This window comes from Haloparvum sedimenti (genome assembly GCF_001462205.1).
GTDB lineage: Archaea > Halobacteriota > Halobacteria > Halobacteriales > Haloferacaceae > Haloparvum > Haloparvum sedimenti.
On record NZ_LKIR01000142.1, the window covers coordinates 69,966 to 115,592 of the forward strand.

Consider the following 45,627-nt stretch of genomic DNA (forward strand, 5'->3'; position numbering starts at 1 on the left):
CGACGACGAAAAAGGTGGGGCTGAAAACCGGCTGCACGCACAGAAGGCGTTGCTGGTGGAACTGCTGGCGTAGCTGGTCGACGCGAACGTCGTCGCCCGCGAGGTTCACAGTCCTCTGAAACAAAATTTATAACCCACAACCGAAGTGTGCCCATGCGGGCGACGGCATCCACCGCACGCTCCCCACGTTCGCCCGCTTTCCCGCGCGACCGCCCGATGCTGGTCGGCTCGGCCGGTCGCGCGGGGCGTTCCACTTCCGCCGAGCCACCCGACCCCTTTTAGGCGATGGGGGAGTATCCACGCCCGTGTCAGAGTCGGCGCACCTGCGGTTCTTCCCGTACGAGGAGCCCTACCCGAACCAGCGCGAGGCGATGGACAGGGTCGCCAACGCGCTGGACCGGGGACAGGACGTGCTGTTCGAGGGCGCGCCCGGGACGGGGAAGACGCTCTCAGCGCTCGTGCCCGCCTTAGAGCACGCCCGCGAGCACGACCGGACGGTCGTCATCACGACGAACGTCCACCAGCAGATGCGCCAGTTCGTCGAGGACGCCCGCGCGATCACCCGCACGGAACCGATCCGCGCGGTCGTCTTCAAGGGGAAGTCGTCGATGTGCCACATCGGCGTGGACTATCAGGAGTGCCAGACCCTCCGGGACGCGACGCGGTCCGTCGTGGAGACGGAGGGCGACAGGCGGGAGCTGGAGCAGCGCCAGCGCGAGCTGCTCGCGGAGAGCCGCGAAGGGGACGCCTCGGCCGCGGAGGCCCGCGAGGCGGTGATGGAGGAGCTCGACGACATCGAGGAGGAACTCGACGAAATGGACGACGCGACCGTCTGCGAGCGCTACTACAACAACCTCACGCGGGACACCGACGCGTTCTTCGAGTGGCTGTTCGACGACGTGCGGACGCCCGACGACGTGTACGACTACGCCGAGGAGCGGGAGCTGTGCGGCTACGAGCTGCTGAAGGAGGGGATGGAGGGCGTCGACCTCGTGGTCTGTAACTACCACCACCTGCTGGACCCGAACATCCGCGAGCAGTTCTTCCGCTGGATCGACCGCGATCCCGCCGAGATAATCACCGTCTTCGACGAGGCGCACAACGTCGAGGACGCCGCCCGCGACCACGCGAGCCGCGAGCTCACTGAGCAGACGCTCGACGCCGCGTTAGAGGAGCTCGCGGAGGCGGACGACTCGCGGGCGGACGCCGCCGAGAACGTGATCCGCGCCTTCCGGGACGCGCTGGCTGAGACCTACGACGAGAGCCTCGGCTTCGGCGCCCGGGAGGCGGTCGGCGACGACTGGGAGGACGTGACGGTCGCCAACGAGGACCGCCGCGACGACCTCACGCTGGCGTTCCTCGACCGCTACGAGGGGCGCGGCATCGACACCGAGACCGAGCTCGCGGTCCAGCTCGGCGGCGCGCTCGACGAGGAGTACGAGCGGCGATACCGGGACGGCGAGACGGAGAGCCGCAAGGAGTGCCGGGTCCTACAGGCCGCGCGGTTCATCGAGGCGTGGATGGACGAGGGCGCGGAGCTGGGACAGTACCCCGTCGTCTCGGTGCGGCGCGACGCCGGCACCGACGAGGTGTACGGCCGCGCGGAGCTGTACACCTGCATCCCGCGGGCGGTCACCAGCGAGCTGTTCGACGAGGTGGCGGCGTCGGTGCTGATGAGCGCGACGCTGCGGCCCTTCGACGTGACCCGCGAGGTGCTCGGCGTCGAGAACGCGGCGGAGCTGGCCTACGAGATGGCCTACCCGGAGGCGAACCGGCGGACGTTCGCGGTGGACACGCCGCCGCTTTTCGCCTCCGAGCGCGACGACGAGGAGACTCAGCAGAAGGTCGCGGACACCCTCCGCGACGCGGTCCGGTTCACGCCGGGGAACACGCTGGTCTTCTTCCCCTCCTACGCGGAGGCCGAGCGGTACGACGACCTCCTCGGCGGTGCCGGGAGCCTCGCGGATGCCGACTTGGGGACGCGCTATCTCGACGGCCCGGGCGTCGATACCGAGGCGATCAGACGCAAGTTCGTCGACGCCGAGGACGCGACGCTTTTCACCTCGCTGTGGGGTACGCTCGCGGAGGGCGTCAGCTTCGACGGCGACGACGCCCGGACGGTGGTGGTCGTCGGCGTCCCCTATCCGCACCTCTCCGACCGCATGGAGGCCGTCCAGGAGGCGTACGGCCGCGCGTTCTCGGACACCGGCCGGGCCCGCGACCCGGGATGGGCCTACGCGGTCGAGGTCCCGACGATCCGCAAGACCCGGCAGGCGGTCGGCCGCGTCATCCGAGGACCGGACGACTTCGGCGTGCGGATCCTCGCCGACCGCCGGTACACATCGGCGGACATGGGGAAGTACTCCGTCCGGGGGGCGTTCCCGCCGGAAGAGCGCGAGGAGCTTCTGGACCTCCCGCCCGAGAAGCTGAAGTTCGCGATGCTGAACTTCTACACCGACCACGACGCCTACCACGGGCCGCCGCCGGAGCCGTGAGGAAAGCGGAGCGTCGCGACCGACCGGCCCGATTCGCCCGAACCACCGCGGTTTAACCGGCCGCCCGCGAATCCCCGCGCATGAAGCTGATCGCGTTCGACTTCGACGGGACCCTCTCGGACTCGGAGATGACGGTCCTGCTCGCGGAGCGGGCCGGCGTGGCCGACGAGGTGGCCGACATCACCGAGCGGGCGATGAACGACGAGTTGAGCTACGCGGAGAGCCTCTACCGGCGCGCGGAACTGCTACAGGGGCTCTCCGCCGCGGACGTGGAGGCGGCGTTCGACGAGGTGCGGATCCGGCCGGGCGCGGCAGCCCTGATCGAGCGCCTGCAGGCGGAGGGTCACCACGTCGCGGTGCTCACGGGCGGCTTCGAACGCGGCGTCGCCGCGGCGCTCGAAAAGGAGGGCGTCGAGGTCGACACCATCGTCGCGAACCGGCTCCCGACGGACGCCGCTGGCGCGCTGACCGGCGAGGCGGACGGACCGCTCATCGAGGGGACGAAGGACGACGCGCTCGCGGACCTGGCCGACGAGGTGGGCGTGCCGCTGGCGTCGACGGTCGCGGTCGGCGACGGCGCCAACGACCTGCCGATGCTGGAGGTCGCCGGGCTGTCCGTCGGCTTCGCGCCGAAGCGGGCGGTGCGGCCCGTCTGTGACGCGGTCGTCGCCTCCATGTTCCGGCTTGGCAAGGTGTTCGAGGGGTACCGAGTGCTTCCGAAGGAGGACTGATTATACTCATGCGCCGACTTCTCGGTCGCGAGCGTCTCAGACGAGAAACTTCGGAGTCGTGACTGTCTGGACAGCACCGTCCAGAAAGCCCTAGCCGGCTCTTCCTACTACTGATTTGGGTCTGGTGGAGATCCTGCTGCTCTGGACAGCAACACCCAGAAAGCCCCAGCCGGCTCGACCGGCCGCGACACGCTCTGCGCTCCTCGCTCTCAGCACAACCCGCTGCGGTGCTTGAGGCGTCGGGGCCGGATCGAGCCGGCTGCCCCTTTCAGTCCCACCCCGTACCGCGACCGCACGGCAACCGCCCCCACCGCAACCGCTCCGCACAGCAGCCTCGTACCTCCCCAGCCTCGGCCGCGGACCGGCCGCGAAACCGCAACGCAGGCGGCCGGCCCGCGACCTCCCTCGCGCGCGTTTCTCGCGCGCGCCGACAGCACGGCACCGCTCCGCATCGGTCCCACACCGCACCGCTCCGGACGTTTTTCAGCGATCGGGCGCGACTCCCGCCGTGAGTGCAGTTCGATCGTCGCGTCCGCAGGCATCGCCTCGCGGGCCGTCGAGATGCGGGTTCTGTGGGGTTGGCTCGCGTTGGACTGACTCTCGGCGTGGAGCCCGATCAGTCGTCGTCGGTCGCCTTCGCGGGTTTCCGGCGGTCGCTGCGGGGGCCCTCGGCCTCCACGGCGGGCAGCATGTCTCGGAGGTAGCGTCCGGTGTGTGACGCCTCGGTGCGCGCGACCGTCTCGGGGGTGCCGTGGGCGACCAGCTCGCCGCCGCCCTCGCCGCCCTCGGGACCGAGGTCGATCACGCGGTCGGCGTTCTTCACGAGGTCCAGCTCGTGTTCGATGACGACGACGGTGTTGCCGTTGTCGGTGAGCCGGTGGAGCACCTCGATGAGCTTGCGCTCGTCCTCCTTGTGGAGTCCGGTGGTCGGCTCGTCGAGGAGGTAGAGCGTGTTTCCGGCGTCCTTCTTGCCCAATTCCTCCGCGAGCTTGACGCGCTGGGCCTCGCCGCCCGAGAGGGTCGTCGAGGGCTGGCCGAGCCGCATGTAGTCGAGCCCCACGTCCTTCAGGAGCTTCAGCCGGCGACGGAGCCCGTCGTGGCTCTCGAAGAAGTCGTACGCCTCCGCGACGCTCATGTCGAGCACGTCCGCGATGGTCGCACCCTTGTAGGTCACGTCGAGCGTCTCGTCGTTATAGCGCGCGCCGCCGCACTCCTCGCAGGGGACCTGCACGTCCGAGAGGAAGTTCATCTCGATGGTGACGGTACCCTGTCCGCCGCACTCCTCACAGCGCCCGCCCTTCACGTTGAACGAGAAGCGGCCCTTCTCGTAGCCGCGCTGTTTGGCGAGCTTGGTCTCCGCGAACAGCTCGCGGATGTGGTCGAAGACGTCGGTGTACGTCGCCGGGTTCGAGCGCGGCGTGCGCCCGATGGGCGACTGGTCGATGAGCCGGACGGTTTCGATCCCCTCCACCCCCTCGACCGCGTCGTGCTCGCCGGGGTCCACGGAGGTGTTGTCGTTCATCTCGCGGACCAGCGCCTTGTAGAGCACGTCGTGCATCAGCGTCGACTTGCCGGAGCCCGAGACGCCCGTGATCGCGGTGAAGACGCCGAGCGGGATCGGCACGTCGAGGTCGTCGAGGTTGTGCTGGCGCGCGCCCCGTACGACGAGTTCGCCGGTCGGCTCGCGGCGCTCGGCGGGAACGGGCACTTCCTCGCGGCCGGCGAGGTAGTCGCCGGTGACGGAGTCGTCGGCCTCGCAGATGTCCGCGAACTCGCCCTCAGCGACGACCTCGCCGCCGCGCTTGCCCGGCCCGGGCCCCATGTCGACGATGTGGTCGGCGCGGCGCATCGTCTCCTCGTCGTGCTCGACGACGATCAGGGTGTTGCCGAGGTCGCGGAGGCCGGCGAGGGTGTTCAGCAGGCGGTCGTTGTCGCGCTGGTGGAGGCCGATGGAGGGCTCGTCGAGGACGTAGAGCACGCCCACGAGGCCGGACCCGACCTGCGTAGCGAGCCGGATGCGCTGGCTCTCGCCGCCCGAGAGCGTCGCCGCCTCGCGGTCGAGCGTGAGGTACTCCAGCCCGACCTCCTCCATGAAGCCGAGGCGGGCGCGGATCTCCTTGAGGATCTCCTCGGCGATGGTGCGGTCGCGCTCGGAGAGCCGCGCCTCCATCCCCTCGAAGTGCTCGCGGGCGTCGCCGATCGAGAGCCGGTTCACTTCGGTGATCGGCGCGCCGTCCACGAGCACGGAGCGCGACTGGGGCTTCAGCCGCGTGCCGTCGCAGGCCGGACAGGTGGTGACGGCCATGTAGTCCTCGATGTGCTCGCGAGTGGACTGCGACTCCGTCTCGACGTGGCGGCGCTGGAGGTTCGGGATGACCCCCTCGAAGCGCTTCTCCTTGCGCCGGACGCCGTTCTTCGTCTGCCGCTCGAAGACGACCTGCTCGTCGGTGCCGTAGAGGAACTGCTCGCGCACGTCGGGGTCGAGGTCCGCGAAGGGCGTGTCGACGCTCACGCCGAAGTGCTTCGCGACGGAGTCGATCCGGGTGCGGTAGTACGACCGGTTGTACGACCACGCCTCGAACACGTCCTTGATCGGCTTCGAGGGGTCCTGGACCACGAGGTCCTCGTCGACCTCCTTCGTGGAGCCGATCCCCTCGCACTCGGGGCAGGCGCCGTGCGGGGAGTTGAACGAGAACGACCGCGTCTCGATCTCCGAGAAGTCGATGCCGCAGTGGGTGCAGGCGAGCTCCTCCGAGAACTCCACGACGAGGCGGTCGGCGGAGACGCCGTCCGCGTCGCCGTCGTCGTCTTCCGTCTCCTCGGGAGCGCCGCCCGCGAGGTCGCCAGTCGAGCGCGCCGCGGAGCCGCCGAGTTCCTCGGCCGCGCCCTCGGGCGGGTCCGGGACGATCAGCTTGAGGACGCCGTCGGCCTCCTCCAGCGCGGTCTCGACGGAGTCGGTGATCCGCGAGCGCTCGTCCTCGGTGACCCTGATCCGGTCGACGATCACGTCGATCGTGTGGTCGTAGTTCTCGTCGAGGTCGGGGTCGTCGAACGAGAGGTCGTACGGCTCGCCGTCGACCTCCACGCGGGCGTACCCCTCGGACTGGAGCTCCTCGAACAGGTCCTCGAAGGCGCCCTTCTGGTCGCGAACGACGGGCGCGGCGACCATCGCCTTCGTCCCCTCCGGCAGCGCCATGATCCGACGGACCATCTGCTGGGCGGACTGCTCGCCCACCTCGCGGCCGCATTCGGGGCAGTGTGGCGTCCCGACCCGGGCGTACAGCAGGCGGAGGTAGTCGTGGAGCTCCGTGACGGTGCCGACCGTCGAGCGCGGGTTGTTCGCGGCGTTCTTCTGGTCGATGGAGATGGCCGGCGAGAGCCCCTCGACCGCCTCCACCTGCGGTTTGTCCATCTGGCCGAGGAAGTTGCGGGCGTAGGCGGACAGCGACTCGATGTAGCGGCGCTGGCCCTCGGCGTAGATCGTCTCGAACGCGAGCGAGGATTTGCCCGATCCGGACAGCCCCGTCACCACGGTGAACTCCTCGCGGGGGATGCGGACGTCGAGGTCCTTGAGGTTGTGCTCCTCGGCCCCGCGGACCTCGATGTAGTCCTTGCTCATCTTGGAGCACACGTTGTCCGCGCGCGCGGGAATACCCGTCGGTTCCGGCGGTGAGTCCACCGCGTCTGCCCCGCGATCGGTGCGCGGACGACGCCGGAGACCGGTCTGACCGGGGGCCTCACGCCCGCTCGCGTCCGCCGAGCGTCAGACGCCGACGGGGACGTTTTTTACGTTCGGACCGCGGACACCCTACAAATGGGACTCAGGTGTCTGCTCGGGCACGACTTCGGCGAACCCGAACTCGAGCGCGAGCGCGAGGAGGAGGGCGACGAGGTCGTCATCACCGTCCGCGAGGTGAAGACCTGTGACCGCTGCGGCGAGCGGCAGGTCGTCAGCGAGAACAAGGAGGTCACCTCGATCGAACAGCTCGCCGACGCCGCCGACACGGCGGCCGACGCGCCCGCGGACGCGACCGACGCCGAGCCGGCCGAGCCGACCGTGTCGAGCGGGGACGACGACCCCGCCGAGCCGGAGGCCGCCGTCGCCGAGGCCGAGGAGCCCGTCCAGCCGGACGAGCCGGGCGCCGAGCCCTCGGTGGAGCCGTCCCCCGCGGATGCGGAAGTCGAGGACGAGGACGACGCCGTCTTCATCGACGAGGGGCCCGACGGGGCCGATGAGCCGGAGACCGTGGACGGACCCGCACCGGACCTGAGCGGCATCGAGAACGAGCCCGCGGACGCCGACGCGCCCGCCGGCGGAGCAAGCCGCGCGTCCGATCCCGAGACCGACTCGGCGCCCCGGAACGCGGACGAAGAAGACGCGGAGATCCTCGACGATAGTCCCGGTGGGCAGCGACAGGACCCCCACGTCGACGCCGAGCCGGACGCGGACGGCGCGACCGGCCACGGCGACTGGCCCGATGCCGGCCCGGGCGGGGACGCCGAGCGCGGCGACGAGGTCGACGCCGAAAGCGGCGACGAGGTCGACGCCGAGAGCGACGACGGCGTCATTCTCGACGAGGAGCCCGACACCGACCCCGAGCGCGAGTACGGCGAATGGCCGGAGCCGGACGAGGAGGCCGAGGCGGCCGCCGACGAGCCCACCCCGTGGCCCGAACACCGCGGCGACGACGAGGGGTACGACGCGACCGTCGACGAGGGCGAAAGCGAGGAGGCCGGCGTCAGCTTCGGCGGCGGGCTCACCCCCGAGGTGGACGACGACGCGGTCGACGGCGAGGCGGTCGACGACGACGCGGAGTTTATCGAGAACGAGCCGGTGGAGGCGACGCCGGAGCCCGCTGCGGACCGAGAGCCGACCGACGGACCGGGGGCGACCGACGCGGAGGCAACGACCGACGCGGACGCGGTGGACGACGCCGCCGCAACCGGCCCCGCGGACGGCGCGACGCCCGCGGCCGGTCGGGATTTCTCCGACACGGAGGGCGCCGAACTCACGACGACGATGAACGAGGCGGACACCGAGTACTACTGTCCGGAGTGCGGGATGAGCCGCCCGGCCGACGGGAACTCGATCCGCGCGGGCGACAGCTGTCCGGAGTGTAAGATCGGGTGGGTGGAGGAACGACCGCTGTGACGCGGCCCCCCTCGCCTGCCGCTCCCACCCGGCCGCCCCGCTGACGAAACAGGTTTACCGTCCCCTGCCGAACGCGTTGCCAATGAAGGAGTACAAGATGCGACGCGGCGAGCATCTGGACGACCGGATGCCCGACCTGAAAGCCTCCATCGAGGAGTACTTCGGCGAAGTGACCGGAACCGAGGAGACGAACGGCCAGGAGCTGTACGTCGTCGAGGACCCCGACAACCCCGTCTTCGAGCGCATCCTCGCGGGCGCCGCCGAGTACAGCGGCAAGAAGGACAAGCTGATGGTCCACTTCGAGGAGCGCGACGCCGAAGACGTCATCGCCGAGGGCAACGCCGACGCCGCCGCCGACGCGGTCGACGCCAAGAACGACTTCCTGCTCGAAGCGACCGGCCGCGACGCCAAGTCCCGCCGCGACTCCATGAAGCGCGCCGTCGAGGACGAAGCGCCGGATTACTAACGACCGACCTTTTTCTGCGTCGGGTCGCGGCGGCGCAGGCGCCGCCGCGACCGCTCCTTGAAAAATGTCGATCAAAAAGGGGCCGCGGTCGGCGCTGCGGGCGCTTCGCGCCCTCGCGCCGCCGCGGTTCCACAACCTCGACAGAAACAGCACCGCACCAGCACCGCCACGGCACTGGGTCCGTAGTTACAGAAACCGCACGGCAGCGCGGTCGTGAGGGGAACGCCGCGAGCCACCACGGGGACGGAAAAGCCGACTCGTGCGGCGGAACTCAGAGCGCGTTTTCGAGCGCGCTCGCGACCGCCCGAGCCTTCTCGGCCAGTTCGGTCGGGACGTCGCCGGCCGCGACCGCGGCGTCGAGCTCGTCGTCGTCCACGCGCCGGACGGTGCCGTCGGCCGCCTTCACCACGTCGACGTGGAGGTCGACGTACCGGATCGCGTCCGGGAACGCCTCGACCGGCGTACAAACGTTGACGTAGGTCCCCTTCGTGGCCCCCTCCGCGTCGCGGTAGACCGTCGGGTACCACCAGCGCCCCTCCTTGAACGAGGTGTGCGCCGTGTCGCCCGCCTCCCGGCGCGCGTCGAGCTCGTCGTAGCTCCCGCCGGGCGTCATCTCGCGGCGCACCGACACCGAACCGTCCGGCTCGACCTCCGTGACGGTGCCCTCTCCGAGAACGATCCGGTGGCCCGCGGGCTTGCCGTGCTCGATGCGGACGGCGTCGCCCTCGTGGGGACCGAACTGCTCGGTCACCACGTCAAAGGGGAACGCCGCCTCGGGGTCCTCGCCCGGCATGGGTTCCGTCAGCGCCTCCGCGAAGTCGACGCCCGCGCGGGCGCTCGCGGAGCCGGCCTTGATCCGATGGTGGCCGAGCATCGTGGGCGCGACCGCGCCGCGCTCGCGGTCGAGCGCGAACCGCGACTCGCGGCCGAACCAGACCCACGCGCCGGCCCGCGGCGCGACGAGACGACCCGGTTCGCCGACGGGGTCGTCGGTCGCGGCCTCCACCGCCTCCGCGCGGTCGACCGCGCTATCGAGCGCCTCCCGGAGCGCGTCCATCCCGGCGTCGACCGCGGGGGCGTGCCAGACGATTCCCCAGTCGTCGGGCGGGTGGAGGTCCAGCAGGTCGGCCATGCCGGCGAGTTCGCGGCCCGCGGCCTCGTCGTACGACTCCACGCGCGTCCCGCCGCCGGGGACCAGCGAGGCGAGCTCGCCGACGACCCTGATCTCGGCGTCGAGCACCGGCCGGTCGTCGTCCCACGGCGCCGCCGTCTCGCGGACCTGCACGCGCACCGCGTCCCCGACCTCGACGCGGTCGTCGACGTTCCCGTAGGGGAGGTACCCCTCGACGGTCGCCCCCGAACCCTCGGCCCCGGGCGGCGACCCGAGGTCGACCACCGCGCCGCCGCCGAGCGTCTCCGTCACCTCGCCGTCGAAGACCGAGCCCGATGGCGCGGGGTCCGTCCACGCGAGCGCGTCGCGAGCGACCCCCCGAAGCCGGTCGGTGACCGCCTCGACCGCCGCCGAACCCCCGGCGACGCCGACGCCCTGTCTGTCGTCCGTCGTGACGACCTCGGCCGCGGGGGCACCGCCTTCCTGAACCCGGTCGGCGAGCGAGGAGTCGGCGAACCGTCGCCGGATCGGCGGCGAGGCGTCCGCCACGTCGTGGCCGGCGTCCGCCAGCAGCCGGGTGAGCGCCGTGGCGTAGATGCCGCGGACCCGGACCGGCGGCGTCCCGAGAGCACCCCCGTCCTCTTCCTCCGACACGGCTACAGGTCCTCCGGGTCGCGCGCGAAGCGCACGCGGTCGTGAACGGTCGGGCCCAGGGTCAACTCGACGACATCCTCGGAGAGCGTGCGGCCGTCCTCGACGTACGCGCCCCACGACCCGAACGAGACGTACCCGCGCAGGTCGCCGCCGTGCGTGTACAGGTCGACGGCGCAGTCGGGGTGTTCCTGCGGACCGTCCGGGCCGTGGGCCGTCTCGAGGTCCGAGTGGAGCGTCTCCGCGTCGGCGACGAACGACTCGATGGCCGCCGCATCCGCGGCCACGAGCTCGGCCGCGCGGTCGCTCGCGGCCCGGATCTCCTCGGTGTCGAGGCCGGCCTCCCGGAGCGCCTGCTGCGTGCGCGGGTCGAAGTGCATACCTCGCCTACGGGCGAGGGGGTCTCAAGGCTCACGGTCGGGCGGCCCGTGCCGCGTCCGGCGCGGGGCCGACGAGCGCCCGTCGCTCGCCGCCCGGACTCGCGGCCCCCGCCGCCACCAGAGCTTAATTTGTGGCGGGCGACCGGTGATCCATGACGGACAGAAAGGATCCGATAGAGACCGCCTCCGACGGCTCGCGGGACCTCTACGACGTGGCGACGTGGGAGCCGCGGACGGCGCTCGACCGCGTCGCCGTCTCGGGGTACTGGCTGCTGACGCGGGGCGCGAAGGTCGCGGTGGTGCTCCTCGCGTTCCTGATCTTGCTTTCGCTGGGGATCCTCGGGGCGCTCTCGGAACCGGAGATCGGCCTCCTGACCGCCTTCTCCGCGCTCCCGGCGCTCGGGCTGGCGGCGTACGTCCGGTACTCGGACGTGACCGAGGCGGAACCGCTCTCGCTTTTGGTCGCGACGTTCCTGCTCGCGGTTCTGACCGCCACCTTCGCCGCGGTCGTCAACAGCCTCGTACAGGGAGTGTTCGGCCCGTTCGAGGGGCTCAGCATGGTGGTCTTCTTCTTCCTCGTGGTGGGGCCGGGCGAGGAGGCGGTGAAGCTGCTCGCGGTCCGGCTGTACGCGTACACCGACGACCGCTTCGACGCGGTGATAGACGGCGCGGTGTACGGCGCCGTCGCGGGGCTCGGCTTCGCCACCATCGAGAACGCGCTCTACATCGCGCGCAACGTCGATGCCGCGGAGCTCGGCGCCGGGGTCGGGCTGGCGATCCTCGGCGCCGGCGACGGCATCGCCGCGCTCCGGGCGCTCGCGGGGCCGGGCCACGTCATCTACTCCGCGTTCGCCGGGTACTACCTCGGGCTCGCGAAGTTCAACCCCGAACACCGCGGCCCCATCGTCGTGAAAGGCGTCGTGATCGCGGCGCTGATCCACGCCACCTACAACTCGACGGTCGGTCTCGGCTCCGGGATCATCGGCGCCGTCACGGGGCTGTCGTCTCTCCCGGCGTTCCTGATGTACGTCCTGCTCTTCGACGGGGTGTTCGGCTTCGTCCTGCTCCGGAAGATCTGGCGCTACCGCGAGACGCACCTCGAGGTCCACGACGAGATCGAGGAGGACGCGGCCCCGGAGATGACCGAGTTCGAGGAGTGATCCCCGGAGCGGGAACGGCGGCGAGCCGACCCGCAGTCGGTCCGTAGCCGGTCCGTATCCGGGGTCCGTGCCGGCTAACAAACCCGCCCGCGACGGAGTGCGTCCATGGTCAGACTTCCCCGTCGCGGCCGGACGGTCCGCTTCCTCGTGGTCGTCGGTCTCCTGCAGGCGGTCGCGCTCGCGGTCTTCCTCGCGTACCTGCTGGGACTGGCGTTCGCGGTCGGCGGCGAGCTCGTCGTCGACATGCGCCGGTTCGGGGAGGACCTCGCGGAGTTCTGGCTGATGGTGTTTCTGGTGCCCGTGCTGGCGGTGACGCTGTTCTACGCGCTGGAGGCGCTGCCGCCGGCCGACGAGTTCGAGTGACGGTGCAGCCGCTCTCGGTTCGAGCGTCGAAAAAGCGTGAGGTCCTCGGTTCGCGGGCGATGCGACGGCGAAAGCGGTCGGCGGTGAGTGAGGTGTCCTATCGGGGGACGCTCACATTGCGCCGCCCATACCGCCCATGCCGCCCATACCGCCCATGCCGCCGGCGCCGCCGGGCGCGCCGCCCTCGTCGCCGCCGTCGTCGGAGCTGCCGCCCTTGAGGTCGCCGGCCGCGATGACGTCGTCGATGCGGAGGATCATCGTGGCCGCCTCGGTCGCGGACTCGATGGCCTGCGTCTTGACGCGGAGCGGCTCGACGACGCCCTCGGCCTCCATGTCGATCACGTCGCCCGTGTAGGCGTCGAGACCGGCGCCGAACTCGCCGCCGTCGTGGCGGGCGCGGAGGTCGACCAGCGAGTCGATGGGGTCGAGGCCCGCGTTCTCGGCGAGCGTGCGCGGGATGACTTCCAGCGCGTCGGCGAACGCCTCGACGGCGAGCTGCTCGCGGCCGCCGACGGAGTCGGCGAAGTCGCGGAGCTGCAGCGCGAGTTCCGTCTCGGGGGCGCCGCCGCCGGGCAGCACCTTCCCGTCGAGCAGCGTCGTGCGGACGACGCCGAGCGAGTCCTCGATGGCGCGCTCGATCTCGTCGACGACGTGCTCGGTGCCGCCGCGCAGGATGAGCGTGACGGACTTGGCCTCCTCGACGTCCTCGACGAAGATGCGCTCGTCGCCGCCGACGTCCTTCTGGGCGACGGAGCCGGCGAAGCCGAGGTCGTCGCTCTCGATGTCGTCGAGGTTGGAGACGACGCGGCCGCCCGTCGCGCGGGCGAGGCGCTTGAGGTCGCCGGACTTGGCGCGGCGCACCGCGAGGATGCCCTCGCTGGCGAGGTAGTGCTGTGCCATGTCGTCGATGCCGTCACCGACGAAGACCACGTCGGCGCCGACCGCTTTCAGGTGGTCGACCATCTCGCGGAGCTGCTCCTCCTCCTGGTCGAGGAACTGCTGGAGCTGGTCGGGGTCGGTGACGTTGACCTCGGCGTCGATCTCCGTCTCCTTCACCTCGAGGGCGCCGTCGAACAGCGCGACGTTCGCGTCCTCGACCGCGTAGGGCATGTTCTCGTCGACGCGCTCCTTGTCGACGATGACGCCCTCGACGAGCTCGGACTCGTCGACGGAGCCGCCGACGACCTTCTCGACGGAGACGTTGTCGGTGTCGATGCCGTCGTCGTCGGCGACCGCGGTGACCGCGTCGACGACGAGCTCGGAGAGCAGGTCCTTCGAGGACTCCGCGCCCTTGCCGGTCATCGCCGTCGCGGCGATCTGCGTGAGGGTCTCGCGGTCCTCCTCGGAGACGTCGATCGCCTCGTTCTCGAGGATCTCCTTGGCCTTCGCGGCGGCCTGGCGGTACCCCTGTGCGAGGGTGGTCGCGTGGATGTCCTGGTCGATGAGCTCCTCGGCCTGGTCGAGGAGCTCACCGGCCACGACGACCGCGGAGGTGGTGCCGTCGCCCACTTCCTCCTCCTGGGTCTCGGACACCTCCACGATCATGTTGGCCGCGGGATGGTCGATATCCATCTCCTTCAGGATGGTCACGCCGTCGTTCGTGACGACGACGCCACCCGTCGAGTCGACGAGCATCTTGTCCATCCCTTTCGGGCCGAGCGTGGTGCGGACGGACTCCGCGACCGCCTTGCCGGCCGTGATGTTCATCGTCTGCGCGTCCTTTCCGGAGGTGCGCTGCGACTCCTCGGAAAGTACGATCATGGGCTGATTGCCCATCCGCTGTCGCTGTGCCATAGTACACCCACTGATTGTCTGTGGTTCTATAAAAAACCTTCGTCGGCATCGTGCGAAAACGGCACACGGCACGCCGTAGCAACAGCATGAGTGTCCTTCACAAGGTAGGTTTATACGTCAGTCGGCCGCGGTCGCCGACCGCGTACCGGCAGTTCGAAAAAGCGACGGCGTGGAACGCGGACCGAAGGCGGCTCGCGAACCGGTCGACCCTCTCAGGGGCTCGAAAAGGAGAGGTCGTCGCCGAGCTCGTTCGACTTCCGCTCGAGGAAGGAGTAGACCGCGCCGTGGGGTGCGCCGTCGACGAGCATCCCGACCGCGCGCCGCACGACCTCGACCTCCTCGGGGTCGCCGATGGCGCCGACCGTCGAGCCGTAGACGACCACGTTCGCGCCGGTCAGCTCCTCCAGCAGTTCGCGCGTTCGGCCGTTCTCCCCGATGACGCGGCCCTTCTTGCGCTGGAGGTCGTTGTCGTTGCGGGTGTGTTCGGACAGGTCGATCAGCTCGAACGTCCGGAGGTCGTCGTCCAGGAGCGACAGGGCGGTCTCGGGGGTGAACCCGCGGCCGATGGCGCGGACGATGTCCGGCGCGACGAGCCCGGCGACCGGGTCGCCGACGCTCTCGATGGCGACCGAGCCGCTCTCGGAGTCCACGTCCAGTCGCACCTCAGCGCGGGACTCGACCTCCCGCATCGTCTCGCCGCCGGCGCCGATGAGGACGCCGATACGGTCCTGCGGAACCGTCACGTGATTCATACGCTCCGGTAGCCGACGGACGGTTTTAAACGTGTTCCAGCGTCGTTCCGCCGGGAACCGGAGATTCCGGGGCGACTCCCCCGAGCGTCCCCGCGGCCCGGACTCGTCCGAGAAACCCGCCGACGGACGAGGATTATCGTTTTCGAGAACGAGAGTCGACCGAATCGTTCGCGCCGTTTTCGGCCGTGAACGGTTCGGACGGTCGACCCGGTTTATACCGGATCCGCGCGTCGAGCGCCGTGTATGCAACGCAAAACTGTACTCGTGGCGCTCGTCGCGCTGCTCGTCGGCGCGACGGCCGCGGTCGGCGCGGCGTCGCTCGCGGTCGAGGTGAGCCAGTCGCCCGGCGAGGCGGCGACGGTCACGGTCACCGACAACGGCACCGCCGTCGAGAACGCGACCGTCACGGTCGCGACGACCGACGAGAACGCGAGCTACGCGGGTAACGGTACGTACACGACCGACGCGAACGGGACGGTCGATCTGCCCGCACCCGACGAGGACGTCGAGGTCTCGGTGACGGCGGAGTACAACGGCACCACCGCCACACAGACCACGGTCCTCGAGGCCGCCGACGAGTCGTCCCTCTCCGTGGGCGTGAGCCAGACCGCCGGCGAGTTGGCGACCGTGAGCGTGACCGAGAACGACACCGGCGTCGCGAACGCCTCGGTCGACGTGGCGCTCGCCGACTCCGAGAACGAGACGAACGTCTCGTACGCGGGCGTTGGGTCGTACACGACCGACGTCAACGGGACGGCCGAGCTCCCCGCGCCCGAGGAGAACGTCACCGTCGACGTGACGGCGACGGCGGGCAACGAGAGCGCGTCCACGACCGCGACGCTGCTGGCCGCGGCCGGCAACGAGACCGAGGAGGCGACCAGCTTCGGTCAGCGACTCCAGGAGTTCAAGCTTGAGCTCGGCGCGAACGCCACCGGGCAGGACATCGCCTCGTGGGTCGTCGCGAACAACCCCGGCAACGCGCCGGACCACGCCGGCCCCGGCGCCGCGGACGACAACCCGTCCGCGAACGCCTCCGCGAACGGCAACGGTAACGGAGACGGCGGCCCGCCGGACCACGCGGGCGCCAACGACGAGGACGACGAGAACGGCGACGGCGGCCCGCCGGACCACGCCGGCGGGAGCGGCGACAGCGACGGCGGGAACGGCAACAGCGGGAACGGCAACGGCGGCGGCCCGCCTGACCACGCCGGCGGAAGCGATGACGGTGGCGACGAGGAGACCGACGAAGACGACGGTGAAGGCGACGAGTAGGACGGACCGGATCGAACCTCGTTCGCCTCACACTCCCGAAATTCGGCACGATAAACGGTCTAAACGGTTCCAGTCGGTCAAAACGGCAAGGGGTCTTTATGTTTAGACCCGCCTAAAGGCCGATGCGGGCAACGTGAGATCGGAGGCACACGACGAACCGCGCAGCGTGGGACCGCCTCACTCTCCACCACCCACACCACCCACGCGGTTTCCACGGGCGGGGTTCGTGCGGGGCCGAAGCGGTCCGATCTCGGCCCGACACTTCTGACCGGTCACGAGACGGCCAGCGGCGGCACCGTCGGGTATTCTCTCGTCGCCTTCGAGCGAGTTCGTCCCGACCGGTGTCGGTAGCGTTTTGGGTGCGGTCGGCCAAGCCAGATCCATGAGCGAACACTACGCGCCGGTGTCCGAGCACCTCTCGGACCCGGCGACGGCCCGCCGCGAGGGGCGACGGAAGATGGACTGGGCGCTGCAGCACATGCCCATCCTGCAGGAGCTTCGGGAGTCATTCACGGCCGAGCAGCCGTTCGAGGGCGAGGTCATCGCGATGGCGATGCACGTCGAGGCGAAGACCGCGAACCTCGTGGAGCTGCTCGCGGACGGCGGCGCCGAGGTGGCGATCACCGGCTGTAACCCCCTCTCCACGCACGACGACGTGTCCGCGGCGCTCGACGGCCACGACCGGATCACCTCCTACGCGGTCCGCGGCGTCGACGACGAGGGCTACTACGAGGCCCTGCGCTCGGTCGTCTCCCACGACCCGACCATCACCGTCGACGACGGGATGGACATGGTGAAGATCGTCCACGAGGAGTACCCGGAGCTGATCGACACCATCGTCGGCGGCGCGGAGGAGACGACCACGGGCGTCCACCGCCTGCGCGCGATGGACGAGGAGGGGGCGCTGGAGTACCCCGTCTTCGCGGTGAACGACACGCCGATGAAGCGGCTGTTCGACAACGTCCACGGCACCGGCGAGTCCTCGCTGGCCACCATCGCGATGACGACGAACCTCTCCTTTGCCGGCAAGAACGTCGTCGTCGGCGGCTACGGCTACTGCGGGAAGGGCGTCGCCAAGAAGGCGGCGGGCCAGAACGCGAACGTCATCGTCACCGAGGTCGAGCCCCGGCGCGCGCTGGAGGCGCACATGGAGGGCTACGACGTACTGCCGATGCAGGAGGCCGCCGAGAAAGGCGACGTGTTCGTCACGACGACGGGCAACCGCGACGTGATCACCGAGGAGCACTTCGAGGTCATGAACGACGGCGTCCTGCTCGCGAACGCCGGTCACTTCGACGTGGAGATCAACCTCGACCAGCTCGCGGACATGGCCGTGGACACCTACGAGGCCCGCGACGGCGTCGAGGCGTACGAGCTGCCCGACGGCCGCCGGCTCAACGTGCTCGCGGAGGGACGGCTCGTCAACCTCGCGGCGCCCATCGCGCTCGGCCACCCCGTCGAGGTCATGGACCAGAGCTTCGGCATTCAGGCCGTCTGCGTTCGCGAACTCGTCGAGAACGGGGACGCGTACGAGCCGGGCGTCCACGACGTCCCCGACGAGCTCGACCGCGAGGTCGCCGAGATCAAACTCTCCGCCGAGGGCGTCGACTACGACGAGCTCTCGGCCGAACAGCGCGAGTACATGGGCAGCTGGGAACACGGGACGTAAACTACCCCTCCCTACTCCCTCGGCGCATACGCGCCTCGGTCCTTGAGGGTGGGGCTTTGATGTGGACTCGCGGCAATCAATCACCAGCAATAGGCCGGTGACTCTCGCCGTTCAACGTCCCACCATTCACACGCAGGTCTACTTCTGCGTCTCCGCTCCCCGACTTGGGCGAGGAACGGAGTCTGTGTGTCCGTTTTCGGGCGTACCGTAACCCGATATTTTTCGCACCGTTGTAGTCCGCGTTGACCTCGTACCCGCACTTCTGGCACTCAAAGTGTTCTCCGTGGCGGTTGTCCTCGTGCGTGAATCCACAATCCATCCGAGAACAGCGGTGGGACGTGTGGTTCGGTTCGACTTGTTCCACGGAGATGCCCTGTTCAGAGGCCTTGTAGGAGACGTACTCATAGAGGCGTCGGAACGCCCATACATGATGCCACTCCGCCTGCAATAGTCGATCTCGGATGTCGGTCAAGTCCTCGAACACAATAACGTCGCAGTCGTGTTCGACGGCTTCCGAGACGAGTTCGTTGGCGATCGTATGGATGTACTGTTTGCGCCAGGCCTCTTCACGCTTCCCGAGGCGAAGCAGGGCCTTGTGTGCGGCCTGCGTGCCGCGCCGTTGCATCTCTCCACGTCGCTTCTCGAACTCACGACACCAGTGGTCGTAGTCGTCCCCCTGCCAAAACGTGCCGGTTGAGGACACAGCGAGGCTGTTGACGCCGAGGTCGATGCCGAGGACCGTTTGGTCGGAGTGCCCGGTATCTGCCGAAACCTCTGCGTCACCGTCTACCCGCTGCGTTGAGATGTTGAGGTAGAACTCGTCGGTTGCCGCGTCGTACCGAAGCGTACTCTCGCGGAACTCGTAGTCCTCGGAGAGTACGTACCGCTCGTAGGGCGTCGGGCTGTCCGCCGGGAGAACGAACGATGGTTCGATCCGCCCCTCGACAGTTGCCAGAGACACCTTGTTGCGATAGAAGGTGGCGCTCCGCGTGTCGTAGTCCATCGTTTCGGCGGTGAACGTCGGACAAGAGACACGCTGTCCTTTCTTCCACCGTTCGACACACGCTTTGACAGCTTCGACGGCGCGTTTGATGGCGGCTTGGACGAGTTGTGCCTGTAGGTCCGTCTCCTCTCGAAGTTCGGAGTAGAGCGCGTCACGAACCTCTCGCTTGTTGGTGTTGCACTCGGTGTAGGAGGTGTCGGACCAACAGTAGTCGGCGGTTCGGTTCGCGCAGTACAGGTATTGCTCGGCGGTTCGGTGGAGTGCGTCGCGTTGCTCGTCGGAAACGGCGAGTTTCACGACGGCGGTTCGACGCACCACCATGACTTCAGAGAGTACCCGATGGTACTTATATGTCTGGGGGTCGGCCGGTCGCAGTATGCTGGTTATGTCGTCCCATGTCGGGTTACTCTCCGGCCTACTCGCTCCCTTCGCTACGCTTCGGTCGCTCCTTGAGGCCGGAGGCTCCACCTCGAAAACGCTGATCGGGGCGACCGGGGCAACCTCGGCCGGTCGGTCGGGTGTTCCGACTCCTCCGCGGGCGATTCTCCGTCCTTCGCGACCGCCGACCCCGAGACAGACATTCGCATGCGCGGCAAGAGTTACACCTAAAAGTCCGGCCGTCGAGACGCGACCATGGAGAACGGCATCTACCTCGCGCTGGCGGCGGCGGCCTGTCTCGGCTTCGCGGCGACGAACTTCGCGCTCAACGACGGCGGCATCCTCCCCGGCTGGATCCTGCTGGGCGTGCTGTTCGCGGTCGCCGGGGTCGCCAGCGTCGTGCTCGGCGAGGACGACGGCGCGAGCGGCAGTACCGGAGCGTAGGCGAGTCGCCGCGGGGTGGGTCGGCGGACGACGCCGCGGAGCCGAGGGCTTTTACCCTCGTCCGAGCAATCTCCGTCGATGACGGAACCGACGGAGGGCGAGCATGTCCGCGAACCGTAAGGGCGACCGCCGCGAGCGCGAGCTGGTGAACGCACTCGACGAGGCGGGCTTCGCGGTTATGCGCGCGCCCGCGAGCGGCAGCGCGACGGAGCGCGAACTCCCCGACGTGCTCGCGGGCAACGGCGAGCGCTTCTACGCCATCGAGGCGAAGTCCTCCGCGGGCGACCCCATCTACCTCACCGGTGAGGAGGTGGAGGCACTGCTGTTCTTCTCGCGGAACTTCGGCGCGAAGGCGCGCATCGCGGTCCGGTTCGACCGCGAGGACTGGTACTTCTTCCACCCCGGCGACCTCTACACGACCGACGGCGGCAACTATCGGGTGAAAAAGGAGACGGCGCTGTCGGACGGGACGGACTTCGCGGAGTTCGTCGGCGACTCCGAGCGGACGACGCTGGACGATTTATAAGCCCTCTCGGGAGCCCGCGACGGCGACCGCGTCACTCCCCGCGGTCGACCGCGACGAGCCGCGAGGCGGGGAAGCCGTACCGCTTCGCGTCGCGGACCCCCGTGGTCGGCGAGAGCGCGTCGACGTAGACGGCCTCCACCACCGGCTCGTGGGCGCCGTAGCCGGCGTTGGTCGGGTAGTCCGCGATGGGCCGCCCCTCGTCGGTCTCGCGGGCGTCGGCGCGCTCGTCGGTGACGCGGGTGACGATCAGGAGCTTGCCCGTCTCCCGGTCGCGGACCGCCGCGCCCGGTTCGGGCCGGTGGTCGGCACAGAGCTGCGGCCCGGTCGCCTCGAAGGGGACGAACGTCTCGGCGCCGCAGACCGCACAGACGCCGACGCGCTCGTCGGGACCGGGGACGCTCCCGGCGGCGACCTCGCGCTCGACGCGACGGAGGTGCTTGCAGCGCGCGCCGCGGATGGCGTGGTCGGGACAGGTGCAGGTGCCGGCGTCGAGCGCGACGACGTAGGTGCCGCCCTCGGTCTCGACGACGTACCGGCGGTCCCGAAGCGGGCGGACGGTCATCGGCTCGGTTCGGGCGCGGTCCTCGCGCGTCTCCGGCTCCGACGTTCGAGGCGAAACGGACGGGATTCGTGTCGGGTCGGCGGATGACGCGGCTGTGTTGCTGGTTTGCGTCATGGATGGGAAGAGGGCGGGAGACCCTCACTTCGTGTGGAGAGAGGGTCCGAGCGCGTATAAATCTCCGGTCGGTCGGAGCGGATGAAGTGCCGAAACAGCGCGTTTCGGCTCGTCTCTCGCGTGTTCTCGACAGGGGGCCGGGCGTCCGCGCTTTCGAAGTCCTTTTGAGCGGGCCGGGGGTACCCGCAGGCATGGATATCGACGCGGAACTCCGCCGGCAGGTCGCGGTCTCGCTGTTGGCGGCCGCGGTCTTCGTCGCGGGGCTGGTCGCGCTCGGCACCACGTTCGGCAACGGCTCCGAAGCGGGGCTCTCCGCGAGCGGTTCGCTCGCGCTGGTGGGACTGCTCGCCGGCTTCGTCCTCCTGATGGCGGGCGTCGGGGCGTACCTGATCCGAGTGAGTGACGAGGAGTAGACCGACAGCCGGCCCCGTTCTGCGAGTCCCCGACCGGAGGGCGTCGCGACCCACGGCCGCGCTCGCTCCGCCGTCCGGTTCGTCGCTTTTCCGCCCGACCCGTCGCTCCACCGCCGCGCCTTTTAACGCCCCGCCGCGCGTTGCACAGGTCGATGACCGAGCTTCGGGTCTGTTCGTACAACGTGCGCTACGCGAACCCGGATGAGGGCCACGACGTGTGGGAGTTCCGCCGGGAAGGGGTGACGGACCTCGTCCGGTTCCACGCGCCGGACCTCGTGGGGTTCCAGGAGCCGGTGCCGGAGCAGGTGGCGGACCTCGAGGCGGGGCTCCCGGCGCACCGCCTCGTCGGCCGCGGGCGACGGGCCGGCGGGGACGGCGAGGCGTGTCCCGTCGGCGCGCGGACCGACCGCTGGACGATAACCGACCGCGACACCTTCTGGCTCTCCGAGACGCCCGAGGAGCCCGGCGCCGCGTGGGGGGCGAACCATCCCCGGATCGTCACCTGGGCGCGCGTGGCGCACGCCGGTGATGAGGGGGCCGAAGGCGGCGGCCGCGGCCCCGCGTGCTACCTGTTCAACACCCACTTCGACCACGAGAGCGCGCGGGCCCGCCGCGAGAGCGCTCGGCTGCTCCGGGAGCGCGTGGCGGCGATAGCGACCGACGCGCCCGCGGTCGTGGTCGGCGACCTCAACTGCCGGCCGGGGAGCGAGCCGCACCGGATCCTCACCGACGGCGACCTCCGACCGGCCGCCGAGGCAGCCGACGTGACCCACGGCCCGGACACCAGCATCACCGACTTCCGGGGGCCGATCCACGGCCGGCGCATCGACCACGTCCTCGTCGGCCCCGAGGTTGAGGTGGCGGCGTTCGCGACGCTCGCGGATCTGGACGACCGCGGGCGCCACCCCTCCGACCACCTGCCCGTGCTGGCGCGGCTTCGGATCTGACGGTGTTCCACGGAGGTTCTCGGAGGATTGAGAAGGAGTGGTGACTGGTGCGGGCGGATCGTGAAGGTCGCGTCCGGTTCGAACGTCGCATTTGGCTCTCTGAGACACCCATTCCGGTACTGTTGCAGTTCCTGCTGATCTGGACAGCAACACCCAGAAAGCCCCAGCCGGCTCTCCCTGCGACGTTTTTTCTGAGTCTGCTGTCGATCCTGCTGATCTGGACAGCAACACCCAGAAAGCCCCAGCCGGCTCTCCCTGCGACGTTTTTTCTGAGTCTGCTGTCGATCCTGCTGATCTGGACAGCAACACCCAGAAAGCCCCAGCCGGCTCGACCGGCCGCGGCACGCTCTGCGCGCTCGCGCCTCTCAGCAACGCCCGGCGCGAGTGCTTGAGGCGCCGGGGCCGGATCGAGCCGGCTGCCCCTTTCAGTCCCACCCACAGCCCCGCCCCGTACCGCAACCGCCCAGCTCCGCAACCGCACAGCAGCCTCACGCCTCCCCAGCCTCGCCGCAGCCGCGGTCGCGCGACCGCACCGTACCGCTGCGCGACCGCGGCTGCGGGCTCCCTCGCGCGCGTTTCTCGCGCGCCGACCGCACCGCCACGACCACTGACTGAACGGACGGCCGTTGCCGAACGCTCGAAATTCGTGGCTTGCGATGACCACTACTCGGCGTCGTCGCGTTCGTCGTTCTCCTCTGGGTCTTCGGCGTCTTCGGTGTCTTCCGATTCCGCTTCGTACTTCGCCAACGCGTCCTCCCAGCCGCGCGCGGCCGTCTCGTGGGTCTCGCGCAGGTCCGCGATGGGGGTCTCGGTCGCGTCGACTCGCAGGTCGGTGTAGTAGGGGTCCCCGCCCTCGCGGTCCTCGGTGGTCTCGACGATCAGCGCGGCCGACTGAACGGGGAGGTCCTCGCGCTTGTCCCCGCCCTCCGCGTGGCCGGCTTCCAGCGCGTCGATCAGCCGTTCGGACAGCGGCGCGTCGCCGAAGGCGTCGGACTCGTAGGCGGCCGCGGTCGCCTCGATCACCGCCTCGCCGGTCAGCAGGTTACCGGCGACGGTGTAGTTCTCGCCGATCGTGTGGCCGAACCAGCCCTTGCACTCCTCGCCGGAGAACGCGAACGTCCCGTCGGCGTCGACGCCGTGAAGCTGACGGCTCTCCTTCCCGTCGTCGGCGTTCAGCAGGGCGGGCAGGGCGTCCTCGACCGCGAGCCCGTCGTCGAGGTACGCGATCCCCTTTCGCCCGAGCTCGACGTTGACGAGCGACTGGGTGGCGACCGCGCCGCTCTCCGAGGCAAACGGACAGAGCGTCCCCACGCCGGGCAGTCGGGTGGTGACGGCGACGCCGAACCGGGTCTGTCTCTCCCCCTCGTCGTCGGTGTACTCCTCGCGGACGCAGATGCTGAAGGTCATGGCCGAGCATCGCCCGCGAGCGGACAAAAACCCGGGTTTCGCGGAAGGGCGGACTCCGGTCGGTCCGCGACCCTGATGTGCGGGCGCGTCCGGGAGTCGTCGCAGTGCGTCTGACGTAAGACCTAATGCGGTCTCCCCGGCATTGGGGTGTATGGGCATCATGAGCAAGATCCTCGGCGGCGGGGGCAACCGGTCGGTCGACGACTACGTCGAACTCGACCTCGACGACTTCGCCGAGGCGGCCGGCGGCGCAGGGATCACGGTCCACATCGCGGAGATCGGCGACAAAAGCGACATCATCCCGATAAAGGACGCCGTCTACGACGGCGACTTCGTCATCGCGGACATCACGCGCCACTCCACCTCCGACCGCACGGTCGAGTACATCATCGACGAGCTGCGACAGGTCGCACAGGAGGTCGACGGCGACATCGTCCAGAAGGGCGACGACCAGATCATCCTCGCGCCGACCGGCGTCTCCATCTCGCGACAGAAACTGGAGTAGCAGAGACTCGTGTCCTCTCGGACATTCCGTGGAACATGAGCGGTGCGCCGCTTCGCGTCTCCGCCGGTGAACTCTCCGCGGACGAGATCATCGACCAGCTCCGCGACGGGCGCCGCGTGCTCGTCACCGTCGAGGCGTACGGGAGCGAGTCCGAGGTCGCGCTCCGCCACGACGGCGAGACGTTCTACTGCGACACGCCGACGCGGCTCCACCGCCACGACGACGAGGCGGGCATGCGCGAGTGCATCGCCCACATGGGGTACGCCCGGCCGGAGAACTGACCTTTAAGCGCGCGGTCACGTACTACGCCCATGAGCGACCCCGAGATCGAGGACCTCGTCGGTGACTCCTCGCCGAGCTTCGAGCACGTCCTCTCGTGTGTGTTCGGCGTCCGCGACCACGAGAGCCGGACGTACGTCGTCCTGCTGAACAACCCCGGAAGCACCATCGCGGAACTGGCCGAGGAGCTCGACCGCGACCGCTCGAACGTCAACCGCTCGCTGTCGACGCTGCTGGAGAAGGGCCTCGTCGAGCGGCAGCGTCGCCTGCTCGACTCGGGCGGTTACGTCTACCAGTACACCGCCGTCCCGCTGTCGGAGGCGAAAGAGCGGCTCCACGCCGCGCTCGACGAGTGGGTCGCCGACGTCCACGACGCCATCGACGGCTTCGAGCCGGGGGAGCTGTGAGCGCCCGCGGCCCTCTCCGCTCGTAGGGCCGGATCGTCCCACGGCCTCAAGCCGGCTCGTAGGCCACCACCGCGCCCGCGATACCGTCGACGACGAGCAGGCGCCCACCGCCGACCGCCAGCCCGCCGTGGGCCGCGAGGTGCGCGCCGTCCGCTCGGATCGCCAGCAGTTCCCGGTCGGTGAATCGCCCGAGGTCACCACGTCGGTGGGCGAGCACCTCGCTGCCGGCGATCGCGACCGCGTCGCCGACGACCGCGGGCTGGGACACCTGGATCCCGGTCCCGCCGTCCGCCGTCCAGCGCCGCGAGCCGTCCGCGGCGTCGTGAGCGGTGAGACTGCTGTCGGCGACGTAGATCGACCCAGGGGCCGCCGCGGCGCTCGTCCAGCTCCCGCGGTCGATCCGCCAGCGGCGCTCGCCGTGGGGAGTCAGCGCGACCGTCCCGCCGATCCCGGTCGCCACGACGCCGGCCTCGTCCGCGACCGGGCTCGCCATGGCGGCCTCCAGCGGCTCCCGCCAGCGAGGCTCGCCCGAGGCCCGGTCGAGCGCGAGCAGGGTCCCGTCGTCGGGGAGGTAGACGCAGTCCGCGTCGATCGCGGGCGCGATCAGCGTCGTCATGTCGTCGCCGACGGCGTTGTACTCGTCGTAGCGCAGCGGTTCGAGCGACCGGCGCCAGCGGACCCGCTCGGGACCGGCCGCGTCGCCGCCGAGGTCGACCGCGAGCGCGGCGGCGTCCGTGCGCAGGTACGCGCCGCCGTCGGCGACGCTCGGCGCGAACCCCCGCGCCTCGAGGTCGACGCGCCACAGCTCGGTCCCGGTCGCGCGGTCGAGCGCGACGAGCGCGGGCGGATCATCGGTCCGAGTCGGCGGGTCGTGGGGCACGAGCACCGCGCCGTCGGTGAGCGCGAGGCCGCCGGAGGGCCGCAGGTCGATCGGCTCCGGCCACCGCGGCGCGCCGTCGGCGGCGGCGAGCGCGAAGACGCCGTGGTCGCCGGCGGCGTAGACGGTCCCCTCGGCGACGACCGGCTGGACGTAGGGCCAGCCGCCGACGCGGTGACGCCACGCGACGCTGACCGCCGCGGGGAGGGTCGCGTGGGGGGCGTGGTTGGCGTTCGCGGCGTCGCGTCCGACCTGCGGCCAGTCGCCCGAGAGGTCGGGCTCGCGGTCCTCGCCGAGGGCGGCGCAGCCAGCGAGCCCGGTCGTGCCGAGGGCGGCGGCGCCGGACAGGAGGTCGCGTCTGGTGGAGGGCATCGTGCGGGCGTTCCGGCGGCGCGGATAAAGGCTTTCAGGACTCCGAGGGCGGTCGGCGCCGGGCGGCGCGGGTCGGTGTCGGTCCCGCCCGGCACCATCCGCCAGCACCGCCCGCCTTTTACGGGCCGGGTACGGAGGGTTGACCAATGAGTCTCGACCTCGACGCTCCGGCCCCCGAGGCCCCCGACTGCGCGGCCGACGGCGCGTGGCTCGCCTGCATCGAGTGCGGCGCGACGTTCGCCCCCTTCGAGGACGTGCGCTACACCTGCGACGACTGCGACGGCCTGCTGGAGGTGCGGTACGCCGACCCGCCGACGTTCGACGGCTTCGGCGCGGGCGCGGACACAGAGGGTCCCGAGCGCGGCGTCTGGCGCTACCGCGAGGCGCTCCCGTTCGACCTCGGCGTCACGCTCCCCGAGGGCGACACGCCGCTCCACGAGGTCCCCCGCCTCGAGGCGGACGTGGGCGTCGACGCGCTCCGGATCAAACACGAGGGGATGAACCCCACCGGCTCGTTCAAGGACCGCGGGATGACCGTCGGCGTCCGCGTCGCCGAGGAGCTGGGCGTCGGCGCGCTCGCGTGCGCCTCCACCGGCAACACCTCCGCGGCGCTGGCGGCCTACGGCGGCCGCGCGGGCCTCGAGACGCTCGTGCTGCTCCCCGAAGGGAAGGTCGCGGCCGGCAAGATCGCGCAGGCGAGCCTCCACGGCGCCCGCATTCTGGAGGTGGATGGCAACTTCGACAGCTGTCTCGACATCGTGCAGGAGCTGGCCGCCCGCGGCGAGGCGTACCTGCTCAACTCGCTGAACCCCTTCCGGCTGGAGGGACAGAAGACGATCGGCTTCGAGATCCTGGAGGCGTTCCACGCCGACTACGGCACCTACCCGGACCGGATCGTGCTCCCGGTCGGCAACGCCGGCAACACCGCGGCCATTTATAAGGCGTTCCGTGAGCTGGTGCAGGCCGGCGCGCTCGACCCCACCGACGTGCCGAAGATCACCGGCGTGCAGGCCGAGGGCGCGGCGCCGATGGTCGAGGCGGTCGAGGCGGGCAACGACGAGGTCCGGCGCTGGGAGGAGGTCGAGACGCGCGCGACCGCGATCCGCATCGGCAACCCCGTCAACGCGCCGAAGGCGCTCCCGGGGATCAGGAACACCGGCGGCACCGCGGTCGCCGTCTCGGACGACGAGATAACCGCGGCCCAGCGCGACCTCGCCCACGAGGGCGTCGGCGTCGAGCCGGCCTCCGCCGCCAGCGTCGCCGGGCTCAGAACACTCCGCCGCGAGGGCGTCGTGGACGACGAGGAGCAGGTGGTCTGTCTCACCACGGGCCACCTGCTGAAGGACCCCGACGCGGCCTACGCCGCCGGCGGTGACCCCGAGCCGGTCGCGAACGACGTGGACGCGGTGCTGGACCTGCTCGCGGACGAGTAGGGCGCGGGAATCGGAGCCGGGGCGGCCGATGCTCTCGCGATCGGCGACCGCAGCGCATCGCCTGCGCCGGGGGCTCCTCAAGATCTCTCTGTTGAGAGATTCTTCAACTGAACGCGAGGAACCGGACGCGTTCGGCGACCGAGCCTCGGTCGTCGCCGGTCCCTCGTCACGGCAGTTCGTCCAGTATCGCGAACACTTCGTCCCGCATCATCTCGGCACGCTTCGCGGTCTCGGTCCGGCCTCGTTGCTCCTGCACGTACAGCGACTCGAAGTAGTAGACCAGATTCAGCAGGACGTACGCCGGCCGTCGCGCGTCGAATCCCGCCGGGAGCGAGCGGACGGACTCGTACCCCTCCCGGAAGCGCCGTCGCAGCTCCCCGGGCTCCGGGCCGAAGGTCGGCATGCTCGTTCGCCAGTAGTCGAACTCGCCGGGGGCCGCGACGGCGTGCTCGAAATCCACCAGACACGCGACGCGACCGTCGGCGACCGCGACGTGTTCCGGCGTCGCCCAGCCGTGACAACACACCGGCTCGTCCGCCCCGTCGAGGAGGCTCGGACGCTCGACGAGATGGTCGAGGACGGCGTTCGCGACATCGGCGTGACCGTGTCGGGCGAGGATCGGGCGGTGGCGGCGGACGTACGCGAGCGCGGCGTCGTGCCACGAGTCGTCGCCGTCGATCGCCAGCTCGCCCCCCTCGGCATCGAACCGTCCGTATCGGTCGACCGTCCCTCTCGTCTCGGCGTGTAGCGTCGCCAGCCCTCGTCCCGCGGCGTGCGCCCACGTCTCGTCGGCGTGGTGCTGCTCGTCGGGGCCCGGCGCGTCGGAGCGCCACGCGGCGACGTAGTACCCGTCAGCAACGAGCAGCGTCTCGGGGACGGGAACGGAGGTCTCCCGTCCGACGAAGTCGATGACCCGACCCTCGATTCCCGCGTTTCCGGTCGGTCCGGTGTCGCCCTTGTACACCGCACGCCGACCGTCGACGACCACCTCGTACACCTCGTGGGGCGGGACGTCGTGTAACTGGCGAACGATTCCGTGACTGTCGAACTGACTGCTGAGCCGGTTTCGAACTCGGTGGGACATGGTGAGCGCCGCGTTACGGGCGGCGACCGGTCGTGCCTCGCACGGTGCTGCGGCTACGACCGGGAGATTCGAACGGATCGACCGGCGGGATCGACAAAAACGTACGGATCGGCACGCCCCCCCGCCCTCGCCGGTGGTCGCCGGAGCCCGGCACGCACCGTGCCCGAGTCCGGCCTGATCTCGAACCGCTTCGACGCCACACCGCAACAATTACTTGAACAGACTCTCAACTATCTTCCGATGGCTCAAGCCACGGACCGGTTGCAACGCTATCTGGAGGACGAACTCGGGGAGTGTCGCAGCGAGGACGTCGACCGGCGGCTCGACGAGCTCGGGACGCTGGAGGCCGCGCTCGGGGCCGGACAGGTCGAGGCGGAGCTCGGCGTGCTCTCGGCGCTGGCGAACGAGACGCGCTACACGCTGGCGCGCGTGCTCGTGGCCGCCGGCGAGGAGCTGTGCGTCTGCGAGCTGCAGGCGGTCGTCGACGTGAGCGAGAGCGGGCTCAGCCACGCGCTCTCCGACCTCGCGGACGCCGGGCTCGTCGAGGGCCGCAAGGACGGCCGCTGGAAGAAGTACCGCGCGACGAACCGCGCCGTCGCGCTGGTGACGGTGCTTGACGGGAGCGTCTCGGATGAGTGACGTGGCCCACGAGCACGGCCCGGACTGCGGCTGTGAAGCCTGCGGCGACCCGCGCTCGATGGACTTTCTGGATAAGTACCTCACCGTCTGGATCGCGGGCGCGATGGCGCTCGGCGTCGGGCTTGGCTTCCTGGCGCCGTCGGTGACCGCGCCGATTCAGGACCTCCACCTCGTGGAGATCGGGCTGGTGCTGATGATGTACCCGCCGCTGGCGAAGGTGGACTACTCGCGGCTCCCGACCGTGTTCAGGAACTGGCGCGTCTTGGGTCTGAGCCTCGCACAGAACTGGCTGATCGGCCCGACGCTGATGTTCGGGCTGGCGGTGTTCTTCTTCAGCGGGCTGGTGCCCGGCTTCCCGGCGCGGCCGGAGTTCTTTCTCGGGCTCGTCTTCATCGGGATGGCGCGCTGTATCGCGATGGTGCTCGTCTGGAACGAGCTCGCGGAGGGGTCGACGGAGTACGTCACCGGGCTGGTCGCGTTCAACAGCCTCTTTCAGATCCTCACCTACGGCGTCTACGTCTGGTTCTTCGCGCTCGTGCTCCCGCCGCTGCTCGGGATGGACGCGCTCGTCGCAGGAATAACCACCTTCGACGTGAGCGTCGCGCAGGTGTTCGAGGCCATCGTCGTCTTCCTCGGGATCCCCTTCGCGGCCGGCTTCCTCTCGCGGTACGTCGGCACCCGCGTCAAGAGCGAGGAGTGGTACGAGACCGAGTTCGTCCCCCGGATCGACCCGCTGACGCTGCTCGCGCTGCTGTTCACCGTCGTCGTGATGTTCGCCACGCAGGGCGAGGCGATCGTCGCGGCGCCGACGGACGTGCTGCTGCTGGCGGTCCCGCTGACGATCTACTTCGTCGTGATGTTCCTCGTCAGCTTCGGCATGGGCCGGGGGATCGGCGCGGACTACTCGACGACGACCGCGGTCGGCTTCACCGCCGCGTCGAACAACTTCGAGCTGGCCATCGCCGTCGCAGTCGCCGTCTTCGGAGTCGGCTCCGGCGTCGCGTTCGCGACGGTCGTCGGCCCGCTCATCGAGGTCCCGGTGCTGCTCGGCTTGGTGAAGGTCGCGCTCCACTTCCAGGACCGGTTCGACTGGACCGGCTTCGACACCGGTAGCCTCGACGCCCCGGCCGCTGATACCTCGGCCACGGACGCACCGAACGACGACTGAGACCCCGATAATCATCCACTCACACGCACTACAACCATGACCCAGAACACATCCACCGACCCGATCCGCGTCGCCTTCATGTGCGTTCAGAACGCCGGCCGCTCGCAGATGTCGACCGCCTTCGCGGAGCGCGAGCGCGAGGCGCGCGGACTGACCGACAGCGTCGAGATCCTCACCGGCGGCACCCGCCCCGCGGACGCCGTCCACGAGGAGGTCGTCGACGCGATGGCCGACCGCGGTATCGACATCTCGGACCGCACGCCTCGGGCGATCACCGAGGAGGAACTGCAGTCCTGCGACTACGTCGCGACGATGGGCTGTTCCACGCTCGACGTGGGGACCGTCGGCGAGGGGACGGACGTGCGCGACTGGGCGCTCACCGACCCCGACGGCGGCTCCCCCGAGGCGGTCGCCGCGATCCGCGACGAGATCGAGGAGCGCGTCTCCGACCTGTTCGACGAGATCGAGGCCGCGATCGAGACGGGGACCTGAGTCCCCGCCCCGGACCGGACCCTTTTCCCGGCGGCCGCCCGCACGACCGGGCATGAGTACGGTCGCGCTCGCGCTCGTCGCCGTCGTTCCCGTCGTCGCGTTCCTCGCGGCGACGGTCGGCCCGCTGTACGCCGCCGACCGGTTCCGCGAGACGCGGCCGCCGACCGACGCCGAGCGACGGCGCCTCGACGCCCTCCGGGAAGAAGCTGGACTCGATGTCGAGCGCGTCGCGGTGTTCTCGCCGAGCGGCGGGCAGAAACCCGACGACGCAGAGGTATCCGACGACGCAGAGGGGAGCGACGACCCCGGATCGGTCGAGATCTCCGTCCGCGGCCCGCCCGGTCGGCGCGTCCTGTTTCTCACACCGGGCGTGTTCGACCTCGAGGACGGAACCGCGACCGCCCTGCTGGCCGCGGAGGCGGGACGGCTCGTGACCTACTACAACGAGTTCCGCGCCGTCGCGACCGCCGCGGTGCTGGCGCTGCTGGCAGCGGTGGTGACGACGCTCGTCCCCTTCGAGGCGGGCTTTTCCGCGTTGGCCGCGGTCGGCTTCGTCGCCTTCTGGGCCGGTCGGCGCGTGCAGTACGCGGCGGACGCGCGGGCGGCCGACCGCGTGGGCGCGGAGACGCTCGCGGACGCCTTCGAGCGCGCGGCCGCGCTCCGCGGCGTCGAGCCCGAGACCGGGACGTGGCGGACGTGGTTCGAGGTGCAGCCGCCGCTGGGGGATCGGATCGCACGCCTGCGTGAGCGGTAGGCGTCGTCGTCGCGCGGCGTCGATCGTCGCCGCCCCCGTCGCGGAGCGACGGAGTTAGGGGCCGGGACGGCGGAGTCGCCGGCATGGAGACGCTCGTCATCGCGGGCGGCCGGGTCCTCCGCCCGGACGGCCGCGTCACCGAGGACGACGTACTGGTCGACGCCGACGCGGGCACGATAGAGGCGGTCGGGCCGGACCTAGAGGGCGACCGTCGGCTCGACGCCGAGGGCGGCGTGGTGATGCCGGGGCTCGTCAACGCCCACACCCACGTCGCGATGACCCTGCTCCGCGGCTACGCCGACGACAAGGAGCTCGACGCCTGGCTCCAGGAGGATATCTGGCCGGCCGAGGCCGAGCTGACCCCCGAGGACGTGGAGGTCGGCGCGGAGCTCGGCCTGCTGGAGATGATCCGCTCGGGGACGACCGCCTTCGCGGACATGTACTTCGAGATGGACCGCGTGGCCGCGGCCGTCGACCGCGCGGGGCTTCGGGCCAGACTCGGCCACGGCGTCGTCACGGTCGGGAAAGAGGACGCGGACGCGACCGCGGACGTGGAGGAGTCGATCGCAGTGGCGACGGAGCTCGACGGCGCCGCCGACGGGCGGATACGGACGATGTTCGCGCCCCACTCGCTGACGACCGTGGGCGAAGCGTACCTCCGCGAGGGGCTGGAACTCGCGGCCGCTCACGACCTGCCAGTCCACCTCCACGCAAACGAGACGAGCGACGAGGTCGCGCCCATCGTCGAGGAGCGCGGCGAGCGCCCGATCGAGTACGCCGAGGACGCCGGCGCGCTCGGTCCGGGGAACTTCTTCGCGCACGGCGTCCACGTCGACGATGCGGAGATCGCGCGGCTCGCCGCGACCGACACCGCGGTCGTTCACTGCCCCGCATCGAACATGAAGCTCGCGAGCGGGCTGGCCCCGGTCCAGCGCCTCCGCGACGCCGGCGTGACGGTGGGAATCGGGACGGACGGCGCCGCCTCGAACAACGACCTCGACCTGTTCGACGAGATGCGCGACGCGGCGATGGTCGGCAAGGTCGCCGCGGACGACCCCGCGGCGGTCCCTGCTGAGGCGGTCGTGGAGATGGCGACCGCGGGCGGCGCCGCCGCGACCGGCCTCCCCGGCGGGCGGGTGGAGGCCGGCGCGGCCGCGGACCTGATCGTCGTCGACTTCGACGCGCCGCACCTCACGCCGACCCACGATGTCGTCTCGCACCTCGCGTACGCCGCCCGCGGGTCGGACGTGCGCCACACGGTCTGTGACGGCGCGGTACTGATGGAGAACCGCGACGTGCTGACGCTGGACGCGGAGGCGGTACAGGACCGGGCCGCCGAACACGCCGCCGACCTCGTGGCGCGCGTCGACGCCGCGAAGTAGGCGGGGCCGAGACTGCGGAGCGGAGACCGCAAGGCGGTCGTCGACCGGATCCGCACCGCTCAGTCGACGATGATGTCGTCGCCGTCGACGGTCGGCTCCGGGTCGGACTGCATGTGCTCCTGATAGCGGTCGATCCAGCCGGCGAAGCAGTCGGGGCAGAGCCGCTGGGTGTCGATGTTGGCCCGGTCGACGCTGAGCCGCACCGTGCGCGCGAGCGCGTCCGCGGTCGCGTCGCCGCAGGCGTCGCAGGGGTCGTCCGGCGGGGCGTCGCTCATACCCCGTCGTCGGAGGGAACTGCCATAGTCGTTACGCGCGCGACACGCCGCGTTCGAGCGCGCGCGGCGCTACGTCGTCCGGAACGCGCGGTCGCCGGCGTCGCCGAGGCCCGGGATGATGAACCCCTCCTCGTTGAGGTGGTCGTCGATGGCGACGGTCAGCAGGTCGGCGTCCGGGAACCCCTCGCTCACGCGGACCAGTCCGTCCGGCGCGGAGACCGCCGAGAGCACGAAGAGGTTCTCGTAGGCGTCCGCCTCCGCGAGGATGTGGTCGAGGACGGCACACATCGTCGACCCGGTCGCGAGCATCGGGTCGGCGACGATGATCGTGTCGTCGGAGCTGATCTCGGGGAGCTTCACGTAGTCGATGGTGATGGGGAACTCGCCCGCCTCGTTCATCCCGGCTTCCTCGTCGCGGCCGGCGGAGATGACGCCCTGCTTGGCGCGCGGGAAGGCCTTCAGCAGTCCCTCCACGAACGGGGTCGCGGCGCGGAGGACGTTGATGATCACCACGTCGTCGAGCCCCTTCACGCGCTCGCCGGTGGTCTCCTCCAGCGGCGTCTCGACGGGGACGTACTCCGTCTCCATCGCGCCGTCGATGATCTCGTAGCCGCAGATCCGACCGAGCTTCACCAGCCCCTTCCGGAACGCGACCTGCTCCGTCTCCACGTCGCGGAGCCGCGAGAGCGTGTCCTTCGCCAGCGCGTGCGTGATGAGGTGCGCGTCGTCTCGGTCCTCGATGGTCATTACCCGTGAGCGGGGTCGGCTGACCCTTAAAACACCTGTATCGCCCGCGTGGGTCGTCAGCGCGGGGCATCCTGACGCCCCTCGTGCTGTCGACATGCTCCGGCCCCTACTGCAACACGAGCACGTACGTCAGCGCGAACAACACGATCGCCGCGGTCGCGACGTTGACCGGGGTGTACGCCACCAGTCCGAGTAGCCCCATTCCCCAGACGGCGATCCACGCGAACGTCGCCGACAGCACCGCGTTCAGCCCCAACAGGACGAGCGGACTGCCCGACGACGACGCGACTGCGTCCTCGAACCCCGCCGGGTCCTCCCGGTCCTCACTCCCGGCGCCTTCCCCCGCCGCGTCCTCGCGGTCGCCCCCGTCCGATTCGCTCATGTCCCAGTTCGGGAGGAGCGACCACTTAACCGTTCGCCGCGTTGGAGCGTGCGAGTGACCCACACACTCATTGCGTCGCGACCCGAACCCCATCCGTCATGCGCCGTCCTGCGCTCCGCAACGCGGAGGGAACGCCGGTCGACCCGGTGCCCGTGCTGGTGGTGGTCGCACTCGCGTTCATGGTCTCGGTCTCCATCGGCCCGATATACGGGCAGGCGTACGGGCTCTCGCTGGCGGCGTCGCTCGCCGTCTCCGGGGGCGCGTTCCTGCTGACCGCGGTCGGGGCGTACCGCTGGTTGGTCCGGGATGCGCACCCGGAGGTAGCCGGTGAGGTCGACCCCGCCGACCGCTTCGCCACGCTGGTGTACCTCGCGCTGGCGCTGCTGGCGCTCTTCGTCGGATTGACGGTTCCCCTTCTGTGACTGCCGTGCGAACAGTTCGCACGAACGGGGTGGTGTTTAGGCCCGCGGTGCCAAAGCGCTCAGCATGGGAATCGTAGACACGATCACCGAGACGCTGAAATCGTCACGGCCGAAGGCTCCGGAGGAGGGCGGCGACGACGGCTCCAGCGGCGCGTACTGGTGTGACGACTGCGGCGTCCGCGTCCGGGACGTCGAGGTGGAACCCGAGGGGCTCGACCTCTCGGACGACGGCACGCCGTTATGTCCCGACTGCGGCGAACCGCTCCGGTTCGAGCGCGCGTCCGGCACCGGATGCGCCTGCTGAGGCGTCGAACGCACTCCCCTGTTGGAACGCGAGAGCGGCCGCGTGCAGTGCGGACGTAACGCACCCCGTCGCCGTACCGTAACCGTCTTAAGTATAACCGCGGTACGTGTAGGTGAGTCCTGGTAGGGTAGTGGACTATCCTCTTGGCTTGCGGAGCCAGGGACCGGAGTTCAAATCTCCGTCAGGACGTTTCCGCTTTCTCGGACGGTCGACGCCGGAGCGACTGCGCCGCGGCCGCGGCCGGCGGTGCCCGCTCGCCGGGCCGCCCTCGTCCCCCGCTTTCGATCCCGTCGACTCCCTCAGCTACTTGTAGTGTCGTGGTGTGGTCTCGCACGTGTCTCGCACCGGAACCGACGGTGGTGACGACGACGGGGCGACGGAGCCCGACGAGCGCGGCGCCGATTCCGAGGCGGTCGATGAGCGCGTTGTCCTCGCGAACGGACTGACGCTGGACAAACGCGACGAGTTCGCGGCCCGCAAACACGCCGCGTCCGACTCGGACCTCCGGCGGATCGCGCTGCTCGGTCCTGCCTTCTGGACGGCGACCTCGCTGGCGAGCCTCCTCGCCGTCGTCGCCGGGATCGTCTTCCTCGTCAGCGACGCCGCGACGAGCGCGGACGTCGCGTTGGTCCTCCGCGCGGCGCTCGGCGGCGACCTCGTCCGGCTGCTGTCGGCGTACCCGATCGCCGTCGTCGCGGGGGCGCTCCTCGTCGCGCACCTTTGGCATTACCTCGTGTCCCCCGTTCGCGGGGCAGTCACCGAGCTCGGATCGCGGGTCCGCCGCGCGTTCGACCACCTCCGGCAGTTGCTGCTCATCGCGCGCTGGGACACGCTGAAGGTCGGTAACTACTGGTTCCCGTTCACCGCGCACCTCTCCGACCGCGATCCCCTGCTGGTGTTGGGCCGCGACGACATCGCCGTCACGGGAACGTACGGCGACCGTCCACACTACCGCAACGTCTTCGTGGACGCGGTCTACGTCCGCTTTCGCGGTGGCCCGCGCCGGCTCGAACTCGAACACGCGCTGTTCGACGACCGGGTCCGGCGTTTCCGGGCGATGCTGTTGATCGGACTTGCGATCCCAGTCGCCACCGAGTCGATCACGGCCGCGCTCGGGCGACCGATGTCCCCGACGACGACCGCCGGAGTCGCCGGCGTGCTCGTCCTCGCAGCGGCGGTCGCCCCGTGGCGCGTGCCGTGGCGCGAAGCGGTCCCCGCCGCCGTCGTCGTCGGAGCGCTGTGGCTGGCCTCGAACGCGGCCCCGCTCCCGGAATTTCCGGTCCTGTGCGCGGCGGCGTTCCTCGCGGTGCTCGTGCCGCTCGCGGCGACGCGAACGCTCGGGTTCCGGTCGCGCTTCTACGGCGAGTCCGCCGCGTTCTCCCGTTCCGACGTGGTGTTGAACGAGCCCGACACCGGAGAGGGACGCACGCGGCTCGGTAACTCGCTCCTCGGATACGGCGTCTTCTACGTGAGCGAGTACTTCCGCGAACTGCTGGGTCCCGACCGTCGGACGCGGGTGACGGCGGGAGCGGAACTGGCCGACGCGCTCGCGGCCGATCCCGACGACCACGCGGCGGTCGCCGCGGCGGCCGGGCTGGAGACGGCGTGGGCCGGGGGCTCGTTCAGCGGTGAGGAGACCGTGGACGTGGAGGTGGTCGGCGTGGACACCCTCGTCACGACGACGGATCCCCACCGGGGACCGGTCGGACGGGTGGTGGCGGGACTGCGTCGCCTCGCCGGTGAGGGGGACGACGACGTGACGACGGATCTGGACCGAACCGGGAGCAGTCACGGGATCCGACTCCCGGTCAAGGCGTTCGCGAGCGTCGCCCATTCCCCCGAACGGCTCGACGGATCCCTGCCCGAGGAGCCGATATTCGCCGGCGTCGAGTGGCCGGAGGAGCGGGTTCACCACCTGTTCCTCGGTGGCGCCGAGCACAACGTGGGGCTCCGGAAGCTCATCCTCACGCTGAAGGCGGCGGGCTACGAGAACGTCGACCTCGCCGAGAACGCCTTCGCCGACCCCGACGGGATCCAGTTCCCCGCGGAGTACTTCGTCTCCGCGGTCGTCGAGGAGGACCTCCTGAGCCGCGACGACCCCGCATTCCTGTTGTTTCGGCACCCGATCGATGGGAGAACGGCGGAGGGAGACGACGACGCCGAGGGGGAGCAAGCCCACGCGATAGTCGGTCTCTCGGCGCTCGGGTCGAAGGCCGGCTTCCTGTTCTGGAACGACCAGCGGCGGCGGGGGTTCCCCGACCTCGATCCGGACGTCCTCTATCAGGTGACCTACGACGACGAGGACATCGAGGACCTCGGCGATCCCTTCTTCGACGAGCGGGCGGCGGAGCGGCTCCGGATCGAGGTCGGAGACGCCGAGGTCCTCGAAGCGCCGACCGAGACCCGCCTGGGGCGTGCCGACCTCTCGATCGCGTTTCGCGACGACGGCGGGGGCGGTCCGGACACCGGGAGCGCGGAGACGGGCGACGCGAGGCGGGGCGGTGAGAGGTCGTGACCGCGGAGGACCGCGACGGGATGCACGGCCTGCTCCCCGAGGGTCACCCGGACGCGGTCTTCCTCAAGGGACGGACCGCTGTCCACGACCGGGCGCGGAACCGCTGGCTCGTCGCCGTCGACCCCCTCGATCCCGTGGTTGCGTTTCGAGACGTGCCGGGCGCATACACAACCGTCAGAGAGGTCGCGGGGTGCGACCCCAGGATGACCGCGGACGGGGAGACGGTCCGCATCGAGGGGCCGTTCCTGATCGGCGCCGGCGTCGCACTGCTTGCCGGCGACGACCTGATCTGTCTCCGGCGGTCGGGGAGAGCGAGCTTCGATCCGGGCGCGTGGACGACGCCCGCCGGTCGCCTCGACCACGCGCCCCTGGAGACCGCCTACCGCGAGCTGTACGAGGAGCTGCTCGTCACGGACGACGGCGAGCCGGCCTTCGTCGCCCCGGACCCGGGAGCGGGCGCCGAGGAAACGCTTCGGGCGGTGTACGCCGAGACGGTCGCGAACGCGGGGCTTGACCCGGACCCGACCGCCTGGGATCGGCTGCCGACGACCGTGCCGGACGCCTACGAGCCGCATCTGGCCGCCGTCGAGACGGTCGCGGGCGACCACGTCGAGCGAGCGTCCCTGCTCGCGACGTTCGTCGAGGACGCCAACACGCTGGAGCTTCGCGCGGTCGCCCGTACTCCGGACCGTCCGGGACTGGCGTTCGCGGACGGAGAGGGGAACCGGCCGGTCCGCCGGTTTTCACCGACAGCGCTGCGTGCCGCGAGTGCGGACGAGCTCGTTCCGTTTCTGCAGTACCTCCGCGAGACGGTGTACTGATCAGCGCGGTCACACTCGACCCCGCCGACAGCCTCCCGGAACGGCGAACGCGTCCGCGGGGACGAATCTCCGACCGCCGAACCGTTTAACGGCGCGCGACTCCGACCGTTCGACGTGACGCGAGACGAAGACGGAACGGACGAGGGCGTCGAGTCCGGGCGTGAGCCGGAGCCAGAGCCGGACCGCGAGCCGGTCTCTGTCGGGGCCGCGCTCGACGCCGGGCGCATGCTCCTCACTCAGGGTCACCTTCGCGCGGCTCGCGAATCGTTCGAGCGCGCGTGGCGTCCGCTGCCGACGGGGAGCGACGACGAGCGCCTGCTCCGCGGACTGATCGGTCTCCTCGACGCCGTCCGCGGTGCGCGGCGGGGCGATTCGGACGGCGTTCGGGCGGCGGCCGCCACCGCGCGGGAGTCGCTCGCGTCGGTACCGGCCGGTCACCGCGGGATCGCAGTCGGGGACCTCGGAGAGCACCTCGCGACGCTCTCGGCCACCGCGGCGGACCCGACGGTCAGCGAACGGGAGCCCCTCCCCGACCTCGCGCCCGACGCGCCCGACCCCCTCACGGAACCGGACCTGGACGCGGTGCTGCTCGCCGTCGAGTTGCTCGCGGACGCCGTCGACGGCGTCGACCCCGCGGTCGTCGCGGACGCCGCGCGCTACGCCCGCGAGGAGCGGGGGACCGGACGGACGCGCTACGCGGAGCTGCTGACCGCGTTCCTCTCCGACCCCGACCAGCGTGCGCCCGTGTACGCACGGCTTCGGGACCGGGTCGAGCGCGAGCGTGCGAAGGAGGACGACGTGGCGGGGCTGTTCTGAGACCGGTCGGGACCGCCGTCACTCGGCGGCGTCGAGCGCGCTGATGAACGCCGCGTAGAGGTCAGGCCGGCCGTACCAGCCGGCGTCGAGGAGGTCGTCGAACGCGTCGAGCGCGCGGGGGGCCGGAAGGTCGCCGTTCGCGACCGCGGCCGACAGCACTCCGGGGACCGTCGTGGTCGGAACGCCTTCCGCGGCGGCGATCCGGCCGAGGTACGGCTCCTCCGCGACGAGGGCGCCGGAGACGAGGTCCGCGAGCGCGACGGCCGCGGCGTCGGCGTCGGCCAGCCGGTCGTTCGTGCGGAGCCGCTCGTACAGCGGTGCGTCCGAGACCGCGACCGCGCGGAGGGCGTCGGCGTCGCCGAGCCGGACCAGCGCGCTCGCGGGGGGCGTCTCCGGGGCGGCGGCGGCCAGCGTGTCGAAGACGGTCTCGGGAACGAGCACCTCCTCGTCGACGCCCGCCAGAACGTCTAGCCGCTCGGCTCGGCCCAGCGCCGCCAGCGCGGAGACGGCGACCACGAGGGTCATCCGTCCAGTTCCGCGGCGACCCGTTCGGAGTCGACCCAGGTCACCGACCGCTCTTGCAGGAGGTCGGCGAACGCCCACGGGTCCAGTTCCGCGATCTCGGCGCCGCGCGCGAACGACACCTCGCCGGCCGCGAATCGCTCCACCGCGCGGTCGCGACGCCACTCCGCGAGCGCGTCCGACAGCAGCCGCTCGGCCGCGGCGTCGCGCGGCACGTGCTCCGTCCGTGCGTATCGTGCGAGGTCGCCCGCGAGGTCGTCGTCGAGCGCCACCTCCACCCGTTCCATGCCTCGCTCTGACACGGGGGTGGGTGTTAAAGGATGCGTCCGGGGCCGCCCGAGCGGGACGCGGACGGTGCGGGAGCCGAACCCGTCAGCGGCCGTACGCGATCCGCTGTGCCGCCTCGTCGAGCCACGCGCTCGCCTTCGAGAGCCACACGGCGGGCGACGCGCGACGGAACTCGTCCTCGTCGACCTCGATGCGTTCCCCGGCGAAGGGGTCGCTCCGGAGGCCGCCCGTTCCGCCCTCGCCGCCGTCTTCGCCGTCGATGGCGTCCAGCGCGTCGACGACCGTCGTCATCGAGCACCGGCCGCAGGTCTCGGCCTGTTTCTTCTCTCCCATGGGTCCGTCTACCACGCTATTGGTGCGCCGGCGTGTTAAACGCATCTCCGCGTGCGCGGCGCGCACACGACCGCTCCGCGGTCCGTCGCCGACCACTGGGGCCGACGGCGACCGGTCGCCGCCCGCGACGCTCGACCGCTCTCGTCCGACGCCGACGGGCTTTTATCCGGGGTGTGGTATTTCCAGCCATGGGATATCGAAACGTGGACGCGGACGCGGTGGAGCCGGAGCCGGACCGGCCGAGCGAGTGCCGGAAGCTCGGCGGCCCGGCGGGGCTGGAGGCGATGGCGGTAAACCGCTTCCGCGCCGAACCGGGCGAGGAGATCCCGCTGGCGTACCACTACCACGACGAACAGGAGGAGGCGTTCTACGTCCTCGACGGGACGCTGTGGGTGGAAACGCCGGAGGGGACCCACGAGGTGCCGAGCGACCACCTGTTCGCGGTCGACCCGGGAAGCCCCCAGCGCGCGCACGTGCCGGCGGACGCGGACGAAGCCGCGACCGTCCTCGCCATCGGGGCGCCCGCGGTCTCGGGGGACGCCCACGCCTACGACCCCGACGAGGAGTAAGCCATGAGCGGCGACTCCGAGCGCGTCGACGCCGGGTCGGCGGACGCCGGGTCGAGTGGGACCGAATCGAGCGGGGCCGACCGCGTCGACCCCGACCGCCTCCCGCCGGAGATCAGGGAGGCCGTTCCGGACTGGGATGACGAGTACCTCGACCGCGTCGGCGACCGGCTGATGTACGGCTACGACCTGGAGAAGGACTACCGGCTCGACGGCGAGCGGTGGGACCTCTACGGCGAGATGCGCGTGCGCAACGAGAAGCAGTTCCTCCACCCGGCGCTCAGCTACGCCGACCACGAGGCCGAGGAGTACCTGTTCGCGCGCCGCGAGGAAGGGGTCACGGTCCGCGAACTGGAGCGGCTCGTCGAGCGGGGCCACGACGTGGCCGACGAGCGCGTCGACCCTGACGAGGAACACTACGGCACGGACGTGACGTTCGCGCTCGTGACCGAGGCGGTCCCGGACGACGTGCGGGCGTTCGTGGACGGGTTCCGCGACCGGACCTTGCTGAAGTTCGGCTACTACGGCCACTACGACGTGAACCTGATCGTCGTCGCCCCCGACGCGGAGGCGATCGTCGCCAGCGAGGCGGCCGACGCCGCCGAGGCGTTCACCCTCTGGGAGGACGTGAGCGAGGAGCGCGAGGGGTTCCTCTCGCGGTTCGCCCGGCGGTTCTGGACCTGAGACGGCGGGAGATAGAGGTTTTTGGCACCGAGCGCGGCCGCTCGCGAGGTGAAATGAGGAGGGCAGGAGGCCGCGGGGAACTCGCCGCGGGCACCGAACGCGTCCGGGACGAGCGTCCCGCAGCGGGACGATTCGCGTCGACCGATCGGGTCAGTCGTCCGCGGGCGCGGATCCGACCCCCTCGCGCACGTTGGCGAGGTTCTCGTAGCCGATCTTGACCAGCGAGAGCGCCAGCCAGACCAGCACGAATCCGAGGACCGCCTGCACGCCCGAGGAGATCATCGCCGCGGTGCCGTCCGCACCGCCCTGCAGGATGTTCGTGTAGATGTTCCGATACAGAGCGATGAACGTCAGCGCCGTGACGGTGATCGCCACCATCAGCGCCATCGGGACGCCCGTGCTGAGCAGCTGCTTGGACTCGTCCCAGTTGGCGAGCCAGATGGTCGCCGTCAGCAGCGCGAGCGCCGCCAGCAGCTGGTTGGCGCTGCCGAACAGCCCCCACAGCGTCACCCACTCGCCGGAGATGACGAGCACGTAGGCGATGACGCCCTGTAGCACGGGGTTGGTGTACCGGCCGCGGGCGAAGCCGCCGAAGTCGCCCGAGAGCCCGGTCGTCGTCTCGCCCGCGGGCGCGCCGACGATCTCCTCCATCATGTAGCGGCCCAGCCGGACCGCCGTGTCGGTGGAGGTGAGCAGGAAGCTCACGAGCACGAGTGCCATGAACACGGCACCGATCGTTTGCGGGATGCCGAGGCTCGTGAGGATGATACCGCCGCCGGCCGCGAAGTTTGGCAGCGCGCCGCCGATGCCGCCCGCGGTCGCGTCCGCGACGAAGCCGGCGACCGCCAGCGTCGACAGCGCCAGCGCCGCGAGCAGGCCCTCACCGAGCATGCCGCCGTAGCCGATCAGGCGGGCGTCGGTCTCCTTGTTGAGCTGCTTCGAGGTCGTCCCCGAGGAGACCAGCGAGTGGAACCCGCTGACGGTCCCACAGGCGATGGTGATGAACAGCAGGGGGAACAGCGGCCAAACGCCGGCCGCCTCGGTCCCCCAGAAGCCCTCGAACGCGCCGATCGACGAGTCGATGACGAGCGGCTGCGCCGGCGTCGTGATCAGCGTGCCGACGATGATCGCGAGGATCCCCCCGCCCACGCCGGAGTACAGCAGGAACGAGGAGAGGTAGTCACGCGGCTGGAGCAGCACCCACACCGGGAGCGCACTCGCGACCCCGCCGTAGACGATGATCAGCGGGAGCCACGCCGCGACGTTCGGCTTCAGGATCGCGTCCGCCGAGACGACCGCACCGGGGATCCAGCCGCCGGCGCCGAGTCCGATCAGGTCCGCGAGGACGAGCGTCCCCTCGGGGTACGCGCCGGCCTCGACGGCCGGGAACAGCGCGAACGGGTACTGGATGCCGACCCAGACGGACGCGAACACGCCGGCGACGAACAGCGCGGTCCCCGGGAGGAACGGTCCGTTGAGCTGGTACAGGTAGACGCCGAACAGCAGCGCCAGCGCCACGTACAGGAACGAGGTGGTCGTCACCTGCGGGAACGCGTTGAACACGATCCCCACCACGAGCGCGAACACCGCCACGACGAGGATGATCGTGAGGAACGCGAACCACAGCAGGAGGTTCTTCCCCCGCTCGCCGACGTACTCGCCGACGATGTAGCCGATACTCTTCCCCTCGTGGCGGATCGACCCGCTGAGGGAGACGAAGTCGTGGACCGACCCGATCAGCGGGTTCCCGATGGCGATCCACGCCAGCGCGGGCACCCAGCCCCAGATGGCGCCGGCCGTGATCGGACCGACGATGGGCGCGCCGCCCGCGATGCTCGAATAGTGATGCCCCAGCAGTACCGGCTTCTTGGCCGGTACGTACTCCTGCCCGTCCTCGTACTTGTGTGCCGGCGTCTCGTTGGTGTCGTCGAGTTCGACGAACCGGGAGAGGTACTTCGAATACCCCAGATACCCCACGGTGAACGTTACCAGCACAGCAAGCACGATCCAGATTACTTGCGTCATTGTTACCCTACCTCACGCTAAACCATGAGGAAAAGGGAACTTAAGTATTGCCACCCAACCCCGGCGAGAAAAGCCGCCGCTGGTGCCGGTTTTCACCGGTTTCAGTCTCACCGGCTTCAGTCTCACTCGGCCGCGGGGTCGACCGCGGTGGGCGGCTCCGCGGCCGTCTCCACGTCGAGTTCGGCGGCCACGTCCGCGAGCAGGTCCCCCTTCACCTCGCTGGTTCTGGTCTCGATCTCCGCGACCAGCGGCGGCGCGAACTCCTCGCGCACGCGGGCGATGCGCTCGCGGTCGGTCGCGACGCGGTCCCGGAGGTAGCGGGCGCCGCGGCCCTCCTCGTCGGGGTCCGGCTCGGGGGTGAGCTTGTTGGCCACCAGCCCGCGGACCGCGAGGTCGCGCTCGCTCATCCCCTCGATGGCGCGAGCGGTCTCGTTGAGCGAGAGCTGGTCGGGGTTCAACACGAGGAAGAAGGCGGCGTCCTCGCGTAGCGCGGCGCCGGCGAACTCGAAGAATTCCTTCCGCTCCTGGAGGCGAGCCAACACCGGGTCGCCGTCCATCACGCGCCGCGGCTCGCGGTTGCCGATGGCGGCCTTCTCGAAGAGGTCGATGCTGCGCCGGCGCTTGTGAGCCAGCCGCTCGATCCAGTCCTCCAGAAACTCGGGGAGCCCGAGCAGGCGGAGCGTCGAACCGGTCGGGGCGGTGTCGAAGACCACGCGGTCGTACGGCTCCGAGGCGCGCATCACCTCCACGAACCTGTCGAACAGCGCCGACTCGTAGGCGCCCGGCGTCTGGTGAGCCATCTCCAGCTGCCGGTCGATCTCCGAGACCATCGCCGGGGAGACCTGGTCGGAGAGGCGCTGCCTGATGTCGTCGAGGTGGGCCGCCACCTCGTCGTCGGGGTCGATCTCCATCGCGTGGAGCCCGTCGATCCCCGTCACGGGCGTCGGCTCGTCGGTGAACTCCTGATCGAACACGTCCGAGGTGGAGTGGGCCGGGTCCGTGGAGACGACGAGCGTCTCCAGCCCCGCGTCGGCGCATTTCTGTGCGTACGCACACGAGACGGTGGTCTTGCCGACCCCGCCCTTGCCGCCGAAGAAGACGAACGGCTCCATCAGAAGTGGTACTGCTGGCCCTTGCGTTCGATCAGCGTGTCGCGGTCCCACAGCCGGCGCTCCCACGCCTCGAACTCGTCTTCGAGGTACGGGAGCAGTTCGGCCGTGTAGTAGGAGACCGGCGAGGGGATCCCGAAGGCGTCCGGGAAGCACGCCAGCAGGAAGGAGTCCTCGAGGTCCTCGGCCTCCTTCTCGATCTTCTCGTAGGCCGGGTGGCTGATCATCCCGTGGTAGAGCCCGCGCGCCCACTCGTCGAGGGTCGCGAGGAACCGGTCGATGCGCTCGGCCAGTGTCATGGATTCACACGTAGCGGTCGGCGCGGTAAAAGGTGTCGCGGCTCGGTGCTCGCGACGCCCGCGGACCGCGGCTTCAAGGTCGTTCCCCTCCACCGCGTGGGTATGAGCGAGCCGATCCCGGTGACGATCCTCTCGGGGAGTCTGGGGGCGGGCAAGACCACCCTCCTGAACCACCTGCTGCGGCACGCGGGCGACCGCGACGTGGCCGTCCTCGTCAACGACATGGGGGACGTGAACGTCGACGCCGACCTCGTGGCGGAGGGGTCCGACCTCGACGTGGAGGGCGGGGTCGCGGAGCTGTCGAACGGCTGCATCTGCTGTGAGCTACAGGACGACC

General features: G+C 70.3%; 47 protein-coding genes, 1 tRNA gene and 1 pseudogene. 30 read left to right on the forward strand and 19 right to left on the reverse strand.

Annotation, left to right across the window (positions count from 1 at the left end; translation table 11 throughout):
* The first annotated feature begins 305 nt into the window (after positions 1-305).
* Both AN233_RS14920 and serB read left to right on the forward strand, forming a co-directional pair.
* Positions 306-2,495 (forward strand): ATP-dependent DNA helicase, encoded by a 2,190-nt coding sequence (locus AN233_RS14920; RefSeq protein ID WP_058367558.1) that lies wholly within the window; start codon positions 306-308, stop codon positions 2,493-2,495.
* 80 nt (positions 2,496-2,575) lie between these two features.
* Positions 2,576-3,226, forward strand: coding sequence for a phosphoserine phosphatase SerB (gene serB / locus AN233_RS14925; RefSeq protein ID WP_058367559.1), 651 nt, complete (start codon positions 2,576-2,578; stop codon positions 3,224-3,226).
* A gap of 616 nt (positions 3,227-3,842) precedes the next feature.
* Here serB and uvrA read toward each other — a convergent pair.
* Entirely contained in the window at positions 3,843-6,845 is a 3,003-nt protein-coding gene (gene uvrA / locus AN233_RS14930) for an excinuclease ABC subunit UvrA (protein ID WP_058367560.1), read from the reverse strand.
* A gap of 195 nt (positions 6,846-7,040) precedes the next feature.
* Here uvrA and AN233_RS14935 point away from each other — a divergent pair, with 195 nt between their 5' ends.
* Complete coding sequence (locus AN233_RS14935) at positions 7,041-8,378, forward strand: DUF7093 family protein (protein ID WP_058367561.1); 1,338 nt, start codon at positions 7,041-7,043, stop codon at positions 8,376-8,378.
* An 82-nt stretch (positions 8,379-8,460) separates the two neighbouring features.
* Positions 8,461-8,844 (forward strand): DUF5611 family protein, encoded by a 384-nt coding sequence (locus AN233_RS14940; protein WP_058367562.1) that lies wholly within the window; start codon positions 8,461-8,463, stop codon positions 8,842-8,844.
* A gap of 271 nt (positions 8,845-9,115) precedes the next feature.
* Here AN233_RS14940 and AN233_RS14945 read toward each other — a convergent pair whose 3' ends face one another.
* Together AN233_RS14945 and AN233_RS14950 are read right to left on the reverse strand one after the other, a co-directional pair.
* Positions 9,116-10,609, reverse strand: a complete 1,494-nt coding sequence (locus tag AN233_RS14945; protein WP_058367563.1) for a DUF402 domain-containing protein — start codon at positions 10,607-10,609, stop codon at positions 9,116-9,118.
* A 2-nt stretch (positions 10,610-10,611) separates the two neighbouring features.
* Complete coding sequence (locus AN233_RS14950; protein ID WP_058367564.1) at positions 10,612-10,986, reverse strand: DUF7532 family protein; 375 nt, start codon at positions 10,984-10,986, stop codon at positions 10,612-10,614.
* 152 nt (positions 10,987-11,138) lie between these two features.
* On the opposite strand from AN233_RS14950, the gene AN233_RS14955 reads away from it, so the two are divergent.
* Both AN233_RS14955 and AN233_RS14960 read left to right on the forward strand, forming a co-directional pair.
* The gene (locus tag AN233_RS14955) at positions 11,139-12,146 is read left to right on the forward strand and encodes a PrsW family intramembrane metalloprotease (RefSeq protein ID WP_058367565.1); all 1,008 of its coding nucleotides are present in this window, start codon (positions 11,139-11,141) and stop codon (positions 12,144-12,146) included.
* A gap of 105 nt (positions 12,147-12,251) precedes the next feature.
* Positions 12,252-12,509, forward strand: a complete 258-nt coding sequence (locus AN233_RS14960; RefSeq protein ID WP_058367566.1) for a hypothetical protein — start codon at positions 12,252-12,254, stop codon at positions 12,507-12,509.
* Between the two features lie 111 nt (positions 12,510-12,620).
* Here AN233_RS14960 and thsA read toward each other — a convergent pair whose 3' ends face one another.
* Both thsA and AN233_RS14970 read right to left on the reverse strand, forming a co-directional pair.
* A complete protein-coding gene (gene thsA, locus AN233_RS14965) occupies positions 12,621-14,270 on the reverse strand; it encodes a thermosome subunit alpha (protein ID WP_080508501.1) in 1,650 nt (549 codons plus the stop codon).
* A gap of 245 nt (positions 14,271-14,515) precedes the next feature.
* Positions 14,516-15,055, reverse strand: coding sequence for a KH domain-containing protein (locus AN233_RS14970; RefSeq protein ID WP_058367567.1), 540 nt, complete (start codon positions 15,053-15,055; stop codon positions 14,516-14,518).
* Positions 15,056-15,298: 243 nt separating this feature from the next.
* Between AN233_RS14970 and AN233_RS14975 the strand changes: the two genes are divergently transcribed.
* The gene (locus AN233_RS14975; RefSeq protein ID WP_058367568.1) at positions 15,299-16,327 is read left to right on the forward strand and encodes a hypothetical protein; all 1,029 of its coding nucleotides are present in this window, start codon (positions 15,299-15,301) and stop codon (positions 16,325-16,327) included.
* 382 nt (positions 16,328-16,709) lie between these two features.
* Positions 16,710-17,996 carry an adenosylhomocysteinase gene (locus AN233_RS14980; RefSeq protein ID WP_058367569.1) on the forward strand — a complete coding sequence of 429 codons (1,287 nt, stop codon included), beginning with the start codon at positions 16,710-16,712 and terminating at the stop codon, positions 17,994-17,996.
* A 76-nt stretch (positions 17,997-18,072) separates the two neighbouring features.
* Here AN233_RS14980 and AN233_RS14985 read toward each other — a convergent pair whose 3' ends face one another.
* Entirely contained in the window at positions 18,073-19,320 is a 1,248-nt protein-coding gene (locus AN233_RS14985; RefSeq protein ID WP_058367570.1) for an RNA-guided endonuclease InsQ/TnpB family protein, read from the reverse strand.
* Positions 19,321-19,632: 312 nt separating this feature from the next.
* On the opposite strand from AN233_RS14985, the gene AN233_RS14990 reads away from it, so the two are divergent.
* Complete coding sequence (locus AN233_RS14990) at positions 19,633-19,821, forward strand: hypothetical protein (RefSeq protein WP_058367571.1); 189 nt, start codon at positions 19,633-19,635, stop codon at positions 19,819-19,821.
* 103 nt (positions 19,822-19,924) lie between these two features.
* A pseudogene (hjc, locus tag AN233_RS14995) lies at positions 19,925-20,344 on the forward strand (Holliday junction resolvase Hjc); the annotation flags it as partial.
* A gap of 34 nt (positions 20,345-20,378) precedes the next feature.
* Here hjc and AN233_RS15000 read toward each other — a convergent pair.
* Positions 20,379-20,909, reverse strand: coding sequence for an SWIM zinc finger family protein (locus AN233_RS15000; protein WP_094192432.1), 531 nt, complete (start codon positions 20,907-20,909; stop codon positions 20,379-20,381).
* A gap of 305 nt (positions 20,910-21,214) precedes the next feature.
* Here AN233_RS15000 and AN233_RS15005 point away from each other — a divergent pair, with 305 nt between their 5' ends.
* Both AN233_RS15005 and AN233_RS15010 read left to right on the forward strand, forming a co-directional pair.
* The gene (locus AN233_RS15005; protein ID WP_058367573.1) at positions 21,215-21,436 is read left to right on the forward strand and encodes a DUF7472 family protein; all 222 of its coding nucleotides are present in this window, start codon (positions 21,215-21,217) and stop codon (positions 21,434-21,436) included.
* A 152-nt stretch (positions 21,437-21,588) separates the two neighbouring features.
* Positions 21,589-22,383, forward strand: coding sequence for an endonuclease/exonuclease/phosphatase family protein (locus tag AN233_RS15010; RefSeq protein ID WP_058367574.1), 795 nt, complete (start codon positions 21,589-21,591; stop codon positions 22,381-22,383).
* A gap of 663 nt (positions 22,384-23,046) precedes the next feature.
* Here the strand turns inward: AN233_RS15010 and AN233_RS15015 are convergent.
* Positions 23,047-23,790: a DUF1028 domain-containing protein gene (locus AN233_RS15015; RefSeq protein WP_058367575.1), complete on the reverse strand. Its 744-nt coding sequence runs from the start codon at positions 23,788-23,790 to the stop codon at positions 23,047-23,049.
* 151 nt (positions 23,791-23,941) lie between these two features.
* Between AN233_RS15015 and AN233_RS15020 the strand changes: the two genes are divergently transcribed.
* From AN233_RS15020 to AN233_RS15030, 3 genes are read left to right on the forward strand one after another with little or no spacing between them, the layout of a single operon-like run.
* Positions 23,942-24,295, forward strand: a complete 354-nt coding sequence (locus AN233_RS15020; protein ID WP_058367576.1) for a cell division protein SepF — start codon at positions 23,942-23,944, stop codon at positions 24,293-24,295.
* Between the two features lie 35 nt (positions 24,296-24,330).
* Complete coding sequence (locus tag AN233_RS15025) at positions 24,331-24,576, forward strand: hypothetical protein (protein ID WP_058367577.1); 246 nt, start codon at positions 24,331-24,333, stop codon at positions 24,574-24,576.
* 30 nt (positions 24,577-24,606) lie between these two features.
* Complete coding sequence (locus AN233_RS15030; RefSeq protein ID WP_058367578.1) at positions 24,607-24,981, forward strand: helix-turn-helix domain-containing protein; 375 nt, start codon at positions 24,607-24,609, stop codon at positions 24,979-24,981.
* Positions 24,982-25,027: 46 nt separating this feature from the next.
* On the opposite strand, the gene AN233_RS15035 is transcribed toward AN233_RS15030, so the two are convergent.
* Positions 25,028-26,230, reverse strand: a complete 1,203-nt coding sequence (locus AN233_RS15035) for an outer membrane protein assembly factor BamB family protein (protein WP_058367579.1) — start codon at positions 26,228-26,230, stop codon at positions 25,028-25,030.
* A gap of 146 nt (positions 26,231-26,376) precedes the next feature.
* Here AN233_RS15035 and thrC point away from each other — a divergent pair, with 146 nt between their 5' ends.
* Positions 26,377-27,663: a threonine synthase gene (gene thrC, locus AN233_RS15040; RefSeq protein WP_058367580.1), complete on the forward strand. Its 1,287-nt coding sequence runs from the start codon at positions 26,377-26,379 to the stop codon at positions 27,661-27,663.
* Positions 27,664-27,829: 166 nt separating this feature from the next.
* On the opposite strand, the gene AN233_RS15045 is transcribed toward thrC, so the two are convergent.
* Positions 27,830-28,747: a phosphotransferase gene (locus AN233_RS15045; RefSeq protein WP_058367581.1), complete on the reverse strand. Its 918-nt coding sequence runs from the start codon at positions 28,745-28,747 to the stop codon at positions 27,830-27,832.
* A 240-nt stretch (positions 28,748-28,987) separates the two neighbouring features.
* On the opposite strand from AN233_RS15045, the gene AN233_RS15050 reads away from it, so the two are divergent.
* From AN233_RS15050 to AN233_RS15070, 5 genes are all read left to right on the forward strand, one after another.
* Entirely contained in the window at positions 28,988-29,386 is a 399-nt protein-coding gene (locus tag AN233_RS15050; RefSeq protein ID WP_058367582.1) for an ArsR/SmtB family transcription factor, read from the forward strand.
* On the forward strand, positions 29,379-30,554 hold the full coding sequence (gene arsB, locus AN233_RS15055; protein ID WP_058367583.1) for an ACR3 family arsenite efflux transporter: 1,176 nt from the start codon (positions 29,379-29,381) through the stop codon (positions 30,552-30,554). Before AN233_RS15050 ends, arsB begins: the two co-directional genes overlap by 8 nt.
* 36 nt (positions 30,555-30,590) lie before the next feature.
* The gene (locus AN233_RS15060; protein ID WP_058367584.1) at positions 30,591-31,046 is read left to right on the forward strand and encodes an arsenate-mycothiol transferase ArsC; all 456 of its coding nucleotides are present in this window, start codon (positions 30,591-30,593) and stop codon (positions 31,044-31,046) included.
* Positions 31,047-31,098: 52 nt separating this feature from the next.
* Positions 31,099-31,800 carry a hypothetical protein gene (locus tag AN233_RS15065; protein ID WP_058367585.1) on the forward strand — a complete coding sequence of 234 codons (702 nt, stop codon included), beginning with the start codon at positions 31,099-31,101 and terminating at the stop codon, positions 31,798-31,800.
* 83 nt (positions 31,801-31,883) lie between these two features.
* Positions 31,884-33,182 (forward strand): amidohydrolase, encoded by a 1,299-nt coding sequence (locus AN233_RS15070; RefSeq protein ID WP_058367586.1) that lies wholly within the window; start codon positions 31,884-31,886, stop codon positions 33,180-33,182.
* A 59-nt stretch (positions 33,183-33,241) separates the two neighbouring features.
* On the opposite strand, the gene AN233_RS15075 is transcribed toward AN233_RS15070, so the two are convergent.
* The 3 genes from AN233_RS15075 to AN233_RS15085 form a co-directional block, all read right to left on the reverse strand.
* Positions 33,242-33,457, reverse strand: a complete 216-nt coding sequence (locus AN233_RS15075; RefSeq protein ID WP_058367587.1) for a DUF7569 family protein — start codon at positions 33,455-33,457, stop codon at positions 33,242-33,244.
* 69 nt (positions 33,458-33,526) lie between these two features.
* Positions 33,527-34,204, reverse strand: coding sequence for a uracil phosphoribosyltransferase (gene upp, locus AN233_RS15080; RefSeq protein ID WP_058367588.1), 678 nt, complete (start codon positions 34,202-34,204; stop codon positions 33,527-33,529).
* Positions 34,205-34,310: 106 nt separating this feature from the next.
* Positions 34,311-34,586 carry a hypothetical protein gene (locus tag AN233_RS15085; protein WP_058367589.1) on the reverse strand — a complete coding sequence of 92 codons (276 nt, stop codon included), beginning with the start codon at positions 34,584-34,586 and terminating at the stop codon, positions 34,311-34,313.
* A 98-nt stretch (positions 34,587-34,684) separates the two neighbouring features.
* Here AN233_RS15085 and AN233_RS15090 point away from each other — a divergent pair, with 98 nt between their 5' ends.
* The 6 genes from AN233_RS15090 (at position 34,685) to AN233_RS17500 (ending at position 39,464) form a co-directional block, all read left to right on the forward strand.
* Complete coding sequence (locus AN233_RS15090; protein WP_058367590.1) at positions 34,685-35,008, forward strand: hypothetical protein; 324 nt, start codon at positions 34,685-34,687, stop codon at positions 35,006-35,008.
* Positions 35,009-35,072: 64 nt separating this feature from the next.
* Positions 35,073-35,312: a hypothetical protein gene (locus tag AN233_RS15095; protein ID WP_058367591.1), complete on the forward strand. Its 240-nt coding sequence runs from the start codon at positions 35,073-35,075 to the stop codon at positions 35,310-35,312.
* Between the two features lie 116 nt (positions 35,313-35,428).
* Positions 35,429-35,501 (forward strand) — tRNA-Arg (locus AN233_RS15100).
* A 145-nt stretch (positions 35,502-35,646) separates the two neighbouring features.
* Positions 35,647-37,827: a hypothetical protein gene (locus AN233_RS15105; protein WP_058367592.1), complete on the forward strand. Its 2,181-nt coding sequence runs from the start codon at positions 35,647-35,649 to the stop codon at positions 37,825-37,827.
* Positions 37,824-38,648: an NUDIX hydrolase gene (locus tag AN233_RS15110; RefSeq protein ID WP_058367593.1), complete on the forward strand. Its 825-nt coding sequence runs from the start codon at positions 37,824-37,826 to the stop codon at positions 38,646-38,648. The genes AN233_RS15105 and AN233_RS15110 overlap by 4 nt, the downstream gene beginning before the upstream one ends.
* A gap of 114 nt (positions 38,649-38,762) precedes the next feature.
* A complete protein-coding gene (locus tag AN233_RS17500) occupies positions 38,763-39,464 on the forward strand; it encodes a hypothetical protein (protein WP_058367594.1) in 702 nt (233 codons plus the stop codon).
* Positions 39,465-39,482: 18 nt separating this feature from the next.
* Here the strand turns inward: AN233_RS17500 and AN233_RS15120 are convergent, their stop codons facing one another.
* The 3 genes from AN233_RS15120 to AN233_RS15130 all read right to left on the reverse strand — a co-directional run bounded on the left by AN233_RS15120 (position 39,483) and on the right by AN233_RS15130 (position 40,607).
* On the reverse strand, positions 39,483-39,989 hold the full coding sequence (locus tag AN233_RS15120) for a hypothetical protein (RefSeq protein ID WP_058367595.1): 507 nt from the start codon (positions 39,987-39,989) through the stop codon (positions 39,483-39,485).
* Positions 39,986-40,273: a UPF0175 family protein gene (locus AN233_RS15125; RefSeq protein ID WP_058367596.1), complete on the reverse strand. Its 288-nt coding sequence runs from the start codon at positions 40,271-40,273 to the stop codon at positions 39,986-39,988. Before AN233_RS15125 ends, AN233_RS15120 begins: the two co-directional genes overlap by 4 nt.
* Positions 40,274-40,358: 85 nt before the next feature.
* Positions 40,359-40,607, reverse strand: a complete 249-nt coding sequence (locus AN233_RS15130) for a hypothetical protein (RefSeq protein WP_058367597.1) — start codon at positions 40,605-40,607, stop codon at positions 40,359-40,361.
* Positions 40,608-40,795: 188 nt separating this feature from the next.
* On the opposite strand from AN233_RS15130, the gene AN233_RS15135 reads away from it, so the two are divergent.
* Complete coding sequence (locus AN233_RS15135; protein WP_058367598.1) at positions 40,796-41,176, forward strand: cupin domain-containing protein; 381 nt, start codon at positions 40,796-40,798, stop codon at positions 41,174-41,176.
* 3 nt (positions 41,177-41,179) lie between these two features.
* A complete protein-coding gene (locus tag AN233_RS15140) occupies positions 41,180-41,857 on the forward strand; it encodes a hypothetical protein (RefSeq protein WP_218055105.1) in 678 nt (225 codons plus the stop codon).
* A 150-nt stretch (positions 41,858-42,007) separates the two neighbouring features.
* Here AN233_RS15140 and AN233_RS15145 read toward each other — a convergent pair whose 3' ends face one another.
* The 3 genes from AN233_RS15145 to AN233_RS15155 form a co-directional block, all read right to left on the reverse strand.
* Positions 42,008-43,882, reverse strand: coding sequence for a carbon starvation CstA family protein (locus AN233_RS15145; RefSeq protein ID WP_058367599.1), 1,875 nt, complete (start codon positions 43,880-43,882; stop codon positions 42,008-42,010).
* A 122-nt stretch (positions 43,883-44,004) separates the two neighbouring features.
* Positions 44,005-44,994, reverse strand: a complete 990-nt coding sequence (locus tag AN233_RS15150) for an ArsA family ATPase (RefSeq protein WP_058367600.1) — start codon at positions 44,992-44,994, stop codon at positions 44,005-44,007.
* Positions 44,994-45,290: a hypothetical protein gene (locus AN233_RS15155; protein ID WP_058367601.1), complete on the reverse strand. Its 297-nt coding sequence runs from the start codon at positions 45,288-45,290 to the stop codon at positions 44,994-44,996. Before AN233_RS15155 ends, AN233_RS15150 begins: the two co-directional genes overlap by 1 nt.
* A 102-nt stretch (positions 45,291-45,392) precedes the next feature.
* Between AN233_RS15155 and AN233_RS18180 the strand changes: the two genes are divergently transcribed.
* On the forward strand, positions 45,393-45,627 hold a 235-nt coding region (locus tag AN233_RS18180; RefSeq protein WP_281176574.1), incomplete at its 3' end, for a GTP-binding protein.

Excerpts from the sequence above, each read along its gene's own strand:
- arsB (WP_058367583.1), top strand. The coding sequence starts at position 29,379 with ATGAGTGACGTGGCCCACGAGCACGGCCCGGACTGCGGCTGTGAAGCC.
- AN233_RS15060 (WP_058367584.1), top strand. The coding sequence starts at position 30,591 with ATGACCCAGAACACATCCACCGACCCGATCCGCGTCGCCTTCATGTGC.
- AN233_RS14980 (WP_058367569.1), top strand. The coding sequence starts at position 16,710 with ATGAGCGAACACTACGCGCCGGTGTCCGAGCACCTCTCGGACCCGGCG.
- AN233_RS15120 (WP_058367595.1), bottom strand. The coding sequence starts at position 39,989 with ATGACCCTCGTGGTCGCCGTCTCCGCGCTGGCGGCGCTGGGCCGAGCC.
- AN233_RS14960 (WP_058367566.1), top strand. The coding sequence starts at position 12,252 with ATGGTCAGACTTCCCCGTCGCGGCCGGACGGTCCGCTTCCTCGTGGTC.
- AN233_RS15020 (WP_058367576.1), top strand. The coding sequence starts at position 23,942 with ATGGGCATCATGAGCAAGATCCTCGGCGGCGGGGGCAACCGGTCGGTC.
- AN233_RS14990 (WP_058367571.1), top strand. The coding sequence starts at position 19,633 with ATGGAGAACGGCATCTACCTCGCGCTGGCGGCGGCGGCCTGTCTCGGC.
- serB (WP_058367559.1), top strand. The coding sequence starts at position 2,576 with ATGAAGCTGATCGCGTTCGACTTCGACGGGACCCTCTCGGACTCGGAG.
- AN233_RS15125 (WP_058367596.1), bottom strand. The coding sequence starts at position 40,273 with ATGGAACGGGTGGAGGTGGCGCTCGACGACGACCTCGCGGGCGACCTC.
- AN233_RS15075 (WP_058367587.1), bottom strand. The coding sequence starts at position 33,457 with ATGAGCGACGCCCCGCCGGACGACCCCTGCGACGCCTGCGGCGACGCG.
- AN233_RS14970 (WP_058367567.1), bottom strand. The coding sequence starts at position 15,055 with ATGAATCACGTGACGGTTCCGCAGGACCGTATCGGCGTCCTCATCGGC.
- AN233_RS14955 (WP_058367565.1), top strand. The coding sequence starts at position 11,139 with ATGACGGACAGAAAGGATCCGATAGAGACCGCCTCCGACGGCTCGCGG.
- AN233_RS15155 (WP_058367601.1), bottom strand. The coding sequence starts at position 45,290 with ATGACACTGGCCGAGCGCATCGACCGGTTCCTCGCGACCCTCGACGAG.
- AN233_RS15030 (WP_058367578.1), top strand. The coding sequence starts at position 24,607 with ATGAGCGACCCCGAGATCGAGGACCTCGTCGGTGACTCCTCGCCGAGC.
- AN233_RS14975 (WP_058367568.1), top strand. The coding sequence starts at position 15,299 with ATGCAACGCAAAACTGTACTCGTGGCGCTCGTCGCGCTGCTCGTCGGC.
- AN233_RS15045 (WP_058367581.1), bottom strand. The coding sequence starts at position 28,747 with ATGTCCCACCGAGTTCGAAACCGGCTCAGCAGTCAGTTCGACAGTCAC.
- AN233_RS15065 (WP_058367585.1), top strand. The coding sequence starts at position 31,099 with ATGAGTACGGTCGCGCTCGCGCTCGTCGCCGTCGTTCCCGTCGTCGCG.
- AN233_RS15130 (WP_058367597.1), bottom strand. The coding sequence starts at position 40,607 with ATGGGAGAGAAGAAACAGGCCGAGACCTGCGGCCGGTGCTCGATGACG.
- thrC (WP_058367580.1), top strand. The coding sequence starts at position 26,377 with ATGAGTCTCGACCTCGACGCTCCGGCCCCCGAGGCCCCCGACTGCGCG.
- AN233_RS14940 (WP_058367562.1), top strand. The coding sequence starts at position 8,461 with ATGAAGGAGTACAAGATGCGACGCGGCGAGCATCTGGACGACCGGATG.
- AN233_RS15070 (WP_058367586.1), top strand. The coding sequence starts at position 31,884 with ATGGAGACGCTCGTCATCGCGGGCGGCCGGGTCCTCCGCCCGGACGGC.
- AN233_RS14935 (WP_058367561.1), top strand. The coding sequence starts at position 7,041 with ATGGGACTCAGGTGTCTGCTCGGGCACGACTTCGGCGAACCCGAACTC.
- AN233_RS15140 (WP_218055105.1), top strand. The coding sequence starts at position 41,180 with ATGAGCGGCGACTCCGAGCGCGTCGACGCCGGGTCGGCGGACGCCGGG.
- AN233_RS15145 (WP_058367599.1), bottom strand. The coding sequence starts at position 43,882 with ATGACGCAAGTAATCTGGATCGTGCTTGCTGTGCTGGTAACGTTCACC.
- AN233_RS15035 (WP_058367579.1), bottom strand. The coding sequence starts at position 26,230 with ATGCCCTCCACCAGACGCGACCTCCTGTCCGGCGCCGCCGCCCTCGGC.
- AN233_RS15000 (WP_094192432.1), bottom strand. The coding sequence starts at position 20,909 with ATGACCGTCCGCCCGCTTCGGGACCGCCGGTACGTCGTCGAGACCGAG.
- AN233_RS15010 (WP_058367574.1), top strand. The coding sequence starts at position 21,589 with ATGACCGAGCTTCGGGTCTGTTCGTACAACGTGCGCTACGCGAACCCG.
- uvrA (WP_058367560.1), bottom strand. The coding sequence starts at position 6,845 with ATGAGCAAGGACTACATCGAGGTCCGCGGGGCCGAGGAGCACAACCTC.
- AN233_RS14950 (WP_058367564.1), bottom strand. The coding sequence starts at position 10,986 with ATGCACTTCGACCCGCGCACGCAGCAGGCGCTCCGGGAGGCCGGCCTC.
- AN233_RS15085 (WP_058367589.1), bottom strand. The coding sequence starts at position 34,586 with ATGAGCGAATCGGACGGGGGCGACCGCGAGGACGCGGCGGGGGAAGGC.
- AN233_RS15150 (WP_058367600.1), bottom strand. The coding sequence starts at position 44,994 with ATGGAGCCGTTCGTCTTCTTCGGCGGCAAGGGCGGGGTCGGCAAGACC.
- thsA (WP_080508501.1), bottom strand. The coding sequence starts at position 14,270 with ATGATCGTACTTTCCGAGGAGTCGCAGCGCACCTCCGGAAAGGACGCG.
- upp (WP_058367588.1), bottom strand. The coding sequence starts at position 34,204 with ATGACCATCGAGGACCGAGACGACGCGCACCTCATCACGCACGCGCTG.
- AN233_RS14985 (WP_058367570.1), bottom strand. The coding sequence starts at position 19,320 with ATGGTGGTGCGTCGAACCGCCGTCGTGAAACTCGCCGTTTCCGACGAG.
- AN233_RS15050 (WP_058367582.1), top strand. The coding sequence starts at position 28,988 with ATGGCTCAAGCCACGGACCGGTTGCAACGCTATCTGGAGGACGAACTC.
- AN233_RS15025 (WP_058367577.1), top strand. The coding sequence starts at position 24,331 with ATGAGCGGTGCGCCGCTTCGCGTCTCCGCCGGTGAACTCTCCGCGGAC.
- AN233_RS15090 (WP_058367590.1), top strand. The coding sequence starts at position 34,685 with ATGCGCCGTCCTGCGCTCCGCAACGCGGAGGGAACGCCGGTCGACCCG.
- AN233_RS15095 (WP_058367591.1), top strand. The coding sequence starts at position 35,073 with ATGGGAATCGTAGACACGATCACCGAGACGCTGAAATCGTCACGGCCG.
- AN233_RS15005 (WP_058367573.1), top strand. The coding sequence starts at position 21,215 with ATGGATATCGACGCGGAACTCCGCCGGCAGGTCGCGGTCTCGCTGTTG.
- AN233_RS15135 (WP_058367598.1), top strand. The coding sequence starts at position 40,796 with ATGGGATATCGAAACGTGGACGCGGACGCGGTGGAGCCGGAGCCGGAC.
- AN233_RS15015 (WP_058367575.1), bottom strand. The coding sequence starts at position 23,790 with ATGACCTTCAGCATCTGCGTCCGCGAGGAGTACACCGACGACGAGGGG.